The 44,179-nt window shown below is 38.5% G+C and carries 40 protein-coding genes; 15 read left to right on the top strand and 25 right to left on the bottom strand.

Going from position 1 to position 44,179, the window contains the following annotated elements:
• Nucleotides 1–127: 127 nt before the first annotated feature.
• Complete coding sequence (locus J4051_RS17450) at nt 128–409, bottom strand: SRPBCC family protein (RefSeq protein WP_208235168.1); 282 nt, start codon at nt 407–409, stop codon at nt 128–130.
• A gap of 103 nt (nt 410–512) precedes the next feature.
• Nucleotides 513–1,274 carry a YebC/PmpR family DNA-binding transcriptional regulator gene (locus J4051_RS17455; protein WP_208235169.1) on the bottom strand — a complete coding sequence of 254 codons (762 nt, stop codon included), beginning with the start codon at nt 1,272–1,274 and terminating at the stop codon, nt 513–515.
• Between the two features lie 471 nt (nt 1,275–1,745).
• On the opposite strand from J4051_RS17455, the gene J4051_RS17460 reads away from it, so the two are divergent.
• Nucleotides 1,746–2,303 carry a transposase gene (locus tag J4051_RS17460; RefSeq protein ID WP_208235170.1) on the top strand — a complete coding sequence of 186 codons (558 nt, stop codon included), beginning with the start codon at nt 1,746–1,748 and terminating at the stop codon, nt 2,301–2,303.
• 323 nt (nt 2,304–2,626) lie between these two features.
• Here the strand turns inward: J4051_RS17460 and J4051_RS17465 are convergent, their stop codons facing one another.
• The 9 genes from J4051_RS17465 to J4051_RS17505 all read right to left on the bottom strand — a co-directional run bounded on the left by J4051_RS17465 (nt 2,627) and on the right by J4051_RS17505 (nt 13,025).
• A complete protein-coding gene (locus J4051_RS17465) occupies nt 2,627–3,172 on the bottom strand; it encodes a hypothetical protein (protein ID WP_208235171.1) in 546 nt (181 codons plus the stop codon).
• 273 nt (nt 3,173–3,445) lie between these two features.
• A complete protein-coding gene (locus J4051_RS17470) occupies nt 3,446–5,590 on the bottom strand; it encodes an AAA family ATPase (protein WP_208235172.1) in 2,145 nt (714 codons plus the stop codon).
• Between the two features lie 450 nt (nt 5,591–6,040).
• Nucleotides 6,041–7,084: an ArsO family NAD(P)H-dependent flavin-containing monooxygenase gene (locus tag J4051_RS17475; RefSeq protein ID WP_208235173.1), complete on the bottom strand. Its 1,044-nt coding sequence runs from the start codon at nt 7,082–7,084 to the stop codon at nt 6,041–6,043.
• Nucleotides 7,085–7,135: 51 nt separating this feature from the next.
• Nucleotides 7,136–7,756, bottom strand: a complete 621-nt coding sequence (locus J4051_RS17480) for an arsenate-mycothiol transferase ArsC (RefSeq protein WP_208235174.1) — start codon at nt 7,754–7,756, stop codon at nt 7,136–7,138.
• A 93-nt stretch (nt 7,757–7,849) separates the two neighbouring features.
• Nucleotides 7,850–8,305, bottom strand: coding sequence for a DUF420 domain-containing protein (locus tag J4051_RS17485; RefSeq protein ID WP_208235175.1), 456 nt, complete (start codon nt 8,303–8,305; stop codon nt 7,850–7,852).
• 163 nt (nt 8,306–8,468) lie between these two features.
• On the bottom strand, nt 8,469–10,670 hold the full coding sequence (locus J4051_RS17490) for a S41 family peptidase (protein ID WP_208235176.1): 2,202 nt from the start codon (nt 10,668–10,670) through the stop codon (nt 8,469–8,471).
• A 184-nt stretch (nt 10,671–10,854) separates the two neighbouring features.
• Nucleotides 10,855–11,277 (bottom strand): PH domain-containing protein, encoded by a 423-nt coding sequence (locus tag J4051_RS17495; protein ID WP_208235177.1) that lies wholly within the window; start codon nt 11,275–11,277, stop codon nt 10,855–10,857.
• 38 nt (nt 11,278–11,315) lie between these two features.
• Complete coding sequence (locus tag J4051_RS17500; RefSeq protein ID WP_208235178.1) at nt 11,316–11,933, bottom strand: DUF417 family protein; 618 nt, start codon at nt 11,931–11,933, stop codon at nt 11,316–11,318.
• 117 nt (nt 11,934–12,050) lie between these two features.
• Complete coding sequence (locus J4051_RS17505) at nt 12,051–13,025, bottom strand: NAD(P)H-quinone oxidoreductase (RefSeq protein WP_208235179.1); 975 nt, start codon at nt 13,023–13,025, stop codon at nt 12,051–12,053.
• Nucleotides 13,026–13,256: 231 nt separating this feature from the next.
• Between J4051_RS17505 and J4051_RS17510 the strand changes: the two genes are divergently transcribed.
• The 3 genes from J4051_RS17510 (at nt 13,257) to J4051_RS17520 (ending at nt 16,772) form a co-directional block, all read left to right on the top strand.
• Nucleotides 13,257–14,027 carry an alpha/beta hydrolase gene (locus J4051_RS17510; RefSeq protein WP_208235180.1) on the top strand — a complete coding sequence of 257 codons (771 nt, stop codon included), beginning with the start codon at nt 13,257–13,259 and terminating at the stop codon, nt 14,025–14,027.
• A 5-nt stretch (nt 14,028–14,032) separates the two neighbouring features.
• A complete protein-coding gene (locus J4051_RS17515; RefSeq protein WP_208235181.1) occupies nt 14,033–15,445 on the top strand; it encodes a leucyl aminopeptidase family protein in 1,413 nt (470 codons plus the stop codon).
• A gap of 124 nt (nt 15,446–15,569) precedes the next feature.
• Nucleotides 15,570–16,772 (top strand): ATP-grasp domain-containing protein, encoded by a 1,203-nt coding sequence (locus J4051_RS17520; protein ID WP_208235182.1) that lies wholly within the window; start codon nt 15,570–15,572, stop codon nt 16,770–16,772.
• A gap of 359 nt (nt 16,773–17,131) precedes the next feature.
• Here J4051_RS17520 and J4051_RS17525 read toward each other — a convergent pair whose 3' ends face one another.
• From J4051_RS17525 to J4051_RS17545, 5 genes are all read right to left on the bottom strand, one after another.
• Nucleotides 17,132–18,331, bottom strand: a complete 1,200-nt coding sequence (locus tag J4051_RS17525; protein ID WP_208235183.1) for a hypothetical protein — start codon at nt 18,329–18,331, stop codon at nt 17,132–17,134.
• Between the two features lie 6 nt (nt 18,332–18,337).
• On the bottom strand, nt 18,338–19,156 hold the full coding sequence (locus tag J4051_RS17530) for a type 1 glutamine amidotransferase (RefSeq protein WP_208235184.1): 819 nt from the start codon (nt 19,154–19,156) through the stop codon (nt 18,338–18,340).
• Nucleotides 19,157–19,166: 10 nt separating this feature from the next.
• Nucleotides 19,167–20,261 carry a carboxylate-amine ligase gene (locus J4051_RS17535; protein WP_208235185.1) on the bottom strand — a complete coding sequence of 365 codons (1,095 nt, stop codon included), beginning with the start codon at nt 20,259–20,261 and terminating at the stop codon, nt 19,167–19,169.
• 66 nt (nt 20,262–20,327) lie between these two features.
• Entirely contained in the window at nt 20,328–21,290 is a 963-nt protein-coding gene (locus J4051_RS17540) for an ATP-grasp domain-containing protein (RefSeq protein ID WP_208235186.1), read from the bottom strand.
• Nucleotides 21,291–21,363: 73 nt separating this feature from the next.
• Entirely contained in the window at nt 21,364–22,068 is a 705-nt protein-coding gene (locus J4051_RS17545; RefSeq protein ID WP_208235187.1) for an esterase family protein, read from the bottom strand.
• 391 nt (nt 22,069–22,459) lie between these two features.
• On the opposite strand from J4051_RS17545, the gene J4051_RS17550 reads away from it, so the two are divergent.
• The 4 genes from J4051_RS17550 (at nt 22,460) to J4051_RS17565 (ending at nt 25,704) form a co-directional block, all read left to right on the top strand.
• Nucleotides 22,460–23,083 (top strand): tetratricopeptide repeat protein, encoded by a 624-nt coding sequence (locus J4051_RS17550; protein ID WP_208235188.1) that lies wholly within the window; start codon nt 22,460–22,462, stop codon nt 23,081–23,083.
• Between the two features lie 24 nt (nt 23,084–23,107).
• Nucleotides 23,108–24,442 carry a 2TM domain-containing protein gene (locus J4051_RS17555; RefSeq protein WP_208235189.1) on the top strand — a complete coding sequence of 445 codons (1,335 nt, stop codon included), beginning with the start codon at nt 23,108–23,110 and terminating at the stop codon, nt 24,440–24,442.
• On the top strand, nt 24,433–24,756 hold the full coding sequence (locus J4051_RS17560; protein ID WP_317192740.1) for a 2TM domain-containing protein: 324 nt from the start codon (nt 24,433–24,435) through the stop codon (nt 24,754–24,756). Before J4051_RS17555 ends, J4051_RS17560 begins: the two co-directional genes overlap by 10 nt.
• A gap of 192 nt (nt 24,757–24,948) precedes the next feature.
• Nucleotides 24,949–25,704: a LytR/AlgR family response regulator transcription factor gene (locus J4051_RS17565; RefSeq protein ID WP_208235190.1), complete on the top strand. Its 756-nt coding sequence runs from the start codon at nt 24,949–24,951 to the stop codon at nt 25,702–25,704.
• On the opposite strand, the gene J4051_RS17570 is transcribed toward J4051_RS17565, so the two are convergent.
• Entirely contained in the window at nt 25,705–26,877 is a 1,173-nt protein-coding gene (locus tag J4051_RS17570; RefSeq protein WP_208235191.1) for an LETM1-related biofilm-associated protein, read from the bottom strand.
• A gap of 217 nt (nt 26,878–27,094) precedes the next feature.
• Between J4051_RS17570 and J4051_RS17575 the strand changes: the two genes are divergently transcribed.
• The 4 genes from J4051_RS17575 to J4051_RS17590 all read left to right on the top strand — a co-directional run bounded on the left by J4051_RS17575 (nt 27,095) and on the right by J4051_RS17590 (nt 31,929).
• A complete protein-coding gene (locus J4051_RS17575) occupies nt 27,095–27,745 on the top strand; it encodes a DUF4331 family protein (protein WP_208235192.1) in 651 nt (216 codons plus the stop codon).
• An 18-nt stretch (nt 27,746–27,763) separates the two neighbouring features.
• The gene (locus J4051_RS17580) at nt 27,764–28,312 is read left to right on the top strand and encodes a DUF4331 family protein (protein ID WP_208235193.1); all 549 of its coding nucleotides are present in this window, start codon (nt 27,764–27,766) and stop codon (nt 28,310–28,312) included.
• 80 nt (nt 28,313–28,392) lie between these two features.
• The gene (locus J4051_RS17585; RefSeq protein WP_208235194.1) at nt 28,393–29,682 is read left to right on the top strand and encodes a tetratricopeptide repeat protein; all 1,290 of its coding nucleotides are present in this window, start codon (nt 28,393–28,395) and stop codon (nt 29,680–29,682) included.
• A 12-nt stretch (nt 29,683–29,694) separates the two neighbouring features.
• Entirely contained in the window at nt 29,695–31,929 is a 2,235-nt protein-coding gene (locus J4051_RS17590) for a TonB-dependent receptor (protein WP_208235195.1), read from the top strand.
• Nucleotides 31,930–32,388: 459 nt separating this feature from the next.
• Here the strand turns inward: J4051_RS17590 and J4051_RS17595 are convergent, their stop codons facing one another.
• The 8 genes from J4051_RS17595 to J4051_RS17630 form a co-directional block, all read right to left on the bottom strand.
• Entirely contained in the window at nt 32,389–33,234 is an 846-nt protein-coding gene (locus J4051_RS17595) for an SMP-30/gluconolactonase/LRE family protein (RefSeq protein ID WP_208235196.1), read from the bottom strand.
• Nucleotides 33,235–33,260: 26 nt separating this feature from the next.
• Complete coding sequence (locus tag J4051_RS17600) at nt 33,261–33,647, bottom strand: hypothetical protein (protein WP_208235197.1); 387 nt, start codon at nt 33,645–33,647, stop codon at nt 33,261–33,263.
• A 153-nt stretch (nt 33,648–33,800) separates the two neighbouring features.
• A complete protein-coding gene (locus J4051_RS17605; protein ID WP_208235198.1) occupies nt 33,801–34,157 on the bottom strand; it encodes a bleomycin resistance protein in 357 nt (118 codons plus the stop codon).
• Nucleotides 34,158–34,307: 150 nt separating this feature from the next.
• Nucleotides 34,308–34,706, bottom strand: a complete 399-nt coding sequence (locus tag J4051_RS17610; RefSeq protein ID WP_208235199.1) for a hypothetical protein — start codon at nt 34,704–34,706, stop codon at nt 34,308–34,310.
• 153 nt (nt 34,707–34,859) lie between these two features.
• Nucleotides 34,860–35,570 carry a membrane or secreted protein gene (locus tag J4051_RS17615; protein ID WP_208235200.1) on the bottom strand — a complete coding sequence of 237 codons (711 nt, stop codon included), beginning with the start codon at nt 35,568–35,570 and terminating at the stop codon, nt 34,860–34,862.
• Between the two features lie 330 nt (nt 35,571–35,900).
• Nucleotides 35,901–37,382: a potassium/proton antiporter gene (locus J4051_RS17620; RefSeq protein WP_208235201.1), complete on the bottom strand. Its 1,482-nt coding sequence runs from the start codon at nt 37,380–37,382 to the stop codon at nt 35,901–35,903.
• 215 nt (nt 37,383–37,597) lie between these two features.
• Nucleotides 37,598–38,014, bottom strand: coding sequence for a hypothetical protein (locus J4051_RS17625; protein ID WP_208235202.1), 417 nt, complete (start codon nt 38,012–38,014; stop codon nt 37,598–37,600).
• A 186-nt stretch (nt 38,015–38,200) separates the two neighbouring features.
• Complete coding sequence (locus J4051_RS17630) at nt 38,201–39,220, bottom strand: cytochrome-c peroxidase (protein ID WP_208235203.1); 1,020 nt, start codon at nt 39,218–39,220, stop codon at nt 38,201–38,203.
• 299 nt (nt 39,221–39,519) lie between these two features.
• Between J4051_RS17630 and J4051_RS17635 the strand changes: the two genes are divergently transcribed.
• The 3 genes from J4051_RS17635 (at nt 39,520) to J4051_RS17645 (ending at nt 43,936) form a co-directional block, all read left to right on the top strand.
• A complete protein-coding gene (locus J4051_RS17635; RefSeq protein ID WP_208235204.1) occupies nt 39,520–40,062 on the top strand; it encodes a hypothetical protein in 543 nt (180 codons plus the stop codon).
• Nucleotides 40,063–40,263: 201 nt separating this feature from the next.
• Nucleotides 40,264–42,603 carry a TonB-dependent receptor gene (locus J4051_RS17640; protein WP_208235205.1) on the top strand — a complete coding sequence of 780 codons (2,340 nt, stop codon included), beginning with the start codon at nt 40,264–40,266 and terminating at the stop codon, nt 42,601–42,603.
• A gap of 4 nt (nt 42,604–42,607) precedes the next feature.
• Nucleotides 42,608–43,936, top strand: a complete 1,329-nt coding sequence (locus tag J4051_RS17645; RefSeq protein WP_208235206.1) for a hypothetical protein — start codon at nt 42,608–42,610, stop codon at nt 43,934–43,936.
• The last annotated feature ends 243 nt before the right edge of the window (nt 43,937–44,179 follow it).

Genomic DNA, 44,179 nt, shown 5'->3' on the forward strand with positions numbered 1-44,179 from the left:
TGAGATTTAATACACATGCAAAAATGGCACAGTTTGAACCGAAATGCCTGGCACTCTGATACCGAAATCAGTGGCACAAATCGAACCGAAGTAACCTAAACTTTCCTATAAGTAGAACTACGTATTTTTAAAGCCAGGCCATAGGTGAGCACGAGCGGGATGCTCGCGATAGCAGGGGTTTCTGGATCCCATAGAAAGAGATAGAATGATCGTTTTCAATTTTGATTTCCTTTATAGGATAATAATCATCAAATTCAGAAAATTTCCATATAACTTCTTTACCCGATTCCAATCTTCCATTACTTTCTGAGATAAAGTACTTGGTCATTATCTCCGGGTTTATAATTCCTTCGAAAACCTCTTTGACGGGTTTTTGAATTTGAATTACTGCATTAGATTCTAATGTCATTTTTTAAAATTAAATTATTACCTGAATTTTTCTAATATGCTATTGAAAACACTTGAAGGTTACGATACCTTGAAGCCCTCTGCCGAAGGATTGGTGAAACTAGTTACATGTCGCCTTCCATAGCGGCAATCAATTCATCCGTGATTTCTAGGTTGTGATACACCTTTTGCACATCATCATCGTCTTCAAACTGTTCTTCCAAATCTAAAATTTTCTTTGCATCGTCTATTGAGAGTGCAACAGTATTCATAGGAATGCGGTCTAAAGAGGAGTTAACCACCTCAATATTCATTTGTTCCAATGCTTGTGACATTTTACCAAAGTTGGTGAAATCGGCATAGATGGTTAAAAACCCTTCCTCCAATTCGAGATTCTCTGCGCCGTAATCGATGAGTTCCAATTCCAGTTCTTCCAAGGGCATTGGGATTGATTCTTTTTCTATAGTAAAGACGCTTTTTCTTTCAAACATGAATTCCACAGAACCATTCACTCCAAGGCTTCCCTCGTTTTTAGAAAAAATGGCTCGGATATTTGCTACTGTACGATTGGTATTGTTGGTAGTGCATTCCACAAAGAATGCTATTCCGTTAGGCCCATAGCCTTCAAAAGATACTTCTTCATAATGCTCTGCATCGGCACCACTGGCTTTTTTAAGTGCGCGTTCAATGGTATCTTTGGGCATATTGACCCCTCTAGCATTCGCAATGGCATTACGCAATGCGGGATTGGCTTCTGGATCGGCACTAGCTCCTTCTTTTACAGAAACATAAATCTCTTTAATTGCACGTGAGAATTCTTTTGCACGTTTTTTGTCCTGCGCTCCTTTCCTACGTTTGATATTTGACCATTTACTATGTCCAGCCACAACTTTATTTTTTAATTCCCAACAAAGATAATTATTGTTTGTCAGGGGGAAAAGAGAGATGTTTGAGAATTGAAATGTCAACATAGAGATGTATGTTCCTTTCTTCTATCCATTCTGCATTAATGTTTTCAACTTCCAATCTACCACCTTCCACTTAAGTGAAGTTGTTGATGAGCACGAGCGGGTCGCTCGCGCCAGAGAGGGTCGTACCTACCACTCGAATGCTTAGTTATTGAAGCTAGTGTTTTTCAGATTACTTTTTTCTTTATATCAATTAAATAAGGAACTATAATATTGCTAACACCCTGCGTTCTTGGCATTACAGAAGATAGCCAAGATAAAAAGTCAAATAGAATTTTATCAGATAATAATGCAGTCCAACCTTTCATACGTTTTTCACTGCTGGCTCTCGTTTGTAACGAGTGCCCCACAAAGCACTTTTTCAATGCAAACAAGTTGTATATTAGATACATGAGTAGAAAATATAAATTCCATAACAAAGCAGGTCTCTATTTTGTGTCATTTGCTACCGTTTATTGGTTAGATATATTCACAAGGCAGGTCTATTTTAACGTATTGGCAAACAGTGTGACTTATTGTAGGGCACATAAGGACATGCAACTTTACGCTTATTGTTTTATGCCAAACCATGTGCATATGGTATTCCGATCATCCAATGAACGACCTATGGAATTATTGAGAGACTTTAAAAAATATACGTCTAAAAAGCTTGTTGAAACTATAGCCAATAATTCCCAAGAAAGTCGAAAAGAATGGTTATTATGGCTATTGGAGCGTGCAGGAAAGAAATCAAGTAATGTTTCTCAGTATCAGCTTTGGCAACATCATAACCAGCCTATCGAGCTTTGGACTGACAAAGTCATAAAGCAAAAGATCAATTACATTCACAATAATCCGGTCGTCGTCGGTTTGGTAACGGATCCGATACATTATAAATACTCAAGCGCAAGGAATTATCAGGATGATCATAGCGTACTTGAAATTGATGATCCTGGGTTTATGGGTTAAGATTAGGATTTAGTGTGGATAAGCTTCTCAGAAATATAGGCTATGGCACTCGTTGCAAACGAGCGCCAACGGGGTTAAAGAGGTTTAGGTCAGGGCTTATTAGGGTATGATATTGTTGGGATGGGGCTATGGCACTCGTTGCAAACGAGCGCCAACGGGGTTTATGGGTTAAGATTAGGATTTAGTGTGGATAAGCTTGTCAGAAATATAGGCTGTGGCACTCGTTGCAAAGGAGCGCCAACGGGGTGAAATATAGTCTATGACACTCGTTGCAAACGAGCTTCAACGGGGGAGATGGAACGTCAGCGATAAAATGTATTTCTTTATAGAATTTTTATTTTCAATGATTCAAACATCAATGAAATCGCATCTTTAGCATCTTTCTTAAGAATTGATTCTGTGTTTTTATTCTTAAGGATACTTCTCGAGAACAAATTGTCTTTATCCATAACATTTCTCAAGTGTACAAATGGATTTCTTTTTAGTCTTAGCTCATTTACTTTATCTAAAAAATAATCAGGAATTGCCGACTTTCCTTTAAAATTCTTAAGAATATTATTAAGAGTGTCTTTTGATTCTGCTTCAAAACCTTTAATATGTAGCAATTCTTGAAATCTACGCTCTATGAAAGATAATGCTAAAATGACTACTGAAATATCCTCTGCATTTATAAAGCAACTTTGAACCTCCTTAAAAATCCGATATGATTCATCACTCCCAAACATGATATTATTATATTCAGGAAAGTATTTGTAAAAGTATCTAAGTCGACGAAGTCTTTCATCAAAAGTTGCCTTATCAAACTCATATAGCTCTTTTTCAAATGAATCACGATTATCAACACTATTTCCAAATAAATCCTCTTGCATTTAGTTCGTTTTTTAATGTCACACAATATAGTAATATACACTCCCCATCTTGGCCCCAATCTACTACCTTTCCTTAAACTTTCCAATAGATGGAACGACGTGTTTTTTAGGCTATCCCCTGGGTTATAATGGTCGTTAGGGTTGGTGAGCACAAGCGGGACTCTCGCGGCAGCGAGGGGTCAGACACACTTATTGACAAGCTTTGGATTGAGCTTTAGCTCTAAGCGGCTTGGCAGTGTGGGGCTGTATGTAAAAGCTTAACGTTTTATAACTTTATTGTGGTTTCATATTATCAAAATGTAACTTGTCTTTATCTTCAATAAGTCTCATCAAATATTTTGCAGATTGATGAATTTCATAGGGATTCATAGAACCATTTATCGAATGAGAAAGAATATTGCAAACTTTAATTAACAGACCGAGTTTTGTTTTTTGATTGTTACTTGTAATACCGAAATGACATTCAATTTGCTTTTGAAGATTACTTGTAAAGTTCAAATCTCTTCCAATTTTAAATCCATACCATTCTTCAAAAATTCTTCGCATTACATTAGGATAGTGATAAATTTGGCATTCTGTCTTTAAATCTTCATCGCTTTTTCTTGAAAATTCATAAATTTCTTTAAACAAATAGTTATATGGTTTTTCTCTACTCGACAATTTGGTTAATGTACTTACTCCATTATTTTTTCTTATTTCTAAAGTTGTAAAAGTTTGATTGTTCTCCTTACCATATGATAAATTACAGTAATCGTCCCAAGAATGGGTCATAACGAATATCTGTTGATTTTGAAGTTCCAAAAGGTTCTTCATAAGTTCTAAAATGTAAAACTTATTTGAATCATCCATACTTGAAATTGGGTCGTCTACTATAATAAGTTCAATTACTGGTTTTATGTTCTGTTGTTTGTTATCAGCAAAAAGTTCATAATAGAAAAACAATAATGCTAAAAGGTTTTTTTCCCCTTCGCTAATATCTCTAATTGTAAGTGTAGCATTTTCATTAGAGCTTTTGATAATGTAGTTTCGGTTATCTGTATCGAGAGAAACTTTAAGCGACATATTTATGTCATTCAGAATTTGAGAAACAAAATCAGCAAAATCTTTTGTAAGACTTTTTTGTTGCTTTAAATTTTGAATTTCTCGATGTTTCTTCTTGTTATTCTCTCGCTTTTCTTTAAGGTCAACTTCCTTGTCTTTAACCTCCTTTAGCTTATCTTTTATAGTGACTGATTTTAGAATTTCCAAGCCAATTGCACCTTTTACTAATGTGGTCAGATTGTTTTTTTTCTTTCTTAACTCCGATAATTGTTCATTTTTAGTTTTTGAGATAGTTGATATTGATTCTTCTATCACTTTCGAGGTTTCTGCTAAAAGTTCAAAGCCGAAATCCTGTTGATTTTCAATGCTATCAATTTTAGTTTGACACGAAGTTATAAGAGATTCAATAGTGCTTTTCATTTCTGAAATTGCAGAAAAATTCTGCTCTATCTCATTGCCAATATTGGTAGAATAGGTTTTGGATTCTTTCTCAATAATTTTGAGACTCTCTAAAAAGCTTTGAAGCTGTTCTCTGAGTTGCTTTAGTTTATCGGTTGCTTTATGACGTTTGTTTTTCTTGTATTCGGCTATTTTAGACTTGACATCTAAAAAATCTAGCTTATTATCACAGAATTTGCAGTTGTCGCCCTCTTTGTGAAGTTTCAAACCTGATTCAATCCATTGAACAACTTCAAATTCTGGGATTGAAATATCTTCTCCAAATTCTTCTTTGAATATTACTTTTACCTCTTCAATTAGAGGCGATTGAATTTTTAATAAGTTTAACGGTTTTAAATTTTCATTTTGTTCAATTTGTTTTTCTATTGCATTGTCGCCATTTATCTTTATCAATTTTTCGTCATCTGCTTCAATTTTCTTAGCATCCTGAAAATCCTTTTTGTAAAGTTCAATAACTCGCTCAACAGATTCATCTTTGGACTTTCTTTGAATATTAGCTTCGCCCTTTCGTCTATCGTGAATTTTGTCTATTTCAGTTCTAATTTCTTTGCGTAACTTGGTGATAACCGTATCAAGTTTTCCAATTTCATCTTCTTTGATTATTAACTTTTCAAGTTCTTTAATCTTGATTTCTATATCAACACCACCTTTACCAAAACTTGCTTCAACTCCTTTAATTTTACCATCCGAATTTTCAAGTAATAGTGAATTTGAAATGTAATCTCTATCGAAAATTCTAAGATTCTCTGGCTTCTTGGTTGTGTATTTTAGAAATTCATCCTTAATGCCAATGGCAATAGAACTTTTTCCTTTTCCATTGTAACCAAATAAAATGTTTTTGGCACGAAAAAGTAAATCATTAGGATTTGTGTAACCAATAAAAGACTTGTGAGTGAAGTTGTTAAGCTTGGTTATCATTTTTATAATTTATTTTGTTTATTGTTTGTCAGAGCGGTGGTAAAAAGTAGCTCTTTTGGTTTTTTGCTTTGTGTCGACAAAATCTAATGTGCTATTTGTGCGATTGGCTATTTTTCGCATGGCATGGAACTTACATTTGCAAGTACAAAGAGTAATCATATCTGCCCTTTTTGCGCCAATAGAAGCCACTTTTGTTGTTTAACAATCTCGCTCCAAATTCTCAACCCCAATCTACCACCTTTCCCCCAATTTTCCAATAAGTAGAACTACGTATATTTCACTCTCAAAACCCTGTTTTCCTTAGTTATCTCCCAAAATTCGATCACATTCCTCCCCAGAAACAGCATTTAAAGAACCCAAACCATTGTCAAACGCAAGCGGAGAAAGTTCTTTAAAAACATCCATAACCTTGCTACATTGGTAAATAAAGAAGACATCCCGAAATCAAGATCACTTTTTAAAATACGCTTTGATCTCCCTCGCAGTATCCCGCGCCGTTTTCCCTACGCCGTAGATGGTGCCAGAGGCAAAGCCGGTCCAATAGCCATAGCCCACCAACCAAAGCCGAGGTTCTTTCAGGGAACGGGTGCCTTTGGTGCCGATGCGATGGTCTTCCACCACATCCAAAGTTTTCAAATGTTTGAGGTTGGGTTTAAAACCGGTGCACCAGATCACGGCGTCAAAAGCTTCCTTCTTGCCATTGTCCCAAACCACCCCGTCTTTATAAAACGAGGCAAAGGGTCTGACCGCGTGGTAAACATCTCGCTCTATACCATCGACCACACTTTCTACAAGGACGATGTCACTTAAGGACACCCGCCGATTAAAGGAGTCGGTGGTCTCGTCAAAAAAACTGGCATTGGCTTGATGAAACAGGTAGCGGCCGTCGATATCTTCGGGGAGAAACCGCGGGGGATCCAAAGTGACCCAGGTCGTGTCCGCCACTTTTGAAACTTCCGCAAGGATCTGGGCGCCGGAGTTCCCGCCGCCTATGACCATGACTTTTTGATCTCTAAAAGCGTCGGCATTCCGATAGTCGGCCGTATGTAGTTGCACACCTTGGTAGGCCTTCTGATTGGGGTAGTGGGGGAGGTACGGATTTTTAGCCGTTCCCGTAGCACTGACCACGGTCTTGGCATAGAGAGTTCCTTGATTGGTTTCCATCTTAAAAAGATCGGTTTGCTTGGTGACCTGTACGACTTTGGTATTTCTTTGCACCGGAAACTCATAACGTGCTTCGTAGGCTTTGAGATAGGCGATAAATTCATCCCTTAGCGGGTATTCGTGGTCTGTGTCTGGCATCTGCCACCCGGACAGGGAACTGTAATCGGTAGGAGAGAATAGTTTTAAGCTGTCCCAATAGTGCAACCAGGCACCACCAGATTCCTTTTGATCATCTAAAATTAGATAGTCCAAACCGCTTCGTCTTAAAAAGTACGCCACAGAAAGTCCTGCTTGTCCGCCGCCAATGATGATGAGATCGTAACTTTTCACTTTAGATATCGGTTTTATAAATTATGGACGCGCTTCGGTTTTGGGATGCTCTCATGAGTTGCTGCCGATTTGTGAAAATACATAAAACAATTCGGTGGCAATCTGTAAACTTCGTTCCTGATATTTTTCGGCCTGTTGTGGCGTATCATCAAAGGCCTTCGGATCGGCATAGGTGATGGGGATGCGTGCCTCAGAACCGGGTACGAATGGGCAGGCTTCATTGGCCGAATCGCAGGTCATGATGGCGGCAAATTCAGAGGTTGGATTAAAATCGTCCTCCAAGCGTTTTGAAAAGCCGATAATGGGATGGGCGTTGGCTGCGTATTTGATGTTGTAGATGGGATTTTTGCCTTTGGAAAGCTTGTCGATCTGAAAACCAGACTTCCGCAAGGTCTCCGCCACCATGGGGAACAAAGCCGTGCTGTCTGTACCACCGGAATAGCAGTACACATTTTTCAACTTAAAATGATGGGCCATGGTCTGCGCCCAAACTTGCGATAAGTGGCTTCGTCGCGAATTGTGGGTGCAGATAAAATGTAAGTTCACCACTTGATTCTGATCGACTTTCGCCTGAATATAGGCCACCAAAGGCTGTAAGAGGGTTGTGCGTGCGACTGTAATTGTTTCTGGCTTTAATTGGGCAATGAGGTGTTCTATTTTTGGAAATATCATGATTGTGTCTTTTGTGATTGAACGCGCTCTTGATTTAGGGGAGCAGGTGAGGGTAAATCATTTTTGTAAAGTTAATATTGTTAATGCATGGGCTCATAAGAAAAACGCATAGGTGCAAACTATCAAGGCCGTAATGGCGGTGTAAAACAGTCCTATAATGGTGATAAATCCTAATCTTTTATGGGTGATAGAAAAGCTGCCTGGCAATGTTTTACGTTTTTTATATTTTTTGTTGGAGGTAAAGATCGTAATCCCCCAAATAATATAGGTCAATACCGCCCCAATGATATGCGCGGTCAACACCGACTTGAAAAATGGCGTTCCGGTATAGGCGCTATTGGAGACCAAACTTCCCGAACCTCCCGCAACCCGAATCTGAATTTCGAGAATCAGCACGGCAATCACACAGGTCCAAAAGAGGCGTTTTTGAATCTTGATGTGGGTTGGATAGTCCTTCTTCTTGATAAAGGAGACGGCGTAAAGTGCAATAAAAGGCGCCAATATGGATAAGGTGAGGATGCCGAGGATGATTGCAAAGGTGATGCTCATGTGTTTTTTTTGGTTTGGTTTTTTTGGAGACCGACAAATGGCTCGTCACAAAGCCTTAAAAATACAAAACTACTTGGTAAAATCTGCCATGTCCTATTATTTGATGTTTCAAATAAATAATGACCAAGACTAACTTATGGGATATCAACCGCTCTAAAAGTTGTTATTCATTTATGAGTTCGATCGCTTTCTCCAACAATTCATCTTTGCCTTGTTTTATGCCTTCTATGGTTGGTTTAATGACGACATCAGGGATGATACCGACCCTTTGGGTTTCTGTCCCATCAGGATAATAAACACCTATGCCTGAAATATTGGTGAGCAACCCACCGGGTAAATATATGGAAGATACGTTGCCATCTGATCCAGCGGTGGTACTGCCTACAATGATGGAGTTAGCTCCAGCTCTAAATGCCATAGTTGTATATTCGGCCTGGCTTTGTGAGGTTTCATTTACCAGAACTACTAATTTACCGTTGTAGGTTACATCACCTTTGGGAATCTCCAAGGCTGGTGCGAAAGTAAATTCACCGACGTGATCACGATTAAAATTACTGAATTTCACGAAAGGTGTTGTTGATGAAACGAAATAGGAGCCTAATGAAAAAGGGACAAATACCGACGGATAGTTCCGAATATCTATAATAATACCTTTGGTGTCCTTAAAAATCTCTTTTATTTCAGGTATGTCCTCTTTCTTGATGAACTCTAAGGTGATATAGCCAATATTAGGTGTGATAAATTTATAAGATTTATCAGAATTCCATTTATACCATCTCATGTTTAAATCTTCCTGCTTATAAAGCGGCAAATGATGTTGATCTGTTTCGTGATTTGAAATATAATCCACACGGATGTCCTTTTTGTTGGAGCGTAAAATATCTCGGGAAATATCTCTCAATTTCGCCGCCCTATTTGAAGCTGGATAATAAGCACCAACACTATCAATAATAGCTTGTATGGGTTTATGATCTATGGCGGTGATGACATCTCCGATCTTAAGTTTTGCGACGGTTTTTAGTTCGGGATTGTAATAATCGGTCACGACGAGTTGCCCTTCGATGAATTCTACTTTGAGTGGTGGATAAAACATGCCCCTGATATTCTGAACGTTATTAAAACCTACATAAGTGAAGCCATGCGTGTCATTGATCTCACCGATAAGTCGAATGCACGCCAATTCATAGTCCAATTTGTTTTTCGCATTGACGAAAATCGGAATGTATTCTTTTAAAACCCGATTCCAATCTTTGTCCGTTAAGTGCTTATATGGAAAAAAATAATGGATCATATTCCAATAGCGATACAACGCCAGTAGTTTAAATCCGTCATCCTCAAAGGCCATCGCGTAATACTCGTCTTCATTCAAAAATTCAGCATTCCCCGTATAAGCCTTTCCTATATAATAGTGATGTCCTTGAAACCTGTTTTGATAGATCTCCTGTAATTTGTTTTTTAATTCAGTGTTGAGCCCAAACTCATTGAGCCAAGACAGATCTGGTATTAAAACAGCGTCTTTTGAAGTCTCTTGGCATGTTGTACATGTCTCTATGGCGCCATATTTAGAGATCCATTTAAGTAATAATTGGTCTCTTTCGTTCGTGTTTTTTGAACTCATATATTCTGGAAGCATCCTGAAAAGTTCAAAATCCCAATTGTAATTTCCTTTACCGATTTCTGGGTGATTGTATTTTAAGAAGCCCCAGACCTTACCTAACAATTCTAAGTTAGTGATCAGTGCATCATTGAGATTTGAAACTTCGATTTTTGAACCTAAATCAAATTCTTTATCAAGTGCCGCTTTGTAAATAGGTTTCTCTTTTTCCTTTAAGGCTTGAATATCTTGACCGTCTATTGTCAAAACAAAATCATCAAACCATGCTTCTCCTGTACCAGTCATGATTCCTGCAACTATAATGGTTTCCGCTTCTTCTGGATAGGTTAAGGTGATCGAAAGTTTCTGCCAATCTTTAGTGCCGTTAATGTTCCGGTTCTCCATATTTTCACCGGCTAAAGGTGTGTTATTACCATCTATCCTTAATAATAATCCAGCATAGCCATTTTCCACATTTCTAATTTTCATATAGCCTTCAAGGGTTATAGAGTCTCCAGTATAATTGGCTGGAATTTCATAAGCAATAACACCATAAGTGCCATTGTCTCTTGATTTGATTTTTCCTGAATAGTTACCGGAATGAACTGTGAGCGTGTCTACCTCTAATGAATGATCGCCCCAATCCATCCAATCTTTAGCAAATAAATAACGTGGGTTGTATGTTTCAAAATCTAAATTGTATTTCTTTTTTGTCTGAGAAAGGCAGCTCATAGAAATAACGGCGAGTATAATTGAAATGGTATGCTTCATTATGGCTTGAATTTTCAGATATATGAAGACTTGTGTTTGCCAAAATGCTGACACATGCCTCGTCACAAAGCCTTAAAAATACAAAACTACTTGGTAAAATCTGCTGAGTTGAATTATTTGATTATAGAAAAATTGTAAAGTAGTGCAGCCATAACTGCTATCCTGGGTGTTTATGCTACTGGAGCTATTCGGCGATTTTAATTCCAGGATTAAGTTTTAACAAGTCGGCAATCAATTCGTCATTGTTTTCTGGCGCAATATAGACTTCGTCATAGTTGTTGAACTTAATGATCAATCCTTTTGTGGTCATGGCTGGTTTAATCCCGCTCCACATCGTTTTGCCGATCACTATTTCTTTGATTTTGGGAATTTCTATGCGTCCTCTTAAAAACCCAGAACGGTAAATTAATTGGTTCTTCTCAATTTTATAAACCGTATCAAAATAGATCCAAACTATCAGCGCTAACGGACTCAGTAAAGGCAAAAGAATAAATGGGTTTTTGGTAAAGGTATCTTTATCGAGAAAGAAGATGGCAATGGGCAATAGCACCGCACCAATCAATAGGTAATTGATCAATCCTTTTCTCTTGGCTTTATATGTTTTCATGCGATATATTCTGTACAAAAAACTTGGTGCTGTGTTTTTTAGGATGGCACTTTACGCGCAGCATTTATGCGTTGGGCACAGTCTGAAGCAATGATCAATCCAGCCGCCATCATGATAATATCCTTTAAGACCAATCGTCCTGCACCAGAGAGATAAGGAAAACCATAAAAAGGGGTGGGCATATCGCCGCCTAAATTCGGTACATACACCTCAGGCGTTGTGATGAGAAAGGTTAGGGTGATAATGGACATCCCAAAGGTGAGCAGCCCACCCCAGAGTCCGACTTTAGGAAACCAGATGCCCAAGAGGGTTAAGATGCCAAAAATCACAATAACGGTACCCAATCCGTAAGAGAAGAGGTAGGTGCCGTTAGATTCGTGCCATGCGATATTTTTCGCGACCATCTTGCCTTCAGGGTTTTTATGCAGATGATAGGCTGCCACCGTTTTGCCTTCGGCATTGACTGCCGTGTCGTTGGTATGGTTATAGAAAAAACTCATAAAAGGGCTATTGGTTACAAAAGGCACGATGCCGTCTGCTTCATATTGAAAGACTTTTAAACCACCAATCCACACCATCACAATACAAATAGCGATGCGAATAAAGTTGATAAATAGGGATTGTCCGTTGCTTAAAAAGTTGAGTAGGTTTTGCATTGTAAAAAAAAATTAACGGCAAACATACAAATAACCCAACATTAAATGAAGGGCAGCTATTAGAAGATTCCTGCATTTTTTGGAGCTGGAAGCCATTGGGACTTAAGCTGAAACGGTTCAATCCATGGTCAATAGGATTTTTCCAATATGGGTGCTGGTTTCCATCAGACGATGGGCTTCTGACGCTTCCTTTAATGGGAAGGTTTTGTAAATGACAGGTTCAATTTGCTTAGAACTAAAGAGCGGCCATATATTTTTTTCCACCGCTTTGGCAATCATGGTTTTGACGTGATCTGATTGGGGTTTTAAGAGGCTTCCGGTCAGCGTCAGATTTTTGCGCATCACCGTGAACAGGTCAATTTGGGCCGACATACTTTTCATGCCGTTGATATTGATGAGACGGCCCTTGTCATTTAAAATATCAAGATTCTTTTGCGTGTAGTCTCCACCAACCATGTCCAAGATGACATCTATTTTTTCATCTTTTAAAAGCGTTTCAAAGGCTTGCTTTTTGTAATTGATGACCGTTCCGAGGTTCATTTCATTTAAAAACGCCATCTTTTTATCACTTCCCACGGTGCTGTAAACTATGGAGCCTAAGGCTTTGGCCATTTGTAAACCTATGGTGCCAATGCCGCTCGTGCCGCCGTGGATCAATAATTTCTCTCCAGGCTTAAGTTGGCCCAGATGAAAGACGTTGAACCACACCGTAAAAACAGTTTCCGGAATGGCGGCCGCCTCTATTAAACTGATGCCTTCCGGTATGGATAGACAATGGCTACTATCTACAGCAACATATTCGGCATAGCCACCGTTGGGGATTAGGGCACAGACTCTATCGCCAACCTGTTTATCTTTTACGGCCATGCCGATTTCCACTATTTCTCCTGAAACTTCCAAGCCTGGAATCAAGGTTCCTGATGCTCCTTTGCCATAGGCGGCCATGTTTTCTCGGGTATTGATATCACTCCGATTGATGCCTGCGGATTTTACTTTGATTAATACTTGATGTCTTTCCGGTTGGGGTTTTGGGGTTTCCTGCAATTGTAATACTTCAGGTCCCCCAGATTTTGTAATATGTATGGCTTTCATGCGTTCTTTTTGATTAGAGTTCCATAAAGATAATATATATTGAAATGATGTACGTTTGTGGATGACACATTGGTCCTACAATCGATCTTATTAGAGTAATCATTTAGGTCCATCTGTAGTTTCCAAAGCCGATGCCATCACAAACTGGTCACATCTTTGTTAATATATTATGATGATTTATTGTTTTATAAATCTATAAAAATGTAATTTCGTTTTTTTAAACAATTTTAGATGCTAGTGACGGAGTTTAGACCCATTATAAAGGTTATTGAAGAAGCGTATGAGATCCCGCATTTGAAGGCCACACGTAAGATTTCAGCCTTATTGCCCCACGACTATTATACGACAGATAAGCACTATCCCGTGCTTTATCTTCAGGATGGGCAGAACTTGTTCAATCCCATGGCGCCATTTGGCGATTGGGCTATCGATAAATCTTTGGAGAAATTGGCGCAGGAAGGCTTTAGTGACATCATCATTATTGCCATTGACCACGGTAATCATGAGCGGATCAACGAATATCTGCCTTACTACCATCCACGTTATGGCGAAGGAAAAGGCAATTTTTATATCCAATTCATCATCGAGAAATTGATTCCCTATATCAACAAGAATTACAGAACACTTACCGATTTTGAAAACACAGGTATCGGCGGCAGTTCTTTGGGCGGATTGATCAGTTTATATGCAGGACTTCAAAATCCGGGAGTGTTTGGAAAGATGATGATTTTTTCGCCAAGTCTGTGGATTTCAAAGACCATATTTAACCAGACCACCTCATTTAAGCCTTTACGAAAATCAAAAATTTACCTCTATTCCGGTGGTATGGAAAGCAATGAACATTTGCCAAATGCCCAGAGATTGGAGGCTATCTTTAGGGAGAAAATGGAGGAAAACCACGACATCGAATTTAAATTCTCGCTCAATGAAATTGGCGTCCACGCCGAAATATATTGGAGACATGAGTTTCCAAAAGCCGTCAAATGGCTCTATTTTAATTAAATACTATGATTTTTAAACACGTTTCAAAAGTTAATACACATCAAGATGTGATTGTGCCTTGTAGGAAAGACCAATTGGATCATCTCAAACAATTTATAGCGATCGAAGAACCTGATTTTAATGGTGAGTTCTCGACTGTTCAAATGCTGTATGGGCCCAAAGGCAATAGAGTATATCTATTGGGTTTGGGAGAAGAAAAGGATGCCGTAAAAATTGATGAAGCTTTTAGAAAGCTGAGTTTTGACTATAAAAAGTATTGGAAAACCACTGTTCAGGTGGTTACGGCCGATTTGTCGGACGCAGAACTCCAAAAAGCACTAATTGGACTTGAAATGTCGGCCTACGACATCGGTAGTTTTAAAACAAAGAAAGACGAGGTCAATGCCATTACTTTTGAGGTTGTCAATTCAAAAGACATTACAAATATACTTAAAGAAGCAAAAGCCATTGGTGCGACCATCAATCGAATTAAAACCTTGGTAGATGCCCCCGCTAATCAGAAAACACCGGAATTTCTGGGCAAATGGGCTGAAGATTCCGCGAAAAATTCGAATTATAAATGTACTGTTCTGCACGAAAAGGAACTCAAAGCACAAGGTTTTGATGCCGTAATGGCCGTTGGTCAGGGTAGTGTCAATCCACCAGTAGTCATCGTTACGGAATACATGCCAAAAAAGGACAGTGGTGTGGATATTGGTTTGGTGGGCAAGGGTATCACCTTTGATACCGGTGGTCTGTCCATTAAATCTTCTACCAATTTGCACTATATGAAAAGCGATATGGGCGGTGCCGCAGTCGTGTTGGGCGTGGTGGAGTTGGTGGCAAAACTAAAGCTTAACATCAATATTGTAGGCGTGGTCGCTTCCGCAGAAAATGCGGTGGACAGTAATAGCTACAGACCTGGAGATGTGATCAACAGTTATTCAGGAAAGACTATTGAAATCATCGATACCGATGCTGAAGGCCGATTGGTATTGGCAGATGGCTTGAGCTATATCATCAAGGAATTTCAACCAAAACAAGTGATCGACCTGGCAACCTTGACTGGAAGCGTCGTGCAAACATTGGGCTATACCGCCGCCGGAATGTTCACCAACAATACGGAGATGTCCCAAGACCTCTCCAAAATAGGTTTTGATACTAATGAACGTGTTTGGCCCTTGCCATTGTTTACCGATTACGAAAGTGATCTGCACAGTGATATTGCCGATTTACGAAATTATAGTGGAAAGCCCGTTGCAGGTGCCATCACCGCTGCTAAATTCTTAGAAGCATTTACGGATAAGCACAAAGCTTGGATGCATTTGGATATTGCGGGGGTATCCTTTGGCGATTCGCCCTATTCCAAAATGAAAAGTGCCAGTGGATTTGGGGTGCAATTAATTACAAATTATATTAAGAAGATATCAGGGAATTAAGCCTTTATTTTGTATTTTGTATCAAAATATAGATCATATAACATTTAGCTTCACTTTTTTAAATCTTAAATCATTTTTTGGTTTTTGATGTTCAAAGCTCCGCTATCCAAACTGCATTAAAACTATGTCAAATAAACGACCACTCAATTTTCTATGCGTAACCACGTATCATAAAGGCGCTGATTTCATTAAAAGCTGCAAAGCTGAAGGGAATAACGTCTATCTTTTGACCAAAAAGAAGCTGGAACATGAGGTTTGGCCTTGGGAAGCCATTGATGACGTGTTTTATGTGGACAACTGGAACCAAAATGACGTCACCAAAGGTATAGCTTATAAATTCAGGACTATAAAATTTGACCGTTTTGTTGCCTTGGACGATTTTGATGTTGAAAAAGTAGCACTTTTGAGGGAGCATTTCAGAATGCCTGGAATGGGACGGACGACTTCGCATTATTTTAGGGATAAATTGGCGATGCGTACAAAAGCGCAGGTAGAAGGCATAAATGTGCCTGAGTTTACAGCCTTGTTCCATGATGTGGATATCAATGCCTATGCAGATCGTGTGAGTCCGCCTTGGTTATTAAAACCACGTTTGGAAGCATCGGCAACTGGAATTCGAAAAATCAATAGTAGGGAAGAGCTGTGGCAAATTATCGATGTATTAAAAGATGAACGCGATAATTACTTGATCGAGAAATTTGCGCCTGGAGATGTGTATCATGTGGATAGTTTGATTGTTGACAGTAAAGTCGTTTTCGCCCGTGCAAGCAAATATTTGGATACACCGTTTGAAGTGGCGCATGGGGGCGGAGTGTTTAGATCGGCAACTTGCGAAATAGGTTCCAAAATAGATAAAGCGCTGACCAAAATGAATGCAGAGGTCATGAAAGCCTTCGGGATGCAGTTGGGTGCTTCGCATACAGAGTTTATTGCTTCTAAAGAAACTGGCGAATTGTTTTTTCTGGAAACCTCTTCAAGAGTCGGCGGTGCTAATTTAGCTGAAATGGTGGAATTTGCTTCTGGAATCAATCTCTGGGGCGAATGGGCACGAATTGAATCGGCAACGCTTAGAAAAGAAACTTATACTCTGCCAAAAGTTAAGAATCAACATGCCGGTATCGTCGTGTCTTTGAGTAAATTCGAGAATCCAGATACGTCGAGCTTTAACGATCCTGAAATCGTCTGGAAAATGGATAAAAAATGGCATATCGGGATGATAGTGGTATCTGACAGTAGCGACCGAGTTATGGAATTGCTGGATAATTATACACAACGCATCGCTTCAGATTTTCATGCGAGTATTCCGGCGCCGGATAAGAGCCTGTGATGAAGGGATTAGGTTTAAGGGACCCGCCCGAACGTGCCTTTTCGGTACGGGCGGGTTAGGGATTAGTAGTTCAGGAAAAAAATAATTAAATCACGTAATTTAAACGCAAGATTTTTGACACAGATTTCACGGATTTTCACTGATTTTTTTTTAAACACGAATTGCACGGATTTTCACGGAATCGGTAATCCCTTTAAATCCCCGTAGAAGAGCAAAATCTCTCTATGGAACTCTGTGTCTCCTCTGTGGAACTCTATGAAATAGCTCTTCAATCCATGAATTAGGCCTCATTATACCACCGAGAATCCTTCAAAATCAGTGAATATCTGCCAAATCAGCGTCATCCGCGTTCCATCAAATCAAGGCTCAAAAAACCCCGTACTCCCTCCAACCCAAGTCTTATCCTTATTGTATTTCACACCCACCATTTCGCCTTTACTTATGCGTATGAGGTTGCTGACAATTTGAGTCTTATTGGTTTTGCTATTATGAAGCAACATCATTCGGATTTCACATTTCGCAGGGTCATCCATCGTTTCGATAATAGGCGCATAAGCCACTTTTTCCTGCAACAAATAATTTGATTTGTCTTCCACAGCATCAATCATCGCTTTATCAACGTGAATCTGCACCCCAGCACCTGCGAAAGAATAAAGTGGTTTTAGGACATAGTTCTCTAAATCGGTTGGAATGGATTCAAGTTTGTCCAAGTAGTAGGATTTCGGTACATAATCGCCCTTTAGCAAAGGCATCGTGTACTTACTGATCCTGAAAAACCAATTGGGATGTCCAATCCATTCAACATCCACTTCGTCCTTAAAATCGTATTCGCGAACTAAATCTGGACGCTGATCCAATTCGTCAAAAATAATACGGTTATAAATCTTTAGTACTTGAATCTCGGAGCCTTTATCATCTACGTAAAACAATTGCTTTCCTCGTTTGATCAGCTTTGAAATACACAATACTTTGATACCCAATAAGGCTTCGGTAGCGTAGAAATCAATGGCCGTAGCCTGTTTTTCTGGTTCAATTTCAAGAAGGATGACTTGCTTTGGATCGGTATCACCAACAATTTCTGTACGTAACAATTCGATATAGGCTTCCGAACTCAATCCGTTAAGGTGTTGTGAGAAATCTTCAGGAATGCCGTCATAATGCTTGCGGTACATGCCGCCGACCAATTCCTGGAAAAAGTAGAGTGACGGAAACCCTTGCAATTCTATGAGCTTGGGTGTTAAATTACCGTTTTCATCCAAACAGACACCGAAATCCAATTGTATAAACTTAGAGTGGTCATCTTCATTGGGGACTCTCATGCTGTCCTTGAAAAACGCGCCTTCAGTCAGTTCCTTAAAGTTAGGCTGATCGATGACTTTCATAATGTCTTCACAAGCTTCAACCAATTTCTTTTTTAATTCCTTGGGAATGAACACCGGTGTTTCGGCAATTTTAAATTTAGGAGTATAGTCGAATTGAGCAATGATATCTGCCAGCATTGCGGCATACTTTTCTTCAGAAAATTGAGCGTTAAACGCCTTGCGTAAGGTGGCAATCATAATGTTTTATGAGATTAGTTGTGCTGACAATTGTTTCATGGCACGTTCAATAAACTTCGGTAGAATGATTTTATGGGTTCTGATGATTTTATCCGGATCATCCATTTTGTCCATCATATCATCATATTTCTCTTCGCCAAAATTGGCGATGACTTTGAGCTTATTGGCTTCTCCGAGAAAATGTGCTCTCATGCCAACAGGATCAGCTTCAGGGTGAAATTGTGTGCCAACAAATTCTTTCGAGAAACGAACCGCCATTATGGCACGTTCATAACTGACATGGCTTCGTATTTTTTCGAGACTTAAAATGGAAGCACCTTGTTCCTTAAAAACCTCTAAACGGGGTTGTACCAATTGCCAATCGCGTGAATCCACAGCGTAAAACGGATCGTCCAATCCTTCTAAAAGTGGATCTTTTAAGCCCTTTTTAGTTTTGTGAATCGGTAAAACGCCAAAAGAAGTACTCCGTCTTGGCTTCATTTCTCCCAATTTGAAATAGTCGCACACCACCTGAAACGAATAACAGATAAAGAACATATATTTCTTTTGGTGCTGTGAGGTCTTGTTAAAATCCCACAGGTCCTGTACTAATTTGAGATAAGGAATACGCCACGGGCCATCTTCAAGCGGACTGTCAGGTCCGCCACTTGAAATATAAATGTCAAAAGAGGTGTCAGGTATTTCTTGAGCACCTCTAACATTGAATATTTTATAATCTACTTCATCTTCAAAGCCTCTTACAATATCAGCAATACAACGCAAACCTTGATTGGCTTGGTTGTTATTCATATCGAGAATGGCTACTTTAAATTTATCTTTAAGCATGTAATTTTTTCTAAGTTCCTAAAATGGTCTGCTCCATAATATAGTCCACCACTTTAGTCAAATCCTTGGTTTCTTCGAAAACAGCGAGCTGTCTGTCAGCACCTGTGCCATTTTTTATCATGGTTTTGACGTGTTCTATTTCCTTTCGGGAACCGAGCTCATCCACAACATCATCTACGAAATTAAGCAATTCGAGCATTAAATCTTTCGTGTTTACTTCACATTCCTTGCCAAAGTCGATCATACTGCCATCAAGTCCGTATCTGCTGGCGCGCCATTTGTTCTCATTTATCAATGCACGATGATAGAGCATAAAGTTAAGATTTTGTGTTCTCAGCTTATAAAGTTTTGCTACCAAGGCCTGAATTAATGCAGCAATGCTCAAGGTTTCTTCAATGGTCATCGGTACGTCACAAATACGTACTTCCAAGGTTGGGAAGAATGGATGCATACGAATATCCCACCATATTTTTTTAGGATTGTCAATACAATTCGTTTTGATCAGTACATTTATATAATGCTCATATTCCGCAACAGTTTGAAAAACTCCGGGAATTCCTGTTCTTGGAAATTTATCAAAAACTTTCGAACGAAATGATTTAAAGCCTGTATTTCGACCTTCCCAAAACGGCGAATTGGTTGATAAAGCATATAAATGCGGTAAGAAATAGCGCATGGCGTTGGTTAAATGCAAGGACATTTGTTTGTCTTCTATTCCCACATGCACATGGAGTCCGAAAATTAAGTTCGAACGTGCTGTATCTTGTAGTTCATGCACGATTTCGTCGTACCGTGGGTTTGGTGTAATCAGTTGTGTTTCCCACTTCGTAAAAGGATGGGTTCCCGCAGCGCCAATTTTAAAACCTAAAGAGTTGGCAATTTCAGAAATCGATTTGCGCAAATGGGTAAGATCCTTTCTGGCCTCCGTAATATCATTACAGATATTGGTGCCAACTTCCACTACCGCTTGGTGCATTTCTGCCTTGACCTGGTCATTCAATATTTTTTCGGCTACGGTAACAATTTGTTGGTCATGCGAGATCAGTTCCCGCGTTGTTGGACAGATGACCTGATATTCTTCTTCAATGCCTAATGTAAACTTCATAAAATCGGGTGGTTTATATGAAAATCTTTCAGTCCCGAAGTATCGAGACTGAAAGGTTAGTGAATCTTATTTATAAACAGTCTTTTTGCCAGTGATCTGATCTTTAACAAATGTGCCCCATGTAAGGTTCATTTTGTCTTTCTTGTATTGTTTTGCTTTGTTAATGGCCATATTAGCAGCATTTTCAACAATCCAGTCAAAATTTTCCTGACCTACAGAATTGATATCTGCATCTGGCGCTGGGTTACAGAAGTCAATAGCATACGGGATGCCGTCGCGAATAGCAAACTCTACCGTATTGAAATCGTAGCCTAATGCTTTATTCAAGCGGATAGAATAGTTTTTAACCAAATCTAAAATCTCTTGTTTTACAGGAGGTCCATCAATCACATAACGTAAGTGGTGCGGATTTCTTGGCTCATATTGCATGATATGAACGTTGTCAGTATCTAACACGTAACATCTGAAATATTCCGTAAAATTGATTTCCTCTTGGAGCATCATGACCAAATTCTCTGTCTCTCCATGTTTTTTCCATAGATCTTGAGGGTTTTCAACGCGATACACGCTCTTCCAACCACCGCCATCATGAGGTTTCATATAGGCAGGGAAGCCAATAGTATCAAACATATGTTCCCAAGCAAATGGAAATTTCATGTTTCGGAATGAATTTTCATCTGTGTCCGGTGGACGATGTGATGTTGGTAAAATAAAGGTTTTTGGTACTGGAACACCTACTTTTTCTGCGAGGGCATTGTTGAAGAATTTTTCGTCAGCACTCCACCAAAATGGGTTGTTGATGACTGCCGTACCTGAAATAGCCGCATTTTTAAGGAAGGCGCGATAAAATGGCACATCCTGAGAAATCCTGTCTATAATAACCGCATAATCTGTTGGTTTAGCTTGCTCCACCATATCGATGGAAACAGCTTCCGCCATTATCCCCTTTACCTTTTTTTCATTGACGCGATCAATAAACGCTTGAGGGAATGTATTCTCTTGTCCGAATAGGATGCCTATTTTCTTCATAAATTTTAGTTTTATTATTTCCTCGAAGGAGGAAATCTATTTAATATCTGTTTTGGTTGTTTGTTTTTAGTTTTTAAAGTTTTGAAAGGTATTCTGGAAACATTTGACGCCATAACGGCCAATCATGCTTAGCCCACTTACGTACGTCATACCAAAAAGGAATGTTCTTGTCGCGGAGTATTTTGGCCATTTTGTCATTGGCTTCCAAACAAATATCCCATTCACCGACTCCAAGAATAATTTTCATTTTCCATAGATCGGGATGGTTATTGCCCGGTAGATAGTCTATGGGATTATTAAAGAATACGTTATCATCATAATGTCGCCCAACAAATGAGGTAATGTCAAACGCACCGCTCATGCTGAACATGTGGCTGACTTTTTCAGGATGTTTGAAGGCGAAATTTGATGCTTGGTACCCGCCAAAGCTTGGACCTGCAACGGCTACTTTTGGTAAGCGTTTTTCATGACAAATTGAATTGACTACTTCATTCATGATAAATTGGTCATACCAATTATGATTTTTTGCCCGTTGTGCGGGGTGAATTTTTTTGTTATACCAGCTCAGTTCGTTAATGCCATCTGGACAGTAAATCTGTACTTTACCCTGTTCAACAAACCATCGGACGGATTCCACAAGTTTCATGTCTTTACATTCATTGTGTTTGCCCATAGTAGTTGGGAAAAGTATTACGGGATACCCTGAATGTCCAAAAACAAGCATTTCTATGTCTTTACTAAGGGTCGGTGAGTACCATTTGTGATGTTGTTCTTTCAATATATTATCTTTTAATGGGTTAGGGTAAAATTGTAAACTAAGAACGGATGCTTCTTTTTGTGCAGAAGTTTAGTTTGATTGATTATTATTAAACGAGTACAACAATATACTTTTTTTAATTACAAATGCAATAGCATATATCAGGATTCTTAAATTTTTGTGAAAAACATAAAGAATATGAAGTAATTTTAATTTTTCATAGTTTATTTTATGTCTTAAGGTGGTTTAATTTCATTTTGTCCCTTTTTTTTAATTTCGGTTGGTTTTGTAGTCAATGCCTGAGAGTCATTTATTTACAGTTCATCCTTCTGATCTGACAGTTCAGACCTCTAAGTTTTTTGAATTTATAGAGTCAACCGATATTTGGGTATATAAACCAATATTAATTGAGATGAAGCATATAATTATCATTACCGTATTATTTGTGACTGGAATTTTATCTGCACAAAGTGACTATGACAAAGGCATGGAAAAGGCATTTGAACTTTGGAAAAATGATCAATGGACCGAAGCCGAGCAGTTTTTTGAGCGCATCGCCGCCGCTGAACCAGATGCATGGTTGCCAAATTATTATATTGCCCAAATGAACAGTTTAAAATCTTGGGAAGAAAAGGACGCTAATAAGGTAAAGGGCCAATTGGAGAAAGCGCAAAACTTTCTCAATGATGCCATGGCCATTGAAAAGGACAATGCTGATCTCTTGGTCATGCAAGCACAGATATTGACCAACTGGGTGGCTTTTGACGGGATGACCTATGGGATGAAATATTCTGCAAAAATATCAGAGCTATACAATAAAGCTTATGCTTTGGCTCCCGAAAATCCGATGGTAGTTCTCGGGAGGGCTGAGTGGAATATGGGAAGCGCACGTTATTTTGGACAGGACACCAAACCATTTTGTAAAGAAGTGGAAAAATCCATTGAACTTTTTGCTAACTTTAAGCCTGAAACTGCTTTTTATCCCAATTGGGGACGGGAGCGTGCCGAATCCGTATTAAAATCCTGCAACGACTAATTCACGTTAAATAGATACAAACTCATGACCATCAAATCCATTAAAAGTTTATACCTCACGTTTATTATAGGATGCGCGGTATATCTCATAGGGAACTTTCTGTCAAACGGGTTTGATTATAGCACAATCAATGATTTTTTAATTGACTTTGGGTTTTACCAACTTTATGCTTTCCTTTTAGGATATACCAATTATTTCTACTTTGCCTATCTCGAGAAACTGACCTGGAAAAAAGAAGATGGTTTAAAACGAATTATTGTTGGTATAACCGGTTCGGTCATACTTACTATGAGCGGCTTGTTTGTTTTGAACGGTTTGCAGTATTATCTCTATAGAGGAAGCTCATGGATTGAGTTTTTGCAAACACAACGCTGGAGTAACTACAGTTTTGGACTTTGGATTACCCTGACCATTGTTATTATTTTTCATTTTGTTTATTTCTATAACCGTTATCAACAGAATAAGATTAAGGAGCAAAAGGTCATTGCCCATGCCGCCAGCGCGCAATTTGAAAGTCTGAAAAATCAGATCGATCCTCATTTTTTGTTCAATAGCTTGAATGTATTGACTTCGCTGATCGAAGAAAATCCTGATAACGCACAGCGCTTTACAGTGTCTTTATCGAAGATTTACAGATATGTTTTAGAACAAAAGGATAAAGAGTTGGTGACGGTTGCCGAAGAATTGGAGTTTGCCAAAACCTATATGAACTTGTTGACAATGCGTTTTGAAAACAGTCTTACTTTTGAGATTCCAGAGCACTTCAACAATGAGGATGCAAAGGTGGTGCCCTTGTCCCTGCAATTGCTTTTGGAAAATACCATTAAGCATAATACGGTGAGCGAATCAAAACCTTTGCATATCAAAATCACGGTGGAAGATAACTATTTGGTAGTGCAGAATAATTTACAGAAAAAAGAAGTCCTTCAAACCAGAAAAGGGGTAGGACTGCAAAATATTGTCAATAGATATGGTATCCTAACCAAACGAAAGGTGTTGATTGACGAATCAAGCACCTATTTTAAGGTGAAAATACCTGTCTTGACCAAACAAATTTCAATCATGGAAACAAAACATTTATATAACGAAGATACCGCCTATTATAGGGCAAAAAAGAGAGTGGAAGACATCAAGGGTTTCTTTGGGAACTTAGTGTCCTACTGCGTCGTCATTCCGTTTTTAATATTTATCAACTACAAAACCTCATGGAATTATCAATGGTTTTGGTTCCCAATGTTGGGCTGGGGGATGGGCATCATCTTTCATGCTTTTGGCGTATTTGGATACGGAAAGGAATGGGAAGAACGAAAAATAAAAGAAATATTGGAAAAAGAACAACAGACTAACACATGGAACTAATGGAACCGAATTATTTTGAAAAGGAACGTTACGATCGCGCTAAGAAACGCGTAAAAAAAATCTCTGGATTTTACAGTCATCTGTTGGTTTATGTAGTCATTAACCTAATGATTGTAGTGGTGAATGTCCAGCAATTGGATGTAGGTGAAAGTTATTTTAAATGGCAGAACTTCACGACATTGTTTTTCTGGGGCATCGGACTTTTAGCGCATGGCCTATCGGTGTTTATGCCGTATGTCGTCTTAGGAAAAAACTGGGAAGAACGAAAAATAAAAGAATTTATGGAAAAGGAGCGGAAAAGTAAGTGGGAGTGATGGTTCAAGGTTCAGTGTTCAACATTCGAGATTCAGGATTCAGGATTGAAGTTCAAGTTTCAAGATTATAGAAAATAGAGAATAGAATTAAGTATCAAGAATCAAGAGGCAAGAACATAGAAAAAAGAACATAGAACAAGAATCAATAACTTTGGAAATCCCTAATGCCTAATACCTAATCCCTAATTCAAAATGAACATCATCATCATAGAAGACGAAAAACCATCCGCAAGACGTTTGCAACGCATGTTGGCTAATTTACAGATTGAAGCCAATACCCTGTTGCATTCTGTTGAGGAATCCATTGCTTGGTTTTCAGAAAATACCCATCCCGATTTGATATTTTTGGACATCCAACTGAGTGATGGTTTGTCTTTTGAAATCTTTGAAGCTATGGAAATCAATTCGGCGGTTATTTTCACAACCGCTTATGATGACTATGCATTACAGGCCTTCAAGCTCAATAGTATTGATTATTTGTTGAAACCGATTGATGAAGATGATCTCGCAAAGGCGGTTACAAAGTATAAGACGCGCTTGCCGGTACAGAAATCGGTGGTGATTGATTTTGATGACATCCGTAAAATGTTGGTCAATCCGTTGGATCGGACTTATAAAAAGCGGTTCTCGGTTAAAATAGGACAGCATTTGAAACTGATCGCTGCAGAAGATATCGAATGCTTTTACAGCGAGAATAAAGGCACCTATGCCTATACCTGCGATGGACGAAACTATCTTTTGGATGTGAGTTTGGAACAGTTGGAACCCGATTTAGAGCCAGCCCTATTTTTTCGGGTGAGTAGAAAATTCTATGTGAATATCGATGCCATTAAGGACATGATCAGTTATACCAATTCACGAATTCAAATCAAATTAAAGACCTTTAACGAACACGACATTATCGTGGCACGAGAACGGGTCAAGGATTTTAGGGAGTGGTTGGAATGATTAATCGTCGATCCTATTGTCATCAAACGCCGATGGTAATAGCTTTGGAATGAACTTAATGAATAAAGGCAGTAAAATGGCACCGCCAGGCAGCATAAAGATGGCCAAACTTGGAATAGATTTAAAAATGTCCAACAGTTGTTCCTGAATCTTTTTATGTTCTTCATCCGTCAGGTCTCTCTGGGTGGACTGGGTCAATAACACCATCAATTCTTTGCTTTCCCTAAGTTCTTTTACCAAGCGTTTACTGTTTCTGCTGATGAGCTTGATGACCATCTTACTGGAATTGTCATAAAAACTCTGAACAAAATTCTTAGAACCTAAAGAAGCTATCCGATTGTCATTATGGGAATAAAAATCATCAATATCCTGAATGGATTGTTTTAAAACGGATGGATCCAGGTTTAAATGACTGCAAAACTGCGTTAGAAATTCATTTTCACTTTGGTCAACCGTTTTATCTGTCCATGACGCCATACAGGCCAGATCAATGGTATATTGTTTTTCTAAAGAGGTTTTAAGCGCCGTAATCGCATCGCCATAATCCATGGGATCATTATTATGGTAACGTCTTGAGGCCTTGAACAATTTTGTCAAGCTATCGTCATATTTGCTCTTTTGATGCTTGGATTCAAAAACTTCAATCACAATCGTTTCTATGGCATTTTCTAAAGTTTGTAGGTATTGGTCAGAAACGCTGCCGGTGTTTAAAAACTGTTTATAGGCAAGAAGGTCTACAAACAAAAGCGCATTGATAATAAAATAATTAAAGTTTTTTGTAAAAATATTGTCATCAATATGAATGCGCTTATGGATCAGGTCTTCCAAAAGGGCCGCAGATTTCTTTCTGCCTAAGATAGTATCCAAAATCGAGGTTTTACTTACAGTAATGGCGCTATAAAAGCTGATAATACTATCAATGAAATTTTCTTCGGATGGATTGTTCTCGTAAAAATAGTAGAAGGCCAATATGAGATTTGCCTTGCACATTTCTTCATCGGTGAGGTCGTTTTTCGGAATTGCATTACTCACTATCCCTACATTACTTCCATAAATAAATCCACAAAACTTGAGTTCTTGGTAGAAAGATTCAAGGGGCTTATTCACAAAGGTTTCCTTTAAAGAAACTTCGTTGAGCAGTTTTTTTATCCAGCCAGATGAAGAAGGATTCATAGTCATCATTCAATTAGGCTGCAAAGATACTTAATTTATTGAGCTCGGTATTATTTTTTTAGCCATCGAAGCTAAAGAAAACCGGATCTCTTTTCTTCTCATACGGCCAAACAATACTTTTTTTTTCATAATAATCACATTTTTACAAAACCGCCTTTTTCTTTTTTCCGTAGGTATGCACAGAGACATTTAATAATTAACAAAAAATCTCAATATTATGAAAAAAACAAAAATTTTATTAGGAGTAGCAGTTATTACGGTAGCGGGCTTCTTCGCAATTGCGGCAGATCACATGGATGCGCCAGCAGTTACCGGTGGCACAAATGACATCACCGACTTCTATGCCTTTCAGGGGCAAGACAACGGCAACATCGTATTTGTAGCGAATGTTCAAGCGCTTTTATCGCCTACTGAAACCCAGTCGGCTATGTTTGATGAGAACACGATGATTGAAATCAACATTGATACCGATGGTGACGCCGTTGAGGATTTAGTTATCCAGGCCATTCCTAAAGACGGGAAGATGTATTTCTTCGGCCCAGTAGCACCGGCTCAAACCGGGTTGATGAGTACAGTGCGTACTTCAGGAACATCCTCAAGTGTTGCTATCACAAAACCAGGTGCCAATGCAACCATCGCGACTAACGCAGGCATGAGCTTCTTTGCTGGCCCACGTGACGACCCCTTCTTTTTTGATGTGGATCAATACAAAGCTATTATTGCAGGTACTGCCACAGGATTTGAAAATCCAGGAACAGACACCTATGCAGGAACAAACGTTTTGTCTGTAGTTGTAGAAGTGCCAAAATCAATGATTGGTGGTACAGGAAGTGTCAACTCTTGGGTTGAAACAAAAAGAAAACAATAAACTCTAAAAAACTTAATTATGAATTTCAATACAATAAAAATAGCTGCAATCGCAGTATTAGTGTCACTTACTGCATATAACTGTAGTAACGACGACGACTCAAATGAACCTACAGGCCCTGACTTTTCTGGCACTTATGCCCAAGAAGATCAAATGGGACGACCAGGAATTAGCACCGTGTTTGTCTCAATGGGAAACAAAGATGCCTTTAACGTTACCATTCCATCCAAACAGAGCGCAGGTTATCAGGCGGCTTTTCAAAGTAAATTGTTAGCCTTGAATCCTGGTTATGCCACCAATGCATTGGGGATGGACGCCGCAACTTTCACTGGAGCTTTGGCTACAGATGTTCTGACGGTTTCTTTAGATGGAACGACCACGTTTTTTGATGGCACCAATGTGCTGACCGGTCGTACCTTGGCAGATGATGTTATCGATGTCGAATTACTATTGATCTTTGGTGGCCCAATGGGTACCGATAATGGGAGCTTATCCAGTGATAATGTGGATGCGAATGATAAACCTTTCTTAAGCTCATTTCCATATTTGGCAGCGCCACATATATAAAATGAATAATCCCTGGAATAACGTCCCCAAGTTATTTCAGGGTTATTTTTAAAGACAAAAAAACTCAAAAAAACAACCTCATGAACTCAAAATATATTTTAACACTCTGCTTTTTGGTTATATTAAGTAGTTGTACCACATCTTCAAAAAAAGTTTCAAACCCTTCAGATTATGATCGCTATTTGGATTTGGCTGAAAATAAAACATGGAATGATGCCCAAAAAGATTATGATTTTTGGAGCAAAAAATTAGAAGCTGCACCCAACCAATACAGTTACTTAAGTAAAATTGCCCATGCCAACGCAACAATGTTTGCTTCCACTGGAAAAATCGATTACTTAAAATCGGCAGAAAACAACCTTCTTGCCCTTAACGAGGTCAGCAATTATGAATCTTCTGGCGCTATGAAAACTTTAGCGGCCAACTATATATCCCAACACAAATTCAAGGAAGCCTTACAATTGTTGAACAAAGCTGAAATGAACGGCGACAAACTTGAAGGCACTCAAAAAATGTTATTTGATGTGCATTTAGAACTGGGAAACTATAAAATGGCCAAAACCTATCTGGCGAAATTTGAAAACATGTCAGATTTTGATTATCTGATTCGATTGGCCAAATGGAGTGACCATCAAGGCAATTTGGATGCTGCCATTACCTATTTGGAAAAGGCCAAAACTATTGCAGAGTCTTCAAATTTGAAAGGAATTAAACAATGGGCTTACACCAACTTAGCTGATTTTTATGGACATGCGGGTAGAATCGACGATTCCTACACCCATTTCTTAATGGCACTGGAACTCGATCCAAACGATGCTTATGCTAAAAAGGGTATTGCTTGGATTGTCTATTCACACGAAAAAAATCCTGATGAGGCGTTGCGGATTTTAAATTCGGTCATGAAAGATTACCATGCACCAGATTATTATTTGATGAAATCTGAAATTTATGAGTTTAAAGGTGATATGGCGGCCAAAGATGAACAACTGACATTATATACCGATGCAGTTAAAAATAAGGCCTATGGCGATATGTACAATCAATACAATGTACAATTGTACACTGATGAAAATCAAAATTTGAAAGACGCCATCGCTATTTCGAAAATTGAGATAGAAAACAGACCAACCCCACATTCTTATGATCTATTGGCCTGGTCCTACTTTAAAGACGGACAGCTGCAAGAGGCATTGGCATTGACCAGAAATCATGTATTAGGGTTTACTGCCGAACCTATGGCATTGTACCACAGTGCAGAGATTTTAAAAGCTGCCGGCGAACTTGAGGACGTCAAAGCGCTCAAACCAGATTTAATGGATAGTGCTTATGAATTGGGTCCAATAATGGCAGCAAAAGTAAGCCAACTATAAAAGGAAATAGATATGAAACTTACAAAATTAACAACACTTTTTGCGGTGTTGGGTGGCATAGCTATGACCCAAGCGCAGCAGATAAAGGGAAAGATAACAGATACGAAAAACCAGCCATTGGAAGCCGCTTATATTTATAATCTCAATAGTAAAAGTCATGCCCACAGCTCTGAAAACGGTTTGTTTATTATAGATAATAACACGATAGGTGATAGTCTTAAAATAGGATTACTGGGCTACGGAACAAGAATTATTGCGTTGAACGCTTCAAATTTTAAAGATGTTACCACCACCATATTGGAAGAGAAAGCTTTTCAACTGGATGAGATGGTACTGACGGAAGAACTTAATCCCGTAAGCACAATCAGTCGTTTGGATTTAAATACCAATCCGCTCAACTCATCTCAGGAAGCACTGCGTAAAATTCCGGGCTTGATCATTGGTCAACATGCGGGAGGCGGAAAGGCAGAACAAATATTTTTAAGGGGCTTTGACATTGATCACGGGACGGACATTTCCATTTCGGTAGATGGTATGCCCGTAAATATGGTGTCTCATGCCCACGGACAAGGCTATAGTGATCTCCATTTTTTGATCCCGGAAACTGTGAATAAAATTGATTTTGGAAAAGGGCCGCATTATGCCAATCATGGCGATTTTGCAACGGCTGGCTATGTTGATTTCTCAACCAAAGACTACCTTAAGGAAAGTTCAATCTCCGTAACTGCTGGTCAATTCAATAGCCTACGCACTTTGGGATTGTTCAATCTTTTGGAAAACACAAAAAATCAAAATGCTTACATCGCCGCAGAATATCTGGCGAACGATGGCCCATACGTGTCACCACAAAACTTTGACCGTGTCAATATCTTTGGAAAGTACGTCGCGTTTTCGCCCAATAATGATAAGATATCGTTAACAGCGTCACATTTTACAAGTCGCTGGGACGCTTCTGGACAAATCCCGCAACGTTCGGTTGATGATGGTAGCATTACAAGATTTGGTGCCATTGATGATACAGAGGGTGGCGAAACCGAACGTACCAATGTGAATGTGGAATTCAATAAATTCATTTCAAATAACACCAGGTTTAAGACCAATGCGTTTTACTCACATTATGCTTTTGAGCTGTATTCTAACTTTACCTTCTTTTTGGAAGATCCCATCAATGGTGATCAGATCAAGCAAAAGGAAGACCGTCAGATTTTTGGACTGAACACCACTTTTATTCATGATACCAATTTGGGCGATACGCCATTGACGCTGACCTCAGGTTTAGGATTTAGACAGGATCGGGTAGATGATATCGAATTGTCGCACACTTTGAACAGAAAGACGGTTTTAGAAAATATCCAATTGGGCGATTTGAATGAAACAAACGTCAACGCTTTTGTAAACGCCGAGTTTGAATTTGGTAAATTCAGAATAGCCCCAGCCTTACGTTTGGACTATTTCAAGTTTTTATACAACGATCAATTACAGTCCCAATACCAAAGTCTGTCTGAAACCAAAACAATAGTGAGTCCGAAATTGAATTTCTATTGGGATGTGAAGGACAATTACCAAGTCTTCTTGAAATCGGGAATTGGCTTTCACAGCAATGATACCCGCGTAGTGGTGAGCAATCAAGGAAAAGATGTTTTGCCAAAAGCTTACGGTGTGGATCTGGGTGATATCTGGAAACCGCTTCCAAACCTGGTCGTCAATACGACGTTATGGTATTTATTTTTAGAGCAGGAGTTTGTATATGTTGGAGATGCCGGAATTGTAGAACCAAGCGGGAAAACGGAACGATATGGTTTGGATTTTGGATTCAGGTATCAGTTTAACGATTGGTTGTTTTTGGATACCGATTTGACCTTGACCCACGCCAGAAGTACTGAGGATCCGAAAGGCCAGAATTATATTCCGTTAGCGCCAAATTTTACGATGGCAGGAGGCTTGTCCGTCAATGATTGGAACGGCTTTTCTGGAGGATTGCGATACCGATTTATCGATGACCGTCCGGCAAATGAGGATAATTCCATAGTGGCGGAAGGCTATTTTATTGCCGATTTTAATGCCAATTATAGTTTTGACAATATCACTATAGGTTTTGCCATTGAAAACTTATTTGATGTGGATTGGAATGAAACCCAGTTTGCCACGGAATCAAGACTTCAAAATGAAGCGCAATCAGTAGAGGAAATTCATTTTACCCCTGGAACACCGTTTTTTATTAAAGGCACGATTGCCTATAGATTTTAAAATGAAAGATTTTGAGTGCTGTTAATTTGAGGGAATTAACTTTAGCAGGAATGGACACCGTTCTTTTCTGCGATGATACCACGTGAGTTGTGGTAGTTTTTTAGAGTTTTTTGTTAGTGGAGAGTGCCTGGCTATAGCGATATGGTCAGGTGCTTTCTTGTTATAAGCGAATCTAATCATATATTTTCAAGATGTATCACATTGACAACTATAGATTGTCGTTGTTAAGAAAGATTGTTTTTCTTGATTTTGTAAGAGAGGGGTGAGGTGCAAGTGTACTCCAAATTGTTGGTGGAAAACACCAACAGCGGCGAAAAGAGATTGATGAGGTGGAAAAGTTATAAAAACTGTTGATGGTAACTGGCAACATTGGTGAAGGAGAATATTAACAGTGGCAGAAGTGACTTTTCTGATATGATAACCTTGCGAAGGAAAAGTCAGAACTTGCCGAGGGGTCTGTTACAATTCCACAACTTCAATATTGCCTCTATCGGCCATGGTGATATAACATTTTTTGTAGTCGTTGCTGAAGGTGATGTTGGATGGATTCCTACCAGTTAATTCTATTTCTCTCACTAAAACTCCCGAAGACGATAACACTGCAATAGTTCCTTTTCCGTAGCGACACACATAGATATTTCCGCTACCGTCAAAACGCATCCCGTCCATTCCAAAATCGTCAAAAGAAATAAACTCTTGTTTATTTTCTATAAAACCATTGTCAAGGATGTCATAGACCCAAATTTTTCTTTGGACGGATTCATTGACATAGAGTTTTTTGCCATCAGGACTTACTTCAATACCGTTGGTGGTTCCCATGTTGTCTTCGAGCAATTCAAATCCATTTTCTTTGGTTACTTTCCATAGTTTACCGGTATTGTCTGACCAGTTCGGATCGCTGGCGTAAAGAGTGCCGTTTGGGGCAATAGCGATGTCATTGGGTTGATTGGCGGTTGGCTCGTGGGCAAAGACCTCGATTTTTTTGCTTCTCAAATCAATTTCCAGAATGTTGTGATTGACATAATCCGCCACAAACATCTGATGATTTTTGCCAAACCGTATCCCATTGCCAATACTGCCATTGGGTAGTTTTACTAATACCGAACCTTCTCCACTTGGAGTGACTTTCCCTATCGTGCCTTGTTCTTCAAAGTTCACGGCATAAACATTTCCTTCGTAATCGGTTGCTGGGCCTTCAACGCCTTCTGTAAAACTCCCTTCTTTAGTGAAATCGCTGCTCTTCAACTGTTGTGCGCATGACGTAGACAGGACTAATAATAGGGCCAAATTTGTAATTATTTTCATTGATATATTGTTGGTGAATATTGGATTTAGTTGATTTCTAAATTTAAACTTTTCAAGACAGTCTCCAAATCTATTAAAGATTTTTCGTCAATAAACTTTGTATCGATGATCAGTTCATCAGTATCGGTTTTGAGTTTATAATCTCCAGCAAATAGTTTAATGGATTTAATATCCTTTAGATTTATTTTTTTTGGAATCAGATGGTTTTTGGAGATCGTTCCATCTTCTATGGTGAGATATTGCTTGTTGTGTTCAAAAAGATAAATACTGAAATATAGTATTCCCAATAGTAAATAACCATAGTTGAAAATATTGTCTGAAAAAAAGATGACGGCGATCACACCAAAAATCAACCATAGTATTCCAATGGCCATGAAATATCTGAGACGCTTTTTTTTGAATTTTATTTTCATTTTTATTAGCAGTTAGACTGTCTCAACTATGAATAGTTGCTTTGGTTGCCCTTAATTTACATAGTTCATATTATTCTGACAACCATTAGGTGTTTTACAAGTGGGCGAGGACAACCAATGATATATAGCTATCGTTGTCAGTCCGCTATATTCTTAAATTATTTGTCCAAATGTCAATAAATTACTATCTGGATCAAGTACTGAAAATTCCTTTTGTCCCCACGGTTTGATGTCCAATGGGCCATTCGGATGGATTTTTGTCTTTTTCGTCAATAATGGTTTATAAAACTCGTCGATATTATCGGTTCTGATATAAACTTGTCCGTAATTTTCTTTTTGATCAAGTTCTTTAAATTCAAAGAAATGGATTTGAATTTGGTCTTTTTCCATCATTAGGTAGCCATCAAAGTCGGCATTTCCATATTCTTTAAATCCCAATTGGTTTGAGTAAAATTCCCGAGTCACGTTTTTGTTCCGCATTGGTAATTTAGGATGAATGTCTGTGAGCATATACTTTCACGTTTAGATATATTTTAATTCCCACCAGTGTGTTTTCAATATCCCGAGGCTTGCCTCGATCAAAAAGACAATTCCTTATTCATACCTCGTGGGCTTGTCCGCCCATGCCGGTCGGACCTCGGGGTTCTTGATTCTAAAATATTATATATTATGAATACGTCCTTTCAATTTTCGCTTGTTGAAAGAACTGACTCTTGTTTGATCTTGTTTTTTTATAATTGCATATACAATGACAGGCACCAGCAAGAAACCACCAACAATTAAAATCACATAAGGGTTTCGACTTCCAGAAAATATTGGATTCAGGAAAAAGATCATTAGTGGCGTGCCAATAATAAGAAACAAACCTGCTCCAATTTGAGCAATACTGGATTGTTTTGTGTAAAACTCATCAACGTGAAGTTCCGTATTCTTTCCGCAGTCTTTACAACTCAGAGTTTTGTTTTCACCATCTTGCATTGCAAATTCAACTCTTGTATTTGCACTTGTCGAATAATTTATTTCGCTTTGGCAGTTTTTACATTTTCCGTAAACTTTCATTAATTTATTGCGTTTGTTTTATATGTTGTACAACTCGTATTTACAAGTGGCTAATATACTTGTATTACCATTTAATGAGTATTATTTATAAAATGATTGATGTCAATAATCTTGATTATCGTTGGTGGAAAACACCGAGTGGCAAAATCATAATCAATCCCTCAAACTCCAAATTTCGTTGATAGGATCTCCTTTACTGGAGAATCCAGTGTGATGCCATTGTCCATCAATCAGTTCGTAATTGAATTTCAAGCTCATTCCAACTCGGGAATCGTCTCTTGAAAAGAATTCGATGTTCTCGGTGTATTCCCCATTGATGGTGGTGTAGGTGCCTCCGCCCGTGCCCATGAACTGTTTGGTTTCTATATTGTAAGCAATCCACTGAAAGCGAGTTCCAGATAGAATTTTCATGGTTTTGCGTGGGCCACTGGTGTCACGTGTTTGAGCTTTGCTATCTACAACACGACCTGACATTAACCAAGCGCCTTGTAATGCTCCTGGCTCACCATTATCTATTCTGGTCAGTTTCAGATTCTTGTCATCTATTTTAAGTTCATTATCGGCAACAGTCACTTTAGAACTGGTTTCGGTGCCAACGCGTTCAGGATCATTGGTGTCAAATTCCACTTTTCTTGTTAGGATATCATTTTCCAATGACCAACTACCGCCATGGGTTTCAATAAATTTTCCATTAGTGGCATGAAATGTTGTTGACACTTCATATCCATCCACAAAAACAATTACATTTTTTAATTGGTCTCCGTTTTCCGAAGTTGATAAATTCTCCCATGCGCCAATAATACCTTGTGCATGAACTCCAAACGATAGGAAGATGCAGACGAGCGATAGACATATTTTTTTCATGACTTTAAATTTTTGTGTTAATTGTCCAGTTTAAAACAGCTAGAATTTTAAAAAAAAATCATACGATTTTGATAATGACGACTAATTTCGATTGTCAGACATCTAATATACTGATTATACCCGAATTTGATGTTGTATAAATTCTTCTCTGATGTTCATTTGTCTCATCATTAAAGCAATGCTCCACGCTCTTGGAATAGACTGAAAGGAATATATAAATTCTATGTTTGAAAAGCACGTTCTTTTGCCATGATTTAAAGCAGTTGGCAGTGATAATATACTGAGAGGATTTAAAAGAAGCCTTCGGGAACTACTTCTATTTATGTCGGACTAAGAGGTTTTTGCGTATTTTGGATGGAAAAGACATTCTTCGACTTTTAAATAATCTTCAGGTCTATCAGCGAGCACCATCAAAACGTCATTGGCTTTAATTTCAGTTGACCCGCCCGGGCGAATATATTGATCATCGCGTTTGATCATGACTATAAATGCTTCTGGGGGGAAGTGCAAATCGACAATTCTTTTGTTTATCGGAGAAAATTCAGGTGAAATTGTAAATTCCTGCAATGACGATTTTGGAAGATCCAAAAGAAGTTCATCTATTGGCGTGATCTTTTTTGCTTGTTCTGGGATACCGACTCTCAGCCATTTTGCCACAACGCCTAATGATGTCCCTTGGATGAGAACAGAGGTTACCGAGATAAAAAATACGATACTAAATATCATATCGGCCTTTTCAATTCCAGCGAGAAGCGGGTAGGTCGCAAATACTATGGGAACAGCGCCACGCAAGCCAACCCACGAAATGTAGAAGCGTCTTCTCAATTTCATTTTAAAGAAAACTAAGCTTATAAAAACGGCTATAGGGCGCGCAACAATTATTAGAAATAATGAAATGAGCATACCAACTCCGATATATGGAACGATCTGCGATGGGAAAACTAAAAGGCCTAGCGTAAGGAATAAAACGATTTGCATAAGCCAAGCCAAACCATCATACATTTTTAAAATGGTTTTCTTTTGGATGATGTCTTGATTTCCGAGGTAAACCGCACAAATATAAATGGCCAAAAAGCCGTTGCCTCCAACAAAATCGGTGGCCGAAAAAGTGATGAACATCATTGAAATTACCAAAACTGGGTAGAGACCTTCAAAGCCAAGATTGATGCGATTAATGATGTGTTTACTGAGATATCCAAATCCAAAACCTGCGCCGGCACCTACAATCATTTGCTGTAAAAACATAGGCACAACCGAGCCAATACCCTGATCTTGATTGATGACTAAAGTTAAAAAGGCAATGGTCAGTACATAGGCCATGGGATCATTACTTCCACTTTCCAATTCTAATGTGGGCCTGATATTTTTTTTCAGCGCCAAGCTCTTTGATCGTAAAATTGAGAATACAGCTGCGGCATCTGTTGATGAGACGATAGAACCTAAAAGCATACTTTCATAAATGGTAAAGTCGGTAACGTAATAAACAAATCCGCCAAGTGAAAGGGCGGTCAGAAGAACGCCTAGGGTTGATAAAATAATACCTTCTTTAAGAATAGGTTTTATAGAGCTCCAATTGGTGTCCAGACCTCCTGAAAATAGGATGAAGTTAAGCGAAATAACACCAATGAGCTGTGCGTTTTTGGGGTTGTCAAAACGAATACCACCGATTCCCTCTGAGCCTGCCAGCATGCCAATGGTCAAGAATAATAATAATGTAGGAACACCAAATTTATAAGAAGTTTTACCTACGACAATGCTTATAAAAAGCAAGATGGAACCTACTAATAATATATTCTCACTGGTTAAACTCATAGTTTACGCTTTCCTAAAATAGATTTGCGCGAAGATACTTCTTTTTATTTTTATGAAATAAATTTCTTTGTAAGAGGGCTTTAGAAACACACTTTGTCTTGAAGGACAATGATGAATTTATAAATCGAAATTATTACACTTTCGGAAGTCGACGAATTCAATAAAGAAGCACCGATTAAAAAACAGAAGAGAGAGGTTTGGAGATGCAAACTAGTTTAATTTGACGGTAAATTATAGATTTTCAATTCGTTTTGAAATGCCACCAGTGAGGTTGGATTTACAATTTGAGCATCAATTATTAACTCACCATTTTCTGTCATTAGTTTTATATCACCCGCAAAATGCCTGACTGATTTTATATTAGTAAGTTTTGTTTTTTGGGGAAACATCGTGTTTTTTATTATTTCACCATTTTTAACCGTCAGATATTGTTTTTTGTTCTCAAAAAGGTAAACGGCGAACATGAAAATCCCAACAAAAATGTGTCCGATTCCGATAGCGTCCAAGGACATGATTTTCCACTCATCCATACCTTCTGATAATAAAATAAGAAGAACTCCAATGAAGATAAAGCCAATCCCCATGGTTAAATTGCCTTTTATTCTTTCTTTAGAGTAGTTGATGGTTGTCATTGGTCAAAGGTTTTAAATTATTTTCCATTTCCATGGCTCATTATACTACCTGAACATGCCTTCTCTAATCCCACAGATGGGGTTAAAAAAGGCATGCTTTCATCGTAAAAACAATTTCGTGTTCATACCGCATGGGTTGCCACTTAGTTTGGAACGAGTTTCGAGGTACTTGGGAAATTTATTTTCTTAACTCCCAAAAGGTGACTGTTTTACATCCTCTGGAATATCTGAAGAAAGACTGCCTAGAAACGCCACAATATTCTTGACTTCATCATCAGATAGGTCAACATTTCGTTGGAGTTTGCCCATGATTCTTACTGAATCATCCAAATCCTGTACGGATCCATCATGGAAATAAGGAGCGGTATGGACGATGTTTCGCAATCCTGGAACTTTAAAGAAATATTTTTCTGATTCTCTTTCGCTGATATCATACAGTCCAAGGTCAACATCTTCAGATTCCGTGTGTTTCCAATAATCATGAAACAAACCAAACTTCTGTAACATCTGACCACCCAAGGCAGGACCACTGTGACAGGTAATGCATCCGGAATCAATAAAGGCTTTCAATCCTTTTTTCTCATCAGTGTTCAATGCCGATTGATCACCCTCTAAATACTTATCAAATCTACTTTCTGGTATCAATGTGCGTTCAAAAGCCCCGATGGCATTGGTTAAATTGTTGAAGGTAATTGGGTCCTCATCCTCATAAGCCTTTGAAAAGAGTTCAAGATATAGATCCACTTCTTTCAATCGGTTGACCAATTGTTGTTCGTCTTTAATATTATGTTCTAACGGATTCAAAATTGGACCCCCAGCCTGTTCCTCAACATCAGCGGCTCTACCATCCCAAAACTGCATCTTGTGGAGTGCAGCATGAAATACAGTTGGCGAATTTCGTCCGCCTACGGTTCCGGGTGCATCCCCTGGAGAAAAACGCTCGTTGTCCACTCCATAGGTCTTAAGATTATGACAAGAATTACAGCTGATATTTCCTTCTCCAGACAAACGTGTATCAAAGAACAAATGTTTGCCCAGATTCACTTTGTCTGCATCTGGTGTTTCAAGATCCAATGATGAAATCGGTTGGAAGAAGTTGGTGGCAATAGGATACAAATCTTCATATCCATCGTCTGATTTTTCCTTTTGTTTGTTTCCACAGGCAATGAAAGCGGGGAGAATAAAGATTATGAGATATTTTTTCATAATTATAATATTAGTGTTAATGTGAAAATTACAAAATTAAATAGAAGTAACAAATGACTTTTGTCATACTTTAGGTCTTGCTGTAGGATAGAAAAAGGGTCTTTTTCAAATTCAGAACGATTTGTTTCTCAAATTTCACAATTTGAATTTTCACCATTTACTCCTATATTCTGAAGGCCAATAATATAATTTTTAGATTCCGACGTCTATTTTAAATATTTTGGAAAAACTAGTGATTCCATTTAGTCTTGTTCTAAATAAGGCTTAAATTTGCATGAAATTTTAAAAAATCAAATTCTATGAAGAAATTAGTTTTATTGAGTGCCCTTGTTTTTGGGTTGGTGTTTTATTCTTGTTCCAGTGATGACGATAATGGCGCAGAAAACACGGTCAGCTTAGTAGGCGAATGGCGATTGACCAATGTAGATTTTATCACCATGAAAGAAGGTGGAAGACCGGCGAGCGATGCGTGTATCGTGGAGCTTGTTGCAGGTTATGAATTCCGTGCGGATAACAAGGTCTATTTTATTTTAGGTGAGATGGATAGACCGTTATTTGACCCTTATGCAGAGGATTACTGGACTTGGGAAGGTGATTCCAAAGATTTTGAAATTGTACAGACCAACCCGATGAGCCCTCCTTATAATTTTGGTTTAAATCCAACCAACATCAAAACAAAGCAGGTTGAAGGGAAAGTCACGATGACCTTCCAGTCAAAAATGGGCAATGGTTCAGAAGCCAATTTCACTCTTGTAAAGGAGGCTATTGACAAAACAGAAACACCAGTATTGACCGATCCTGATGGTGAGGATTTTTATTGCGGATTTTTTGATCCTAAATAAATAACTTAAAGTAAATAATAGAAAGTGCCTTTATGGCGCTTTAAATGTCTGTTCGGGCGTATCCTAAATTCATCTTTATTATTCTGAGATGCTGTAGATGCGCCCGATACGGATAAAATAATTAGGAGTTTTAAATCGCTCCTCTTTTCTATGCTTAGGAATATTATACGCTTCTTTTTAATGTTTTTCACCTTGTTTTCTATGGCACAGAATACTGGGACGCTACAAGGTAAACTTATCAACTCGCTTGATGACCAGATAGAAAATGTTGAAATTCGTTTGGTTGAGACTAATGCTCGTACTCTGACCGACAAAGAAGGGAAATTTATTTTTAAGAATCTGCCTTCAGGTTTCTACAATGTCTATCCAGTGTACGACGGGTTTCAGTTCGACATTAAAAATGTCCAAGTGAGAGCTGGTGAAGTGCATGAAGTGACGCTCTACATTGAAATGCTCACCTATAATCTGGACGAAGTTAAACTGCGGACGCTTAGCATCAGTGAAAAATTAAAAAGCAGCGCTATCAAAGCAAATATCATCTCTGTGGAAGCCAATACGAGGCGTGCCAATTCTGTGGAAGATCTGGTCGATAAAAGTCCCGGGGTGAAAATACGGAATGTTGGTGGTCTTGGATCTGCGAGCAATATTATTGTTGGAGGATTTACGGGCAATGCGGTCAAGTTTTTATATGATGATATCCCAATTGATTATTTAGGATCCAATTTCGGCCTTACCAAGGTGCCTACCAACGCCATCAGTCGAGTGGAAATATACAAAGGCGTGTTACCTACAAAGATAGGAGTGGACGCTTTGGGCAGCGCCATCAATATTGTTCCTAAGACCAGTAAAAAAACATCGGGCACCGTTTCTTATGAAACAGGATCTTATAATACCCATATCGCAACAGCCAATGCGAATATAAAATTCAACGACCATCTCTTTCTTGGCGTCAATAGCTTTTATAATTATTCTAAAAACAATTATAAAGTAGATAATCTGCCCTATAAAGACCCCAATAGTGGACAGGTCAATTATATTCGGGAACGTTTGTTTCACAACGGATTTAATCAACATTCTTTAGAATTTTCTTTAGAAGCTCGACAATTATCCTGGGCAGAATCAATTGAGTTTAAAGTGAACTCCTACGGGCTGAAAAGAGATATTCAAAACGATCCTTTTTCTAGAGCCAGACCTTTTGGAGAGGTCTACAGACAGGAAAGCGGAAACTTTATTCCTTCCCTAAAATACAAAAATCATTTTTTCGAAAATAAACTGAGCGTCAATCAGTTTTTGGTCTATAGCAATATTGATTTTGAAATTTTTGACCAGGGCAAGAATGTTTATTATGATTGGAAAGGCGTGGCGCATACCACAAGTTCGGCTTCCGAAATGGGAAATATGCTTCTCCAGAACGGCTACATGCACACCAACTTTGAGCAATTGACCTCCCGAACCAATCTTAATTATTTGATCACTAATTATTTTCAAATAGAAAACAATACGGTTTATAGCAATTACAAGCGAAAATCCAATCTTGGAGACCAGAATCTGAATGGCACCACCTACAATAAGCTCATTACCAATTTTGCCCTGAATGCCCAGTTTTTTGATCGGAAATTGGAATCCAACACACAATTCAAGTTTCTATTTGGCAACTTCGCCGGACGCTATAATGCGTCAGACAATCCGCTAGAGGAGAACATTGTGGATAAGGAAGTGATAAATAAAGGTCTGAGCTTTTCGCAGGCCTTAAAATACAATATCAACGAGAAAAGCTATGTTCGGGTGTCTTATGAAAACACGTTTAGATTGCCAGAACAACAGGAGCTATTTGGCGACAATAATTTTATTGTAGCCAATTATGAATTGACTCCCGAGAAAAGTAAAAATATAAATTTGGGATACACCTATTCAGCCACCGATTTCGGTTTTGAAATAAACACCTACTATCGCGATACCCAGAATCTGATTCGTTTAAAAGATTTGAACCAATATCAAGCCATCAATCTCAACCTTGATAATGTGAAAGGCTTGGGCGTAGAGTTGCAGGCCAATTACGAACCCGTAGAAAAGTTACAGCTGTCGGGGAATTTAACTTGGAATGACTTTCGCTTACAATCGTCCAAAGATAAATATTTAAACAATCAACATTTTAAAGACGCACGGATTGCCAATATGCCTTTTTATTATGGAAATATCAGTGCCTCATATAATATCAAGGAGTTATTGAAGCTTTCCACCGATCTATCATTTTTTTGGGATTATTCTTATGTGCATCAGTATTATCTCGATTATATCGAAAAACAATTTGAGCCTGACGGATTTTTAGGCCTCTTCGGAACCTCAAAAATCAATACCAGCCGAATTATTCCAAATCAGCACACCCATAATATTGGATTTATCTATGTTCGCGATTTTTCTAAACAAAGCGTATCTTTTAGTGCAGAACTTAAAAATGTTCTTGATGAGAATATTTATAACGAATTCAAAATGCAAAGCCCTGGCCGACATTTTAGAATGAAAATAACCTATAGTTTTTAAGAGTATGAAGTCTTCAATTATATATAAAGCTTTCTTTGGTATTCTCTTGTTGGGGCTGATGCGTTGTGAAGTTAAAAACTTGGACGATGAAAATAAAAATCCGAAGACGGAGTATTCATCTAATAATTATGTGTTAGCTACAGAAGATGCTTCTACGGCCGATATTACCCGATTTTTTAGTTTTAATTTGGAAGGATTAGATACTGAAAAACAATATGATTTGATCCAAGACAATCAAACTTTTGTCAATTCAGATCCGTCAACCTCCTCAGGGCATCATTTTTTTAAGAACTATATCTTTAGTATGGCCAAGGACAAAAGAGGTTATTCGTCCACCCCAGGACTCTTTCGCCTCACATTGAACACATCAGACCAAGTGTTTATTGATAGCGAAATATATATAGGGAAGGGCAATCTTTTTCCATCGCGAAAATTGGCTTTAGTAAACGATGATCTCGGCTTTTATTATAATGAGGATAGTGGCGGTCAGACCATCCAAGCCTTTAATCCTTTGACTATGCAATTGGGAGATGCACTTGATTTGCGTCCATTTATCAAAGCGTTTCGTCCAGATGTTGAATTTGAGGATGCCTATGGGAATAATTTGGTGAGAACAGGATCTTTGGTCTTGGATTATAAAGATGATAAGCTGTATGTGAGTGTTGTCTTTTTGGAGGAAGCCAATTTCAACCTGATCTCCGAAGACGAAGAAAACTTCTATCTGGCGGTCATTGATATTCCGAGTTTTAGTTTTGAGAAAATCATTCAATATCACGGCGTCAAGACGGTCGGCTTTTTTGTTTCGGAAAATAATCCCACGACTAAAGATGAGGACGGAAATCTATATTTCTGCTCTTGGGGTTGGAATCAGTTTAATAACCATAACCCCTCAAAAATCTTTAGAATCAAAGCTGGTGAAACAGAATTTGATCAAGATTGGGAGATCGATATTGAATCGTTGTTCGGGGAGGGGAGAATTGCCCAATCGATTATGTCATATAACAACAAATTGTATTTGCACATTTCCGAAGCACCTTATTTATTTGACTCCAGTGAAGAGGTCGAAACCAGAAATGGCTTAAAACTATCTTATTACGAATTTGATACAGCTTCTCCTGAAAATTATACAAAATTGGAGGTGCCAACGTCCAATCCAGCCTCGCGTATGAATGTGTTCAATATTTTGGATGACAGACTTTTTATGGTGGTTCCTAATGCTATTACGCCCAATTTCAATGGGGTCTATTCCATCGACCGTCAGGGAACTCTTAAAAAGGAGATGCAGATTTCGAATAAATACCGACCGACGCGATTTTATAAACTTGGGGAATAATAGGTATGTCGCCCTTTCAGGGCAATATGGTAAATCGGTTATTTCCATTAGCATAGGTTCTACGCCCTATGCTAATGTATGACGCTCTTTCAGAGCTCTTGAAATGCGAGAGGTATATAATTGTTTTTCAGAAAGCGAAATCAGCCCAGGAAGGGGCGCCATATCATAACTTTCAATGGGGTTTATTCTATCGACCGTCAAGGTACTCTTAAAAAGGAGATGCAGATTTCGAATAAATACCGA

Origin of the sequence: Gelidibacter pelagius (genome assembly GCF_017581925.1) — a bacterium.
Lineage (GTDB): Bacteria > Bacteroidota > Bacteroidia > Flavobacteriales > Flavobacteriaceae > Gelidibacter > Gelidibacter pelagius.

Excerpts from the sequence above, each read along its gene's own strand:
- J4051_RS17495 (WP_208235177.1), bottom strand. The coding sequence starts at position 11,277 with ATGAAAACATATAAAGCCAAGAGAAAAGGATTGATCAATTACCTATTG.
- J4051_RS17490 (WP_208235176.1), bottom strand. The coding sequence starts at position 10,670 with ATGAAGCATACCATTTCAATTATACTCGCCGTTATTTCTATGAGCTGC.
- J4051_RS17520 (WP_208235182.1), top strand. The coding sequence starts at position 15,570 with ATGTCAAATAAACGACCACTCAATTTTCTATGCGTAACCACGTATCAT.
- J4051_RS17450 (WP_208235168.1), bottom strand. The coding sequence starts at position 409 with ATGACATTAGAATCTAATGCAGTAATTCAAATTCAAAAACCCGTCAAA.
- J4051_RS17535 (WP_208235185.1), bottom strand. The coding sequence starts at position 20,261 with ATGAAGTTTACATTAGGCATTGAAGAAGAATATCAGGTCATCTGTCCA.
- J4051_RS17630 (WP_208235203.1), bottom strand. The coding sequence starts at position 39,220 with ATGAAAAAATATCTCATAATCTTTATTCTCCCCGCTTTCATTGCCTGT.
- J4051_RS17550 (WP_208235188.1), top strand. The coding sequence starts at position 22,460 with ATGAAGCATATAATTATCATTACCGTATTATTTGTGACTGGAATTTTA.
- J4051_RS17615 (WP_208235200.1), bottom strand. The coding sequence starts at position 35,570 with ATGAAAAAAATATGTCTATCGCTCGTCTGCATCTTCCTATCGTTTGGA.
- J4051_RS17635 (WP_208235204.1), top strand. The coding sequence starts at position 39,520 with ATGAAGAAATTAGTTTTATTGAGTGCCCTTGTTTTTGGGTTGGTGTTT.
- J4051_RS17465 (WP_208235171.1), bottom strand. The coding sequence starts at position 3,172 with ATGCAAGAGGATTTATTTGGAAATAGTGTTGATAATCGTGATTCATTT.
- J4051_RS17640 (WP_208235205.1), top strand. The coding sequence starts at position 40,264 with ATGGCACAGAATACTGGGACGCTACAAGGTAAACTTATCAACTCGCTT.
- J4051_RS17500 (WP_208235178.1), bottom strand. The coding sequence starts at position 11,933 with ATGCAAAACCTACTCAACTTTTTAAGCAACGGACAATCCCTATTTATC.
- J4051_RS17610 (WP_208235199.1), bottom strand. The coding sequence starts at position 34,706 with ATGAAAGTTTACGGAAAATGTAAAAACTGCCAAAGCGAAATAAATTAT.
- J4051_RS17470 (WP_208235172.1), bottom strand. The coding sequence starts at position 5,590 with ATGATAACCAAGCTTAACAACTTCACTCACAAGTCTTTTATTGGTTAC.
- J4051_RS17540 (WP_208235186.1), bottom strand. The coding sequence starts at position 21,290 with ATGAAGAAAATAGGCATCCTATTCGGACAAGAGAATACATTCCCTCAA.
- J4051_RS17575 (WP_208235192.1), top strand. The coding sequence starts at position 27,095 with ATGAAAAAAACAAAAATTTTATTAGGAGTAGCAGTTATTACGGTAGCG.
- J4051_RS17510 (WP_208235180.1), top strand. The coding sequence starts at position 13,257 with ATGCTAGTGACGGAGTTTAGACCCATTATAAAGGTTATTGAAGAAGCG.
- J4051_RS17600 (WP_208235197.1), bottom strand. The coding sequence starts at position 33,647 with ATGAAAATAAAATTCAAAAAAAAGCGTCTCAGATATTTCATGGCCATT.
- J4051_RS17605 (WP_208235198.1), bottom strand. The coding sequence starts at position 34,157 with ATGCTCACAGACATTCATCCTAAATTACCAATGCGGAACAAAAACGTG.
- J4051_RS17580 (WP_208235193.1), top strand. The coding sequence starts at position 27,764 with ATGAATTTCAATACAATAAAAATAGCTGCAATCGCAGTATTAGTGTCA.
- J4051_RS17560 (WP_317192740.1), top strand. The coding sequence starts at position 24,433 with ATGGAACTAATGGAACCGAATTATTTTGAAAAGGAACGTTACGATCGC.
- J4051_RS17565 (WP_208235190.1), top strand. The coding sequence starts at position 24,949 with ATGAACATCATCATCATAGAAGACGAAAAACCATCCGCAAGACGTTTG.
- J4051_RS17645 (WP_208235206.1), top strand. The coding sequence starts at position 42,608 with ATGAAGTCTTCAATTATATATAAAGCTTTCTTTGGTATTCTCTTGTTG.
- J4051_RS17585 (WP_208235194.1), top strand. The coding sequence starts at position 28,393 with ATGAACTCAAAATATATTTTAACACTCTGCTTTTTGGTTATATTAAGT.
- J4051_RS17590 (WP_208235195.1), top strand. The coding sequence starts at position 29,695 with ATGAAACTTACAAAATTAACAACACTTTTTGCGGTGTTGGGTGGCATA.
- J4051_RS17555 (WP_208235189.1), top strand. The coding sequence starts at position 23,108 with ATGACCATCAAATCCATTAAAAGTTTATACCTCACGTTTATTATAGGA.
- J4051_RS17460 (WP_208235170.1), top strand. The coding sequence starts at position 1,746 with ATGAGTAGAAAATATAAATTCCATAACAAAGCAGGTCTCTATTTTGTG.
- J4051_RS17570 (WP_208235191.1), bottom strand. The coding sequence starts at position 26,877 with ATGAATCCTTCTTCATCTGGCTGGATAAAAAAACTGCTCAACGAAGTT.
- J4051_RS17530 (WP_208235184.1), bottom strand. The coding sequence starts at position 19,156 with ATGCTTAAAGATAAATTTAAAGTAGCCATTCTCGATATGAATAACAAC.
- J4051_RS17620 (WP_208235201.1), bottom strand. The coding sequence starts at position 37,382 with ATGAGTTTAACCAGTGAGAATATATTATTAGTAGGTTCCATCTTGCTT.
- J4051_RS17480 (WP_208235174.1), bottom strand. The coding sequence starts at position 7,756 with ATGATATTTCCAAAAATAGAACACCTCATTGCCCAATTAAAGCCAGAA.
- J4051_RS17515 (WP_208235181.1), top strand. The coding sequence starts at position 14,033 with ATGATTTTTAAACACGTTTCAAAAGTTAATACACATCAAGATGTGATT.
- J4051_RS17485 (WP_208235175.1), bottom strand. The coding sequence starts at position 8,305 with ATGAGCATCACCTTTGCAATCATCCTCGGCATCCTCACCTTATCCATA.
- J4051_RS17595 (WP_208235196.1), bottom strand. The coding sequence starts at position 33,234 with ATGAAAATAATTACAAATTTGGCCCTATTATTAGTCCTGTCTACGTCA.
- J4051_RS17505 (WP_208235179.1), bottom strand. The coding sequence starts at position 13,025 with ATGAAAGCCATACATATTACAAAATCTGGGGGACCTGAAGTATTACAA.
- J4051_RS17525 (WP_208235183.1), bottom strand. The coding sequence starts at position 18,331 with ATGATTGCCACCTTACGCAAGGCGTTTAACGCTCAATTTTCTGAAGAA.
- J4051_RS17625 (WP_208235202.1), bottom strand. The coding sequence starts at position 38,014 with ATGACAACCATCAACTACTCTAAAGAAAGAATAAAAGGCAATTTAACC.